Annotated in this window: 43 protein-coding genes, 1 tRNA gene and 1 pseudogene; 29 read left to right on the forward strand and 16 right to left on the reverse strand. The window is 76.6% G+C overall.

What is annotated here, in order from left to right; all coding sequences use genetic code 11:
* A pseudogene (locus VER05_RS06570) lies at nt 1-144 on the forward strand (sugar kinase); the annotation flags it as partial.
* 86 nt (nt 145-230) lie between these two features.
* On the opposite strand, the gene glpK reads toward VER05_RS06570, so the two are convergent.
* The 3 genes from glpK to VER05_RS06585 form a co-directional block, all read right to left on the reverse strand.
* Nucleotides 231-1,751: a glycerol kinase GlpK gene (gene glpK, locus VER05_RS06575; RefSeq protein ID WP_324844579.1), complete on the reverse strand. Its 1,521-nt coding sequence runs from the start codon at nt 1,749-1,751 to the stop codon at nt 231-233.
* A gap of 190 nt (nt 1,752-1,941) precedes the next feature.
* Entirely contained in the window at nt 1,942-2,661 is a 720-nt protein-coding gene (locus VER05_RS06580; protein ID WP_414647572.1) for an MIP/aquaporin family protein, read from the reverse strand.
* Between the two features lie 128 nt (nt 2,662-2,789).
* Complete coding sequence (locus VER05_RS06585) at nt 2,790-4,607, reverse strand: glycerol-3-phosphate dehydrogenase/oxidase (protein WP_324844580.1); 1,818 nt, start codon at nt 4,605-4,607, stop codon at nt 2,790-2,792.
* A gap of 190 nt (nt 4,608-4,797) precedes the next feature.
* Between VER05_RS06585 and VER05_RS06590 the strand changes: the two genes are divergently transcribed.
* From VER05_RS06590 to VER05_RS06600, 3 genes are all read left to right on the forward strand, one after another.
* A complete protein-coding gene (locus VER05_RS06590) occupies nt 4,798-5,850 on the forward strand; it encodes a sugar-binding transcriptional regulator (RefSeq protein WP_324844581.1) in 1,053 nt (350 codons plus the stop codon).
* Nucleotides 5,851-5,875: 25 nt separating this feature from the next.
* On the forward strand, nt 5,876-6,571 hold the full coding sequence (locus tag VER05_RS06595) for a TetR/AcrR family transcriptional regulator (RefSeq protein WP_324844582.1): 696 nt from the start codon (nt 5,876-5,878) through the stop codon (nt 6,569-6,571).
* 105 nt (nt 6,572-6,676) lie between these two features.
* Nucleotides 6,677-7,189, forward strand: a complete 513-nt coding sequence (locus tag VER05_RS06600; protein ID WP_324844583.1) for an amino-acid N-acetyltransferase — start codon at nt 6,677-6,679, stop codon at nt 7,187-7,189.
* A 37-nt stretch (nt 7,190-7,226) separates the two neighbouring features.
* Here VER05_RS06600 and VER05_RS06605 read toward each other — a convergent pair whose 3' ends face one another.
* Nucleotides 7,227-8,192, reverse strand: coding sequence for an A/G-specific adenine glycosylase (locus VER05_RS06605; protein WP_414647570.1), 966 nt, complete (start codon nt 8,190-8,192; stop codon nt 7,227-7,229).
* 218 nt (nt 8,193-8,410) lie between these two features.
* Here VER05_RS06605 and VER05_RS06610 point away from each other — a divergent pair, with 218 nt between their 5' ends.
* A complete protein-coding gene (locus VER05_RS06610) occupies nt 8,411-9,001 on the forward strand; it encodes a hypothetical protein (protein ID WP_324844584.1) in 591 nt (196 codons plus the stop codon).
* Between the two features lie 21 nt (nt 9,002-9,022).
* Here VER05_RS06610 and disA read toward each other — a convergent pair whose 3' ends face one another.
* A complete protein-coding gene (gene disA, locus VER05_RS06615) occupies nt 9,023-10,099 on the reverse strand; it encodes a DNA integrity scanning diadenylate cyclase DisA (protein WP_166941069.1) in 1,077 nt (358 codons plus the stop codon).
* 131 nt (nt 10,100-10,230) lie between these two features.
* Here disA and radA point away from each other — a divergent pair, with 131 nt between their 5' ends.
* From radA to VER05_RS06645, 6 genes are all read left to right on the forward strand, one after another.
* Nucleotides 10,231-11,646 carry a DNA repair protein RadA gene (gene radA / locus VER05_RS06620; RefSeq protein ID WP_324844585.1) on the forward strand — a complete coding sequence of 472 codons (1,416 nt, stop codon included), beginning with the start codon at nt 10,231-10,233 and terminating at the stop codon, nt 11,644-11,646.
* A 99-nt stretch (nt 11,647-11,745) separates the two neighbouring features.
* Nucleotides 11,746-12,402, forward strand: coding sequence for a TetR/AcrR family transcriptional regulator (locus tag VER05_RS06625; protein WP_324844586.1), 657 nt, complete (start codon nt 11,746-11,748; stop codon nt 12,400-12,402).
* A complete protein-coding gene (locus VER05_RS06630) occupies nt 12,399-13,319 on the forward strand; it encodes an ABC transporter ATP-binding protein (protein WP_324844587.1) in 921 nt (306 codons plus the stop codon). The genes VER05_RS06625 and VER05_RS06630 overlap by 4 nt, the downstream gene beginning before the upstream one ends.
* Nucleotides 13,316-14,971, forward strand: coding sequence for an anibiotic ABC transporter (locus tag VER05_RS06635; RefSeq protein WP_324844588.1), 1,656 nt, complete (start codon nt 13,316-13,318; stop codon nt 14,969-14,971). Before VER05_RS06630 ends, VER05_RS06635 begins: the two co-directional genes overlap by 4 nt.
* A gap of 160 nt (nt 14,972-15,131) precedes the next feature.
* Nucleotides 15,132-16,361 carry a hypothetical protein gene (locus tag VER05_RS06640; RefSeq protein WP_324844589.1) on the forward strand — a complete coding sequence of 410 codons (1,230 nt, stop codon included), beginning with the start codon at nt 15,132-15,134 and terminating at the stop codon, nt 16,359-16,361.
* Nucleotides 16,362-16,728: 367 nt separating this feature from the next.
* On the forward strand, nt 16,729-17,664 hold the full coding sequence (locus VER05_RS06645) for an aldo/keto reductase (RefSeq protein WP_324844590.1): 936 nt from the start codon (nt 16,729-16,731) through the stop codon (nt 17,662-17,664).
* Nucleotides 17,665-17,688: 24 nt separating this feature from the next.
* Here VER05_RS06645 and VER05_RS06650 read toward each other — a convergent pair whose 3' ends face one another.
* From VER05_RS06650 to VER05_RS06660, 3 genes are all read right to left on the reverse strand, one after another.
* Complete coding sequence (locus tag VER05_RS06650; protein WP_324844591.1) at nt 17,689-19,395, reverse strand: HAMP domain-containing sensor histidine kinase; 1,707 nt, start codon at nt 19,393-19,395, stop codon at nt 17,689-17,691.
* A complete protein-coding gene (locus tag VER05_RS06655) occupies nt 19,392-20,126 on the reverse strand; it encodes a response regulator transcription factor (protein WP_324844592.1) in 735 nt (244 codons plus the stop codon). The genes VER05_RS06650 and VER05_RS06655 overlap by 4 nt, the downstream gene beginning before the upstream one ends.
* An 88-nt stretch (nt 20,127-20,214) precedes the next feature.
* Nucleotides 20,215-20,592, reverse strand: coding sequence for a VOC family protein (locus VER05_RS06660; RefSeq protein ID WP_324844593.1), 378 nt, complete (start codon nt 20,590-20,592; stop codon nt 20,215-20,217).
* A gap of 228 nt (nt 20,593-20,820) precedes the next feature.
* On the opposite strand from VER05_RS06660, the gene VER05_RS06665 reads away from it, so the two are divergent.
* The 3 genes from VER05_RS06665 to topA all read left to right on the forward strand — a co-directional run bounded on the left by VER05_RS06665 (nt 20,821) and on the right by topA (nt 25,265).
* The gene (locus VER05_RS06665) at nt 20,821-21,210 is read left to right on the forward strand and encodes a hypothetical protein (RefSeq protein ID WP_324844594.1); all 390 of its coding nucleotides are present in this window, start codon (nt 20,821-20,823) and stop codon (nt 21,208-21,210) included.
* A gap of 146 nt (nt 21,211-21,356) precedes the next feature.
* Entirely contained in the window at nt 21,357-22,391 is a 1,035-nt protein-coding gene (locus tag VER05_RS06670) for a phosphatase PAP2 family protein (protein ID WP_324844595.1), read from the forward strand.
* Nucleotides 22,392-22,475: 84 nt separating this feature from the next.
* Nucleotides 22,476-25,265 carry a type I DNA topoisomerase gene (gene topA, locus VER05_RS06675; RefSeq protein WP_324844596.1) on the forward strand — a complete coding sequence of 930 codons (2,790 nt, stop codon included), beginning with the start codon at nt 22,476-22,478 and terminating at the stop codon, nt 25,263-25,265.
* A gap of 6 nt (nt 25,266-25,271) precedes the next feature.
* Here topA and VER05_RS06680 read toward each other — a convergent pair whose 3' ends face one another.
* Nucleotides 25,272-26,621: an alpha-amylase family protein gene (locus tag VER05_RS06680; protein ID WP_324844597.1), complete on the reverse strand. Its 1,350-nt coding sequence runs from the start codon at nt 26,619-26,621 to the stop codon at nt 25,272-25,274.
* A gap of 86 nt (nt 26,622-26,707) precedes the next feature.
* Complete coding sequence (locus tag VER05_RS06685) at nt 26,708-27,406, reverse strand: response regulator (protein WP_324844598.1); 699 nt, start codon at nt 27,404-27,406, stop codon at nt 26,708-26,710.
* 234 nt (nt 27,407-27,640) lie between these two features.
* Here VER05_RS06685 and VER05_RS06690 point away from each other — a divergent pair, with 234 nt between their 5' ends.
* The 6 genes from VER05_RS06690 to frdD all read left to right on the forward strand — a co-directional run bounded on the left by VER05_RS06690 (nt 27,641) and on the right by frdD (nt 34,112).
* On the forward strand, nt 27,641-29,155 hold the full coding sequence (locus VER05_RS06690) for an anion permease (protein ID WP_324844599.1): 1,515 nt from the start codon (nt 27,641-27,643) through the stop codon (nt 29,153-29,155).
* Nucleotides 29,156-29,217: 62 nt separating this feature from the next.
* Nucleotides 29,218-30,639, forward strand: coding sequence for a class II fumarate hydratase (locus tag VER05_RS06695; RefSeq protein ID WP_324844600.1), 1,422 nt, complete (start codon nt 29,218-29,220; stop codon nt 30,637-30,639).
* Complete coding sequence (gene frdA, locus VER05_RS06700; protein WP_324844601.1) at nt 30,639-32,480, forward strand: fumarate reductase (quinol) flavoprotein subunit; 1,842 nt, start codon at nt 30,639-30,641, stop codon at nt 32,478-32,480. The genes VER05_RS06695 and frdA overlap by 1 nt, the downstream gene beginning before the upstream one ends.
* Nucleotides 32,477-33,238: a succinate dehydrogenase/fumarate reductase iron-sulfur subunit gene (locus VER05_RS06705; RefSeq protein ID WP_324844602.1), complete on the forward strand. Its 762-nt coding sequence runs from the start codon at nt 32,477-32,479 to the stop codon at nt 33,236-33,238. The genes frdA and VER05_RS06705 overlap by 4 nt, the downstream gene beginning before the upstream one ends.
* A 68-nt stretch (nt 33,239-33,306) precedes the next feature.
* Entirely contained in the window at nt 33,307-33,753 is a 447-nt protein-coding gene (locus VER05_RS06710) for a hypothetical protein (RefSeq protein WP_324844603.1), read from the forward strand.
* The gene (frdD, locus tag VER05_RS06715; RefSeq protein ID WP_324844604.1) at nt 33,753-34,112 is read left to right on the forward strand and encodes a fumarate reductase subunit FrdD; all 360 of its coding nucleotides are present in this window, start codon (nt 33,753-33,755) and stop codon (nt 34,110-34,112) included. The genes VER05_RS06710 and frdD overlap by 1 nt, the downstream gene beginning before the upstream one ends.
* Before the next feature lie 39 nt (nt 34,113-34,151).
* On the opposite strand, the gene VER05_RS06720 is transcribed toward frdD, so the two are convergent.
* The gene (locus VER05_RS06720) at nt 34,152-35,309 is read right to left on the reverse strand and encodes a glycerol dehydrogenase (protein WP_324844605.1); all 1,158 of its coding nucleotides are present in this window, start codon (nt 35,307-35,309) and stop codon (nt 34,152-34,154) included.
* Nucleotides 35,310-35,450: 141 nt separating this feature from the next.
* Here VER05_RS06720 and VER05_RS06725 point away from each other — a divergent pair, with 141 nt between their 5' ends.
* The 6 genes from VER05_RS06725 (at nt 35,451) to VER05_RS06750 (ending at nt 40,777) form a co-directional block, all read left to right on the forward strand.
* Complete coding sequence (locus VER05_RS06725; protein WP_324844606.1) at nt 35,451-36,455, forward strand: Gfo/Idh/MocA family oxidoreductase; 1,005 nt, start codon at nt 35,451-35,453, stop codon at nt 36,453-36,455.
* A gap of 79 nt (nt 36,456-36,534) precedes the next feature.
* A complete protein-coding gene (gene tmk / locus VER05_RS06730) occupies nt 36,535-37,242 on the forward strand; it encodes a dTMP kinase (protein ID WP_324844607.1) in 708 nt (235 codons plus the stop codon).
* On the forward strand, nt 37,239-38,375 hold the full coding sequence (locus tag VER05_RS06735) for a DNA polymerase III subunit delta' (protein ID WP_324844608.1): 1,137 nt from the start codon (nt 37,239-37,241) through the stop codon (nt 38,373-38,375). Before tmk ends, VER05_RS06735 begins: the two co-directional genes overlap by 4 nt.
* A 35-nt stretch (nt 38,376-38,410) precedes the next feature.
* Entirely contained in the window at nt 38,411-39,964 is a 1,554-nt protein-coding gene (locus VER05_RS06740; protein ID WP_324844609.1) for an alpha/beta hydrolase, read from the forward strand.
* An 81-nt stretch (nt 39,965-40,045) separates the two neighbouring features.
* Nucleotides 40,046-40,118: transfer RNA gene (locus VER05_RS06745), tRNA-Thr, on the forward strand.
* A 455-nt stretch (nt 40,119-40,573) separates the two neighbouring features.
* Nucleotides 40,574-40,777, forward strand: coding sequence for a cold-shock protein (locus tag VER05_RS06750; protein WP_147796946.1), 204 nt, complete (start codon nt 40,574-40,576; stop codon nt 40,775-40,777).
* A 59-nt stretch (nt 40,778-40,836) separates the two neighbouring features.
* Here VER05_RS06750 and VER05_RS06755 read toward each other — a convergent pair whose 3' ends face one another.
* A complete protein-coding gene (locus VER05_RS06755; RefSeq protein ID WP_324844610.1) occupies nt 40,837-41,160 on the reverse strand; it encodes a hypothetical protein in 324 nt (107 codons plus the stop codon).
* Nucleotides 41,161-41,248: 88 nt separating this feature from the next.
* A complete protein-coding gene (locus VER05_RS06760; protein ID WP_414647571.1) occupies nt 41,249-42,340 on the reverse strand; it encodes a fatty acid desaturase family protein in 1,092 nt (363 codons plus the stop codon).
* Nucleotides 42,341-42,504: 164 nt separating this feature from the next.
* Between VER05_RS06760 and VER05_RS06765 the strand changes: the two genes are divergently transcribed.
* Both VER05_RS06765 and VER05_RS06770 read left to right on the forward strand, forming a co-directional pair.
* Entirely contained in the window at nt 42,505-42,894 is a 390-nt protein-coding gene (locus VER05_RS06765; protein WP_324844611.1) for a VOC family protein, read from the forward strand.
* 34 nt (nt 42,895-42,928) lie between these two features.
* A complete protein-coding gene (locus VER05_RS06770) occupies nt 42,929-43,228 on the forward strand; it encodes a hypothetical protein (protein ID WP_324844612.1) in 300 nt (99 codons plus the stop codon).
* A 92-nt stretch (nt 43,229-43,320) separates the two neighbouring features.
* On the opposite strand, the gene VER05_RS06775 is transcribed toward VER05_RS06770, so the two are convergent.
* From VER05_RS06775 to VER05_RS06785, 3 genes are read right to left on the reverse strand one after another with little or no spacing between them, the layout of a single operon-like run.
* Complete coding sequence (locus tag VER05_RS06775) at nt 43,321-44,313, reverse strand: NAD-dependent epimerase/dehydratase family protein (protein WP_324844613.1); 993 nt, start codon at nt 44,311-44,313, stop codon at nt 43,321-43,323.
* The gene (locus VER05_RS06780) at nt 44,310-46,988 is read right to left on the reverse strand and encodes an alpha/beta fold hydrolase (RefSeq protein ID WP_324844614.1); all 2,679 of its coding nucleotides are present in this window, start codon (nt 46,986-46,988) and stop codon (nt 44,310-44,312) included. Before VER05_RS06780 ends, VER05_RS06775 begins: the two co-directional genes overlap by 4 nt.
* Nucleotides 46,985-48,007, reverse strand: coding sequence for a 3-oxoacyl-ACP synthase III (locus VER05_RS06785; protein ID WP_324844615.1), 1,023 nt, complete (start codon nt 48,005-48,007; stop codon nt 46,985-46,987). The genes VER05_RS06780 and VER05_RS06785 overlap by 4 nt, the downstream gene beginning before the upstream one ends.
* A gap of 274 nt (nt 48,008-48,281) precedes the next feature.
* Here VER05_RS06785 and VER05_RS06790 point away from each other — a divergent pair.
* On the forward strand, nt 48,282-48,599 hold a 318-nt coding region (locus tag VER05_RS06790), incomplete at its 3' end, for a rhodanese-like domain-containing protein (RefSeq protein ID WP_324844616.1).

The following is a 48,599-nucleotide window of genomic DNA, read 5'->3' on the forward strand; positions in this document are numbered from 1 at the left end:
GAGCTCGGCTCGATCCACGAGGCGGTCGAGTACGGGGCCGCGCACGGCGCGCTCGCGATGACCACGCCGGGCGACACGACGATGGCGTCGCGGGCCGAGGTGCTCAAGCTCGCCGGCGGCGGCTCGGCGCGCGTCGACCGCTGACCGGACCGGGGCGACCCGGCCGCGACGCGCCGCGGCCCCGCCCCTCGACGTGAGGGGCGGGGCCGCGGTCCGGGCGGGGTGCGGCGTCAGCGCACGTCGTCGTCCACCCAGTCGAGCGTCTTCTGCACGGCCTTCTTCCACAGCCGGTACTGCCGGTCGCGCTCGTCCGACTCCAGGTCCGGGGTCCAGCGCGCGCCCTCGGCCCAGTTGTCGCGGACGTCCTGCTCGCCGTTCCAGAACCCGACGGCGATGCCCGCGGCGTACGCGGCGCCGAGCGCGGTGGTCTCGGCGACCTTCGGCCGGATGACCGGGACGTCGAGGATGTCGGCCTGGAACTGCATGAGCAGGTTGTTGGCGGTCATGCCGCCGTCGACCTTGAGCTCGGTCAGGTCGACGCCGGAGTCCGCGTTCATCGCGTCGAGCACCTCGCGGGTCTGGAAGGCGGTGGCCTCCAGCGCCGCGCGGGCGATGTGGTTGCGGTTGACGTACCGGGTCAGGCCGACCAGGGCGCCGCGGGCGTCGGACCGCCAGTACGGGGCGAACAGGCCGGAGAACGCCGGCACGAAGTACGCGCCGCCGTTGTCCTCGACCTTGGAGGCCAGGTACTCGATGTCCGGGGCGTCGGTGAACATGCCCAGGTTGTCGCGCAGCCACTGCACGAGGGAGCCGGTGACGGCGATCGAGCCCTCGAGCGCGTAGACCTGCGGGGCGTCGCCGATCTTGTAGGCGACGGTGGTGAGCAGGCCGTTCTTCGACTGCACCGGCTCGGTGCCGGTGTTCAGCAGCATGAAGTTGCCGGTGCCGTAGGTGTTCTTGGCCGTGCCGACCTCGAAGCACGCCTGGCCGAAGGTGGCCGCCTGCTGGTCGCCGAGGATGCCGGCGATCGGCACGCCGGGGACGAACCCGCCCTTGCGCCCGTGGCCGTAGACCTCGGAGGAGGACCGGATCTCCGGGAGCATCGAGAGCGGGACGCCCATCTCCGCCGCGATCTCCTCGTTCCAGGTGAGCGAGTCGACGTTCATCAGCATGGTGCGGGAGGCGTTGGTGACGTCGGTGACGTGCACGCCGCCGTCGACGCCGCCCGTCATGTTCCACAGCACCCAGGAGTCGGTGTTGCCGAACGCGAGCTCACCGCGCTCCGCCTTCTCGCGGGCGCCCTCGACGTTGTCGAGGATCCAGCGGATCTTCGGGCCGGAGAAGTAGGTCGCCAGCGGCAGGCCCACGCGCTCCTTGTACCGCTCGGCGCCGCCGCCGAGGGCGGCGAGGTCGTCGCAGATCTTCTGGGTGCGGGTGTCCTGCCAGACGATCGCGTTGTAGACGGGCTGGCCGGTGGTCCGGTCCCAGACCACCGCCGTCTCGCGCTGGTTGGTGATGCCCACGGCGACGATGTCGGAGTAGGTCTTGTTGGCCCGCGAGAGGGCGACGCTGACGACCTCGCGGGTGTTGGTCCAGATCTCGTTCGGGTCGTGCTCGACCCAGCCGGCCTTGGGGAAGATCTGCTGGTGCTCGGTCTGGCCGACGGACACGATCTGGCCGGCGTGGTCGAAGATGATCGCCCGCGTCGAGGTGGTGCCCTGGTCGATCGCCATCACGTACTGCTCGGACATGGTGCTTCCTTCGCGTCGGTCTTCCCCGCCATCGGGCGGGTGGCGGCACCGCGGGGGCGGCGCTGCCGGGGAACGGTGCGGCCACGCGGCCGCGACGTGCGTGCGTGCGACGGGAGGCGTCGCGGGTGGGCGAGCGGGGCGCCCGCCCCCGCGGGGGCGAGCGCGGGCGTCCCCGCTCAGGGCACGACGGTCAGGCGACCCAGCCGATCGCCATGGCCAGGAGGCCGCCGAGGATGCCGCCGACCGCGGGGCCGAGCACCGGCACCCAGGCGTACGACCAGTCGGACGAGCCCTTGCCCCGGATCGGGAGCAGGGCGTGCGCGATGCGCGGGCCGAGGTCACGGGCCGGGTTGATGGCGTACCCCGTGGGGCCACCGAGGCTGGCGCCGATCGCGACCACGACGAGCGCGACGCCGAGCGGGCCGATCTGGGCGGGCGTGTTGCCGCTGATGACCACCCAGAAGACCAGGACGAACGTGGCGACGACCTCGGTGAGGAAGTTCCAGCCGTAGGAGCGCAGCTCCGGGCCGGTCGAGAACACCGCGAGCTTGATGCCGGGGTCGGCGTCCTGGTCGAAGTGCTTCTTGTAGACGAGGTAGGCCAGGGCCGCACCGACGGCGGCGCCGGCGAACTGGGCCGTGATGTACAGGAACCCGTTCGCGGCGTTCACCTCGATGCCGGGGGCGAACTCGTCCTTGCCGGCGGCCCAGATGCCCAGGGTCACCGCGGGGTTGAGGTGCGCGCCGGACTTGAAGGCCACGTACACACCGGTGAAGACCGCGAGGCCCCACCCGAAGTTGATCAGCAGCCAGCCGCCGCCGAAACCCTTCGTCTTGGGGAGGATCACGTTGGCGACCACGCCTGCGCCGAGCAGGAGCAGGATGGTGGTGCCGAGGAACTCGGAGAGCATCGCTTCTCCGATCGAGATGGACTCCACGGTCGACCTCTTTCTTGACGGACGTCGTTGTCTCGCAGGGTCCCGCCCGGTCGAGGACCGACCGGGCGGGGCGCGGCCGGGGGACCGCTAGGTGGTACTGATCATGTCCCTGCCGGGCCGGCAGTGGCAGGGGTGTGCGGCGACGAACCCGGCTTGGTGCCGGGCCGGACCGGGTCCGCGTCGAGCGGCAGCAGCGGCGCGATGTCCTCCGCGGCGTCGCGCGCGGCCTGCGCCGCGGCGTCGTCCGTCTTCTCCGCGGCGGCCTGCTCGGCGGCGGCGCGCTGCCGGTAGGCGTCGATCTCCCGCGCCCGGGTGGCGTCGTCCCAGCCGAGCCGCGGCGCGATGATGTCGGCGATCGCCTCGAGCGCGCCCACGCCCTTGTCCGCGACCTCGTAGTTGAGGCGGGTGCGGTGCATCAGCACGTCGTCGAGGTGCAGGGCGCCCTCGTGCGTGACGGCGTAGGCGATCTCGGCGCCGATGTACGCGGCCGCGCCGGGGACCGGCTGCCCGAGCGACGGGTCCTCGTCCACCATCTCGAGCAGCTCGCCGAGCAGGGAGCCGTACCGGTGCAGCAGGTGGTCCATGCGCCCGCGGTCCCAGCCGTACCGGCTGCCGATGTCGCGGGCCTGGCGCTGCAGGACCTCGAGGCCCTCGGCGCCGACCAGCGGGATCTTGTGCGTGATGGACGGCAGCGTGGTGGCGCGGGAGCCGATCGCGAAGTCGACGGCGTCCTTGGCCATGACGCGGTAGGTGGTGAGCTTGCCGCCCGCGATGACCGTCAGGCCCGGGGTGGGGGAGGCGACGGTGTGCTCGCGGGACACCTTGGCGGACGAGGTGCCCTCCTTGGTGCCCGGCTGCAGCAGCGGCCGCAGGCCGGCCCAGGTGCCGATGACGTCCTCGCGGGTGATCGGCCGGGACAGCACCGCGTTCGCGTGGTCGAGGACGTAGTCGATGTCCTCGCTGGTGGCGACGGGGTGCACGAGGTCCTGCTCGTACGGGGTGTCGGTGGTGCCGATCACCCAGTAGCGGGACCACGGGATCACGAACAGCACCGACTTCTCGGTCTGCAGGATCAGGCCGACGTTGCCGGCGATGCGGTCGCGCGGCACGACGATGTGGATGCCCTTGGAGGCGAGGACCCGGAGGCCGCCCTCGGTGCCCGCGAGCGACTCGGTCTGCTCGGTCCACACGCCGGTGGCGTTGATGACGTGCCGCGCGCGGACGGTGAACCGCTCGCCGGTCTCGAGGTCGACCAGCTCGGCGCCGGTGACCGCGCCGCCCGAGGTGGTGGTGAGCCCGACGACCTGGGTGCGGGACGCGGCGTGCGCGCCGTACGAGGCGGCGGTGCGGATCAGGGTCGAGACCAGGCGGGCGTCGTCGACGTTCGCGTCCCAGTACTGGATCGCGCCGACCGCGGCGTCGTGGCGCAGGTCCGGGAACTTGCGCTCCAGGCCCTTGCGGGTGACGTGCTGGTGCAGCGGCATGGCGCGCTTGCGGCCGTTGACGCTGGCGAGGGTGTCGTACAGGGCGATGCCGGCGCCGACGTACGCGCGCTCCCACACCCGGTTCTCCAGCGGGTACAGGAACGGCACCGGCTTGACCAGGTGCGGGGCCAGGTCGCTGATGAGCAGGTCGCGCTCCGTCAGGGCCTCGCGCACCAGGTGGAAGTCGAGCATCTGCAGGTAGCGCAGGCCGCCGTGCACGAGCTTGCTCGACCGGCTTGAGGTGCCGGACGCCCAGTCCTGGGCGTCGATGACGGCGGTCGACAGGCCGCGGGTGACCGCGTCCAGCGCGATGCCGGCGCCCGTGACGCCGCCGCCGATGACGAGGACGTCGAGCTCCGGCCCGCCCTCCGTGGTCGCTCGCAGGGCCGCCAGCGCGTCGTCACGCAGGCGAGGGGTCAGTGCTGCGGTCCTCATGTCAGCTCCATCGCGGTCTTGCTACCCGGCCGCCGGTGCCCTGGCCGCGGGCGCTCGTGGCCCCGCAGACTGGGACCTCGGTCCTGTCTGTTCGCTATCGTCGTCACGTCGCGAACAGACGCGCAACCGCAGTGCACGAATGTGCAGGGACTGAGGTCCCGGCACGGGCCCGACGAGGAGGTCGCGGACGATGACCGACCGGGAGCAGGACGTGCTGCGCGCCGCGTCCATGTACTACCTGCAGGACGTCAAGATGGACGTCATCGCGCGGCACCTGCACACCTCGCGGTCGACGGTCTCCCGCCTGCTGAAGCGCGCGCGGGAGACGGGCCTGGTCGAGATCACGCTCCGGCCGTCCAGCACGCGCGCGCCGAGCCTGGGCCGGTCGATCTCCGCCGCGTTCGGCATCGACACCTACGTCGTGCCCGTCCCCGACTCCGGGGAGCCCGCCGACACGCTCGACCAGGTGGCCCGCGCGACCGCGCGCCTGCTCGCCTCGTGGTTCGACTCCGACATGATCCTGGGCGTCGCGTGGGGCACCACGCTCGCGGCGGTGTCCCGGCGGCTGCCGCCCAAGGCGACGCACGGCAGCGTCGTCGTGCAGCTCAACGGCGCGGCCAACACCCGGACGTCCGGGATCGAGTACGCCAGCGACCTGATCGCCTCGTTCGGCAGCGCGTTCGGCGCGACGGTGCACCACTTCCCGGTGCCGGCGTTCTTCGACTACCCCGAGACCAAGCAGGCCATGTGGCGGGAGCGGTCCGTGCGCCGGGTGCTGGACGAGCAGGCGCGCGCCGACATCGCGCTGTTCTCGGTCGGCTCGGTCACCGGGTCGGTGCCCAGCCACGTCTACTCCGCGGGCTACCTGGACGACGACGACGTCGAGCTGCTGCACGAGCAGTCCGTGGTCGGCGACGTGTGCACCGTGTTCCTGCGGGCGGACGGGTCGTGGCAGGACGTGCCGCTGAACGCGCGGGCGACCGGGCCCTCGCCCGAGCAGCTCCGGCGGATCCCGCGGCGGCTGTGCGCGGTGGCCGGGGACAACAAGGCGGTGCCGCTGCTCGCCGCGCTGCGGGCGGGCACGATGACCGACCTCGTCGTCGACGAGCGGACGGCGGCGCGGCTGCTCGAGCTGGCGCGGAGCGGGGCGGGGGTGCGGGGCCGCGGGGGCGCCGGCGTCCCGGGGTCAGGGGCCGCGGGCGGGGCGGCCGGCGGTCCGGGGGCGCGCGCAACATCCCGGTGACGCGCGGCTGCTAGCGTCCGCGCGCATGACCGCCCCCACCCCCGACGCGGCGCGCCCCGCCGCCCGGCCCGGGCGCCCCCGCGCCGCGGACGGCCGCGACACCCGCGGCGCGGTGCTCGCCGCGGCGGCGGCCCTGTTCAGCAGCGTCGGGTACACGGCGACCTCGACCTACGCGATCGCCGAGCGCGCCGGGGTCAAGCAGGCGTCGATCTACCACCACTTCCGCGGCAAGGACGTCCTGCTGCGCACCCTGCTGCTCGACACCGTGCGCCCGTCCCTCGACCTGGCCGACGAGCTGCTCGACGCCCCCGGCGACCCGCGCGCCCGGCTCTGGGCGCTGTGCGACGCCGACGCCCGGTGGCTCGCCGGCGGGCCGGTGAACATCGGCGGCCTGATGCAGCTCCCCGAGGTCGAGGGCGAGGCGTTCGCGGAGTTCCGCGAGGAGCGCGCGCGGCTGCGCGGCCGGTACGACGCGCTCGTGGCGGCCGTGCTCGGGCGGCCCGAGTCCGCGCGGCCGCCCGAGGCGACGCTGGTGTTCGGCCTGGTCGAGACCGTCATCACCGCGCGCCGGTCGGCCGGGGCCGCCGTGGCGCAGCAGGTGGCGCGGCTGGTCGCCGACGCGGCGCTCCGGGTGCTCGGGCTGGACGACGCGGCGCTCGGCCGGGCCCGGTCGGGGGCGGCGGAGCTGGTGCCGGGCCCCGGGTCGGGTGGAACGGCGTGACCGACACGCCGACGGCGTGTCGGTCACGCCGTTCCACCGTCGGGCGCGGCGCCGCGGCGTGGACCCGGCGGGCGTCGGCGGCGGTGCGCGACGTAGGTTGACCCGGTGACCGACCAGCCCGCGTACCGGATCCGCCCCGCCCGCCCCGCCGACGTCCGCGGCATCCGCGACCTGGTGCAGCCGTACGCCGACGAGCGGATCCTGCTCGCCAAGGAGCTGGTGGGCTACTACGAGGCGATCCAGGAGTTCCACGTCGCCGAGGCCCCGGACGGCACGCTGATCGGCTGCGGCGCCCTGCACGTCATGTGGCAGGACCTCGCCGAGATCCGGACGCTCGCCGTCGCGCGGCAGTGGCGCGGCCGGGGCGTCGGGCACGCGCTGCTCGAGGCGCTGACCGTGCGGGGCCGGGAGCTCGGCCTGAGCCGGCTGTTCTGCCTGACCTTCGAAGTCGACTTCTTCGCGGCGCACGGCTGGGGCACCATCGCCGGGCCCGCGGTGCCGCCCGAGGTGTACGCCGAGCTGCTGCGCTCGCACGACGACGGCGTCGCGGAGTTCCTCGACCTGGCCCGCGTGAAGCCCAACACCCTGGGCAACACGCGGATGATCGTCGACCTCTGAGCCCCCGCGGGCCGGCTCAGGTCCCCGCGGGGCCGGCTCAGGCCCCCGCGGGCAGCCGGTAGCGCGGCCGCTCCGGGTCCTCGCCCGGGACCCGCTCGACCAGCCCGTCGACGAGCAGCCCCGCCAGGCAGCGGTCCCGCTGGGCGTCGTCGGGCCACACCGCCGCGACCGCCTCGGCCGGGGCCGGCTCCAGGGCCTCGCGCAGCAGCGCCATGATCCGGCCGCGCACCTGCCGGTCGGTGCCGGCCCACGCCTGGGTCCGGCGCCGGAGCGCGTGCACGTCGGCCGGCTTCCCGGCCAGCCGCCACGCGCACCGGTCCGCGACGGGGCACGCCTCGCACCGCGGCGCGCGCGCCGTGCACACCAGCGCGCCGAGCTCCATCGACGCGGCCGCCCACCGCGCGGCGCCGTCGTCGTCCGCGGGCACGAACGCCTCCGCGAGCCGGCGTTCGCCGACGGTCAGCGCGGGGGCGGGCAGCGCGGCGCCCTCGGCGACCCGGGCGAGCACCCGGCGCACGTTGGTGTCGAGCACGACGGACCGCAGGCCGAACGCGAACGCCCGCACCGCCGCCGCCGTGTACGCGCCGATGCCCGGCAGCGCGAGCAGCGCGTCCTCGTCGGACGGCACCACGCCGCCGTGCCGCTCGACGACCGCCCGCGCGCACTCCTGCAGCCGCAGCGCCCGCCGCGGGTAGCCCAGCCGGTCCCACGCCCGCAGCACGTCCGCGGGGCTGGCGGCGGCGAGGTCGGCGGGCGTCGGCCAGCGGGTGGTCCACGCGCGCCAGGCCGGCTCGACCCGGACGACCGGCGTCTGCTGCAGCATCACCTCGCTGACCAGCACGCCCCAGGGCGTCCGGTCGGGCGCGCGCCAGGGGAGCTCGCGGGCGTGCGCGCCGAACCAGGCGACGACGTCGGCCCGGACGCCCGCGGCGAGCGCGGGGTCCACGGGCTGCGCGTCGGCGGGCGCGGCGTCGGCGGGCGAGGTCGGGGGCACGGCGGACATCCTCACCCGGCCCGACCGCGCGCGCCGAATCGCCCGGCCTGCGGTTCCCGGCGCCCCCTGCGTGTGCGCGGGCCGGGGCCGGAAGGCGTGGGCCTCGCGCTCGGCGGCGCCGGTCGACGCGGCGCCGCGCGCCCGGCCCGCGTGTCCGCCCGGAGGTCACCGGGGCCGTGGCCTCGCCGGGTTAGCGTGGGCGGCAGATCGAGCGGAGGGACCGGGACATGGGCGTGCTGCGGCCGGAGGGCTCGCTGCCCGCGCGCGTGTACTGGGTGCGGCGCGCCGTGGTCGTGCTGGTGCTGGTGCTCGTCGTGGTGCTCGCGGTGTTCGGCGTGCGGGCGCTGCTCGGCGGCGGGGGTGACGACGCGGCCGCGCCCACCGGCGCCGCCACGACGCCGGCGCCCACCGAGGAGGAGACCACCGAGGGCACCCCGGCGTGCGAGCCGGGCGCGATCGGCCTCGAGATGGCCGCCGACGCCACGAACTACCCCGCCGGCGCGCTGCCGACGTTCACGATCCGCATCACCAACACGGGCGGCACCACCTGCCTGCTCGACGCGGGCGACGCGCAGCGCCAGGTGCTCATCACGTCCGGCAGCGACCGGATCTGGGCGAGCACCGACTGCGCCGCCGGCGAGACCCTGCAGCTGCTGCTGGCGCCCGACCAGGCCGACGAGCGCCAGGTGCAGTGGGACCGCACCCGCTCCGTCGAGGGCTGCGCGCCGAACCAGCCCTCGGCCCAGCCGGGGACCTACCAGGCGGTGCTCGCGCTCGGCGGGGTCAGCACCCAGCCGGTGGTGTTCGGGCTGGAGTGACCCGCGGGGCGGCCCCGCCGGTCAGACGTAGCGCTCGAGGATGCTCGACTCCGCGAGCCGCGACAGGCCCTCGCGCACCGCGCGGGCGCGCTGCTCGCCGACGCCGTCCACCGCCATGAGGTCGTCGATGTTCGCCGCCAGCAGCTTCTGCAGCCCGCTGAAGTGGCCGACGAGCCGGTCGACGATCGCCGCGGGCAGCCGCGGGACCTTGGAGAGCAGCCGGTAGCCGCGCGGGCCGGTGGCGGCGTCGAGCATCTCGACGCCGGACGGCAGGCCGAGCTCGCGCGCGATGAGCGCGAGGTCGAGCAGCTCGGTCGAGTCGAGCGCGGACAGCGACGCGGCGATCGCGTCCCCGTCGCGCCGGGACGCGTCGAGGTAGTCGCGGATGACCAGCTCGCTGTCCGAGCCGATGCCCCCGGTGAGCTCGTCGAGCTGCAGGGACAGCAGCCGGCCGTCGGTGCCGAGCTCGACCACGTAGCCGGCGATCTCCTCCGAGATGCGGCGCACCATCTCCTGCCGCTGCACGACCACGCACACGTCGCGGACGGTGACGAGGTCCTCGATCTCGAGCGCGGACAGCGTGCCGCTGACCTCGTCGAGCCGGGCCTTGTACCGCTCGAGCGTCGCGAGCGCCTGGTTGGCCCGGGACAGGATGGCGTCGGCGTTCTCCAGCACGTGCCGCTGCTCGCCGACGTACAGGGCGATGATCCGCATCGACGCGGACACCGAGATGACCGGCAGGCCGGTCTGCTTGGCGACGCGCTCGGCGGTGCGGTGCCGGGTGCCGGACTCCGAGGTCGAGATGGTCGGGTCCGGGAGCAGCTGCACGGCGGCGCGCAGGATGCGGCGCGAGGCCGGGTCCATGACGATCGCGCCGTCCATCTTCGCGAGCTCCCGCAGCCGGGTGGCGGAAAACTCGACGTCGAGCTCGAACCCGCCGGAGCAGATGCTCTCGACCGTCGCGTCGTGCCCGAGCACGATGAGCGCGCCGGTGCGGCCGCGCAGGATGCGCTCCAGGCCGTCGCGCAGCTCGGTGCCGGGCGCGACCGCGGCGAGCGTGTGCCGCAGCAGGTCGTCGGGCGGCGTGGTGGTGGGCACGGCGAGATCCTACGGGCCGCCGGGGACAGGCCGCGTGCGGTGCGCGCGGCGTGGACGTCGCGATTCGGTCACGGTGACGACGCCGGTGCGGTGCCGGTGCGGTGTCGGTGGCTCCCGTTAGCGTGACGGCCGTGTCGACCACCACCTCCTCCCGGACCGCCCGGCCCGCGTTCCGCTGCACCGAGTGCGGCTGGACGACGTCCAAGTGGGTGGGCCGGTGCGGCGAGTGCCAGACCTGGGGCTCGGTGTCGGAGGACACCGGCCCGGGCGGGGCGGCGCCGCGGACGGCGGTCATGGTGCCGCTGCGCGGGGCGGCCCGGCCGATCGCGGAGATCGACGTCGAGGCGGCCCGCGCGCTGCCGACCGGCGTGGGCGAGCTCGACCGGGTCCTGGGCGGCGGGCTCGTGCCGGGCGCCGTGGTGCTGCTCGCGGGGGAGCCGGGCGTCGGCAAGTCGACCCTGCTGCTCGACGTCGCCAGCCGCGCCGCGACCGGCGGGCGCACCGTGCTCTACGTGACCGGCGAGGAGTCCGCGGGCCAGGTGCGGCTGCGCGCGGAGCGGATCGGGGCGCTCGCGGACACGCTGCTGCTGACCGCCGAGACCGACCTCGGCACGATCCTCGGCCACCTCGCGCAGACCGAGCCCGACCTGCTGGTGCTCGACTCGGTGCAGACCGTCGCGTCGTCGGCCGTCGAGGGCTCGCCGGGCGGCGTGGCGCAGGTCCGCGAGGTCGCCGCCGCGCTGATCTCCGCCGCCAAGGAGCGCGCGCTCCCGGTGCTGCTCGTCGGGCACGTCACCAAGGACGGCGCGGTCGCCGGCCCGCGGACGCTCGAGCACCTGGTGGACGTCGTGTGCCAGTTCGAGGGCGACCGGCACTCCCGGCTGCGCCTGCTGCGCGCGACCAAGAACCGGTTCGGCCCGACGGACGAGGTCGGCTGCTTCGACCTCACCGAGACCGGGATCGTCGGGCTCGCCGACCCGTCCGGGCTGTTCGTCTCGCACGAGCGGCACCACGTGCCCGGCACCTGCGTCACGGTGACGCTGGAGGGACGGCGCCCGCTCGCCACCGAGGTGCAGGCGCTGGTCGCGCCGTCGATGCTGAGCAACCCGCGCCGGACGACGAGCGGGGTCGACGGCAGCCGGCTGGCGATGGTGCTCGCGGTGCTGCAGCGGCGCGCGGGGCTCAAGGTCGGGGACCAGGACGTGTACGTGTCGACGGTCGGCGGCGCCCGGGTCGTCGAGCCGGCGGCCGACCTCGCGCTCGCGCTGGCGACCGTCAGCAGCCGGGAGAACGTCGCGCTGCCGCCGCGCCTGGTGGCGATCGGCGAGGTCGGGCTGGCGGGGGAGATCCGCCCGGTGACCGGCACCGCGCGCCGGCTGGCCGAGGCCGCGCGGCTCGGGTTCACGCACGCCGTCGTCCCGGCCGGGTCGCTGGAGAAGGGCCAGGCGCCGGAGGGGATGCGGGTCGCGCAGGCGGCCGACCTCGGCGAGGCGGTGCGGCTGACGCGCGCCGACACCGCGCGGGTGCAGGCGCGCGCCGAGGGCTGACCCGCCCCGGGGGCGGCCGGCCGAGGGCGGCGGACGGCCGGCACCCGCTCCGGGTGACCCCCTTGCCGCCCGGCTGAACGCGCGTTTAGTCTGCTGAACGTGCGTTCAGCGACCGACGACGACCTCACCGCCCGCGCCCGGATCCGGGACGCGGCGCTGCTGCGGTTCGCCCGCGACGGCTTCGGCGCCGGCCTGCGCGCCGTCGCCGCCGACGCCGGCGTGAGCCCCGCGCTGGTGCTGCACCACTTCGGGTCCAAGGACGGGCTGCGCGCGGCCTGCGACGCGCACGTGCTGGAGCGCATCCGGCTGCAGAAGGAGGCCTCGCTCACCACCGAGACGCCCGGGGAGTCGATGGCGCACCTCGCCGACCTGACGCAGTACGGGCCGGTGTTCGGCTACGTCGTCCGGAGCCTGGCGTCGGGCGGGGAGCTCGCGTCCCGGTTCGTCGACGACATGGTGGCGGCCACCGAGCAGTACCTCGCCGCCGGCGTCGCCGCCGGGACCGTCAGCCCGTCGGTCGACCCGGCCGGCCGCGCCCGGTACCTCGTCGCGCACTCGGTCGGGCTGCTGCAGATGGCCCTGATCGACGCGGAGGCGGGTCGCGCGCCGTCGCCGACCCTCGACCCCGTCGCGGCGTTCACCGCGCTGTCCCGCTGGGCGGTCGTCCCGGCGATGGAGCTCTACACCGCGCCGCTGCTGACCGAGCCCGGCCTGCTCGCGGCGGCCCTCGACCAGCTGGACCGGGAGGAACCATGACCGACTCCGACTCCGCCGCCGTCGAGGCGCGCGGCCTCGTCAAGGCGTTCGGCCGCCGCCGCGCGCTCGACGGGCTGGACCTGTCCGTGCGCGCGGGGGAGGTGCACGGGTTCCTCGGCCCCAACGGCGCCGGCAAGTCGACGACGATCCGGGTGCTGCTCGGCATGCTGCGCGCGGACGCGGGGGAGGCCCGGGTGCTCGGCGCCGACCCGTGGCGGGACGCGGTCGCCCTGCACCACCACCTGGCGTACGTGCCGGGGGAGGTCGACCTGTGGCCCAACCTGACCGGCGGCGAGGCGATCGACCTGCTCGGCCGGCTGCGCGGCGGGCTCGACCCGCGGCGCCGCGCCGACCTGGTCGAGCGGTTCGAGCTCGACCCGACGGTCCGGGTGCGCGCGTACTCGAAGGGCAACCGCCAGAAGGTCGCGCTGGTCGCCGCGCTCGCCGCCGACGTCCCGCTGCTGGTCCTGGACGAGCCGACCAGCGGGCTCGACCCGCTGATGGAGGCGGAGTTCCAGCGGTGCATCCGCGAGGCCGCCGCGGCCGGGCGCACGGTGCTGCTGTCGAGCCACATCCTCGCGGAGGTGGAGGCGCTCTGCGAGCGGGTCACGATCATCCGGGCCGGCCGCGCGGTGCGGTCGGGGACGCTGGACGAGCTGCGGGGGCTGACCCGGACCGCCGTCGTCGTCTCGCTGCGGGACGCGGACGGCGCGCTCGCGGCGCTGCGCTCGGCCGCGGGCGTGCACGACCCCGCGCGCGTCGACGGGCACGTCCGGCTGGACGTCGACGCCGACGCCCTGGACGACGTGCTGGCGCTGCTGCCCCGGTTCGGCGTCCGCGGCGTGACGGCCCACCCGCCGACGCTGGAGGACCTGTTCCTGCGCGAGTACGGCGAGGCCGTCGGAAGCCCGCGGTGACCGCCGTCGCGGCCCCCGTCCCGGCCGCGCGCCCCACGGCCCCGGCGGCCCGGCGCGCCGCCGACCGCTGGGCCGGCACCGGCGCGCTGGTGCGGGTGGCGCTGCGGGTCGAGCGGGTGCGGCTGCCGGTGTGGCTGGTCGCGGTGGCCGGGCTGACCGCCGCCTCCGCGGCGTCGCAGGCCGACCTGTTCCCGACGGCGGAGTCCCGGGCGGCACGGGCCGAGCTCATGCGGTCGCCCGCGGCGACCGCGCTCGGCGGGCCGGGGTACGGGCTCGACGACTACACGATCGGCGCGATGGTCGCGAACGAGCTCGGCGCGTGGGTCGCGCTGGCGCTCGCGGTGCTGTCGGTGCTGCTGGTCGTCCGGCACCTGCGCGGCGCCGAGGAGTCGGGGCTGCTGGAGGTGGTCCGGTCGACGCCGGTCGGGCGGGACGCGCCGGTGCTCGCGGCCGTGCTGGTCGTGACGCTCGCGGACCTCGCGATCGGGCTGGCCCTGGCGGCCGCGCTCGTCGGCACCGGGCTGCCCGCGGCGGGCGCGCTGGCGTTCGGGCTCGGCTGCGGCCTGGTCGGGCTGACCTTCGGCGCGACCGCCGCCGTCGCCGCCCAGCTGGTGACGCACGCCCGCACCGCGTCGATGCTCGGGCTGGCCGCGATCGGGGTGGGGTTCGCGCTGCGCGCGGCCGGCGACGTCCGCGCACCCGAGAGCGGCAGCGCCCTGAGCTGGCTCTCGCCGTTCGGCTGGTCGCAGGCCACCCGCGCCTGGGTCGACGAGCGCTGGTGGCCGCTCGCGCTGCCGGTGCTCGCGTCCGCGGCAGCCTTCGGGCTCGCGGCGCTGCTGGCCGAGCGGCGGGACCTCGGCGACGGCCTGCTGCCCGAGCGCCCGGGGCGCGCGCACGCGTCGCCGCGGCTCACCGGCATCGCGGCCGTCACCCTGCGCCGGCTGGGCGGGGCGCTCGCGGGCTGGGCCGTCGCGGTCGCGGCGGTGTGCGGGCTGGTCGGGGTGCTGGCGCGCGAGGTCGTGCAGTTCCTCGAGGACGAGCCCGCGCTGGCCGCGTTCTTCCCCGAGGGCGCCGCCTCGGCGGCCGACGCCGCGCTGTCCCGGTACCTGCTGGTCGCGGTCGCGCTGGCCGCGGCCGCCGGGGTGCAGGGCGTGGCGGCGGCGCGCGCGGAGGAGGCGGCCGGCCGGGCGGCGCACGTGCTCGCGGGGCCGGTCGGCCGGGCGCGGTGGCTCGGCGCCCAGCTCGCGGTCGTGCTGGGCGCCGTGGCGGCGATGGTGCTGCTCGGCGGGCTGGTCATGGGGGTCACCGCGGCGTCCACCCTGGGCGACCCGGCGCTGGTCGGCCGGCTGCTGGGCGCGGCGCTCGCGCAGGTGCCCGCGCTGTGGGCCGTGACCGGCGCGGCGGTCCTGGTGCTGGGGGTCGCGCCGCGCGCGTTCGGGCTGGCGTGGGCGTACCTCGGCTACGTGGCGCTGAGCGCGATGCTCGGCGGCGTGCTCCCGGAGGGCAGCGACGTCGCGTCCCCGCTGCGGTACACGCCGGGGATGCCCGCGGAGCCGATGGACTGGCCGGCGGTGCTGGTCCTGGCCGCGCTGGCGGCGGCCCTGGTGACCGGGGGCGTGCTCGCGTTCCGGCGCCGGGACCTGCTCGCCTGAGCGGCGCGCGCCGGTCCGCGCCGGCCCGCGCCGGGGCCGTGCGGTGGCCGCGCCGGTCCGCCGGGAGGGCCGACCCGGCCGCTAGGCTGCCGCGGGACCTCCGGGCCGGGCCGTGGCGACACGGACCGGGCCCGACCGGAAGGCGGCAGGGAGTTCGTGCATGAGTGACACCGACGGGCGCTTCCCGCGCCGGGACCCCGGCACGCCGGCAGGGGGCGTCGGACGGTTCGGCGACGACCGGCCGCGGTGGCCGAGCCTGCGCGGCGACGCGGACGCGGGTGCGGGTTCGGGCGCCGGCGCTGGTGCGGGTTCGGGTGGCTCCGGCGGTCCGGCCGCGCCCTCGGGCACCGGCGCGTGGGCGCCGTCCGGCGCGCCGGGCCCCGCGGCACCGGCCGGCCCGGGCGCCGCCGCCGGCGCGTGGGCGCCCGCGGCCAGCCCCGCCGGCCCGACCGACCCGGCCGCCCCCGCCTCGGGCGACGCGCAGCCGCCCACCCGGCGCAGCCGCCGGTTCGCGGCCGCGGACGACGCCGCCCCGACCGGGCCCGTCGACCCCGCCGAGCGGACCGCCGCCCTCGCGCGGGCGGACGCCGCGCTCCAGGCCGGCGAGACCCAGGCCCGCACCGCCGCCCTGGCCCGCGCCGACGCCGCCCTGCACGCGGCGGGCGCGGCCGGACCGGCGGACCCGGCCCCGGGCGGCGCGGGTGAGGACGGCGCGGACCGCACCGCCGATCCGGCGACGGGCCGCAGCCGGCGCCGGTGGGTCGTCGTCGGCGCCGTCGTCGCCGCGGTGCTGGTGCTCGGCGGCGCGGGCACGGCCTGGTTCCTCACGCGCGACGGCGGCGGCACGGCCGCGGCGCCGCCGGACGTGGTGCTGCCGTCGCCCACCGCCTCGGTCGCGCCGGCGGCCCGCACGGCCACCACCGCGTTCGCGAGCGCCCTGCCGACCACGCTGCTCCAGTACGCGCTCGCCACCTCCGCCGACGACGAGGCCTGGCTCGCCCAGGACGCCGTCGAGGCGTACGCCGAGACCTACACCGACGGGGCCGACGGCACGGTCACCGTCCAGGCGGGCCAGTGGGAGACGCCGGAGGAGGCCGCCGCGGCGCTCGCGGCGGTCACCGCGACGCTCCCGACGGCCGACGCGGGGGACGCGGCCGACGCCGCGACCGGCGCGGCCACGGACGGCGCCTCCGCCGACGCGACCGCCGCGGGCCCCGCCGTGCTGCTGCAGGGCGAGGTGCTGGTCGGCGGGTCGCCCGTCGGCACGGTGACGGTCGTCGACGCGGGGGACGGCACCGGCGTCGCCGCGTGGAGCAACGGCACCACGGCGTTCGTGGTCCGCGGCCCGGCCGCGGACATCCGCAACCTGTACGCCGCGTACCCGCTCTGACCCGCAGGGGCGCCCCGGCACGCCCCGCGGGCGGCGGGCTCCCGGCGCCCGGCGTCCAGGCCCAGCACCCAGCACGGCGCCAGCGCGGCGCCAGCGCGGCGCCGGCGCGGCGCCGAGTGAGTAACCGACGCGTCGAGTGAGTACCGGCCGGGTACTCACTCGACGCGTTTCGTGCACACTCGGCGGCACCCCCCGGCGCGCGCGTCCGCAGCGCGGCCCCGCCGGGCGCCCGCGCGCCGCGTGGGGTAGACCGGAGGCCGGCGGCCCGACGGCGCGACCGCCCCACGCACCCCACCGCCCGCCGCCCCCGCGCGGCGCGCACCGCGGCGCCGTCCCCCCGGCCGGCGCCGCCCGACCGAGGAGGACCATGGCACGCATCGGCATCACCGACCTGGACGTCCTGCCGCTGAACCTGGGCGGCAACGTGTTCGGCTGGACCGCGGACGAGCAGGCCTCGTTCGCCGTCCTGGACGCGTTCGCCGAGGCCGGCGGCAGCTTCGTCGACACCGCGGACGTCTACTCCGAGTGGGGCGACGGCCACGAGGGCGGTGAGTCCGAGGCGACGATCGGCCGCTGGATGGCGGCCCGCGGCAACCGCGCGGACGTCGTGGTCGCGACGAAGGTCGGCAAGCTCAGCACCCGCCGCGGCACGTCCCGCGCGGTCGTCCGGGCGGCGATCGACGACTCGCTCAAGCGGCTCGGCACCGACTACGTCGACCTGTACTACGCGCACGAGGACGACCAGGAGACCCCGCTGGAGGAGACGGTCGCCGCGCTCGGCGAGGTGGTCGCCGACGGCAAGGCCCGGTACGTCGCGGCGTCGAACTTCTCGCCCGAGCGGCTGGCCGAGGCGCTGCGGATCGCCGACGACCTCGGGGTCGCCCGGTTCGTCGCCCTGCAGCCGCACTACAACCTGGTGCACCGGGCCGCCTACGAGGGCCCGCTCCAGGAACTCGCCGTGCGCGAGGGCCTCGGCGTGCTGCCGTACTCCTCGCTGGCCAGCGGCTTCCTCACCGGCAAGTACCGCGACGGGTCGCCCGCCGTGGACAGCCCGCGCGCCGGGTCGGCCGGCCGGTACCTCGACGACCGCGGGCGCCGGGTGCTGGCCGCGCTGGACGAGGTCGCCGCCGCGCACGGCACGTCGGTCACCGCCGTGAGCCTGGCCTGGCTCCGGGTGCAGCCGGGCGTCGTCGCGCCGATCGCGAGCGCCCGCTCGGTCGAGCAGCTGCCCGACCTGCTGGCCGGCGCGACCCTCGAGCTGTCGGACGACGAGATCACCGCGCTGTCGGACGCCTCCGCCTGACCGCGGCGGCCGGCGGCGGGCGCCTCAGCCCGCCGCCGGCGCCCCCGCGGCGCCCACGGGCAGCGCGTCCGGCGCGCCCGCGAGCGGCAGCCGCACGGTGAACGTCGTCGCGCCCGGCGTGCCGTCGACCTCGATGGTGCCGCCGTGCGCCGTGACCACCGCGTGCACGATCGCCAGGCCGAGGCCCGTCGACCCGGCGGCCCGGTTCCGCGACGCGTCGCCGCGGGCGAACCGCTCGAACAGCCGGGACCGCAGCGGCTCGGCGATGCCCGGGCCGTCGTCCCGGACCCGCAGCACCGCGCGGTCGCCCTCCCGTGCGACGGCGACCACGACCGTCGTGCCGGCCGGCGTGTGCACCCGGGCGTTCGACAGCAGGTTGACCAGGACCTGCCGGAGCCGGTGCTCGTCGCCGACCACCAGCGCGGGCTCGGCCCCCTCGTCGTCGGCCCCGTCGCCCCCGTCGGCACCGGCGTCGTCCCCCGCGCCCTCCAGCGCCGACAGGTCCAGCCGCCACACGTGGTCGCCCCCCGCCACGTGCGCGTCGGCCACGGCGTCCACCGCGAGCGCGGCCAGGTCGACCTCCTCGGTGTCCAGGTCGCGGCCCGCGTCCAGCCGCGCGAGCAGCAGCATGTCCTCCACCAGCGACGTCATCCGCCGCGCCTCCGACTCCACCCGGCCCATCGCGCGCACGACGTCGTCGGGCAGGTCGCCCGGCAGCCGCTGCACGAGCTCGGCGTAGCCGCGGATCGAGGCCAGCGGGGTGCGCAGCTCGTGGCTCGCGTCGGCGACGAACCGGCGCACCTGGGTCTCGGACTCGTGCCGGGCGGTGAGCGCCGACTCGACGTGCCCGAGCATCCGGTTCAGGGCGGAGCCCACCTGACCGACCTCGGTCGCGGGGTCGGTGTCTTCGTCCGGCACCCGCTCGCGGATGTCGACCTCGCCGCGGGACAGCGGCATCTCGGAGACCCGGGTCGCCGTCGCGGCCACCCGGTCCAGCGGGCGCAGCTCGCGGCGCACGAGCACCGTGGCGAGCGCGGCCGCGACCAGCAGGCCCAGCGCGGCGACGACGACCTCGACCACGATGTAGTCGTCGACGGTCGTGGTGATGCCCGCGAGCGGGACCGCGGTCACCGAGGTGCTGCCGTTGTCCGACTCCACGGCGATCGCGCGGTAGGTCCCGAGGTCCGGCAGGTCGACGGTGCCCGGGTCCTGGCCCGGCTCGACGGCGAGCAGCACGGCCAGCTGCTCGTCGGTGAGGCCCTGGACCTCGCCCGACCCGTCGAGGTAGCCGGCGACCGGCGTGCCGTCCGCGGTCTCGAACACGCTCACGGTGCCGACGTCCTGGCCCGGCAGCCCGAACGCGGGCGGGATGCTGCCGCCGCCGGGCTGCTGCTCGCCGCCGGAGCCGTCCTGCGTGCCGTCGTCCGACGCGGCGCCGGACCCCGACCCGGACTCCGACCCGGACTCCGAGCCCGCCCCGGACCCCGAGGTCGGCGCCCCGGACGGCAGCTGCCCCGGCATCGCGCCGCGGTCCAGCCGCGAGGGCGCGTCCGCGGCCCGGGTGCTCGCGTCCCGCAGCCGGGTGTCGACCTGCGTCATCAGCGAGCTGCGCAGCGCCAGCGTCGACACCAGCCCCATCACCGCCGCGACGGTCGCCAGCAGCGCCACCACGACCGCCACCAGCCGCCGGCGCAGCGTCCACCGGGGCCGCGCCGGCCGGGCGGCGCTCACGCGGCGGGCTTGAGCACGTAGCCGACGCCGCGCAGGGTGTGCAGCATCGGCGTCCGCCCCTTGTCGATCTTGCGGCGCAGGTAGGACACGTACAGCTCGACGATGTTGGCCTGGCCGCCGAAGTCGTACTGCCAGACGCGGTCGAGGATCTGCGCCTTCGACAGCACCCGCTTGGGGTTGCGCATGAAGTAGCGGAGCAGCTCGAACTCGGTCGCGGTGAGGCGGATGTCGTCGCCGCCGCGGCTCACCTCGTGCGAGTCCTCGTCCATCCGCAGGTCGCCGACGACGAGCACGGCCTCCTCGCGCTCGGAGACGGCGCCCGCGCGGCGCAGCAGGGCCCGCAGCCGCGCGACGACCTCCTCCAGGCTGAACGGCTTGGTCACGTAGTCGTCGCCGCCCGCGGTCAGGCCGGCGATCCGGTCCTCGACGGCGTCCTTCGCGGTGAGGAACAGCACCGGGACGTGCGGGTGGGTGGCGCGGATGCGGCGCAGCACCTCCAGGCCCGACAGGTCGGGGAGCATGACGTCGAGCAGGATGACGTCCGGCTCGAGGGTCCGGGCCTGCTTGATGGCGGCCTGGCCGGTGAGGGCGTGCTCGACCTGCCAGCCCTCGTAGCGCAGGGCGGTGGAGAGCAGCTCGGCCAGGGTGGCCTCGTCGTCGACGACGAGGGCCCGCACCGGCTGGCCGTCCGGGCGGGTGAGGGCGTCGCGCTGGAGCGTGGAGGTGGTCATGGCACGAGCATGGGCGCGCGACCTGGGGCGGCCCTGACGTCGTCCTGTGGGATTCCTGTGAGCCGGGCAGGCGCGCGCCGGGCGCCGGTCAGTCGCGCTCGATGACCGACAGCACGTTGCCGGACGGGTCGGTGAACCAGGCGATCAGCGGGCCGCCGCCGCGGAACACCCCGTCCTCGTCGGTCTGGGTGGGCGCGCCCTCGTACCGCTCGAACCGCACGCCGCGTCCGCGCAGCTCCGCCACGGCCGCCGGCACGTCGGCGACCGGGAAGTTCAGCACGGTGAACGAGGCGGGGACGTGCGCGTCGCCCTTGGGGTAGAGCAGCACGTCGCGGCCGGCGAGGTGCAGGAACAGCATCCCGTCGCGCTCCTCGGCGTCGAGGCCGAGCACGTCGGCGTAGAAGGCGCGGGCGGCGGGCACGTCCGCCACCGAGTAGCCGCTGAAGGACTCGCTGAGGTCGAGCATGACGGACTCCCTCGTCGTCGGGCCGGGCGCGGGCGGGTGCGGTCCGGGTGCGCCCAGCGTGCACCCGGGACGGCGCCCGCGTGAAGATCCCGCGTCCGCCCCGGCGCCGCCCCGCGGGATCGCGCGGGCGCACAGCGACGCGCCCGGCGCGGCCCAGGCCGCTCCCAGCGTCCGGCGGTGCGCTGGTCCCGTCGCCCCGCACCGGGGCCCGACGAGAGGGAGCCCGCCATGACCGTCCTGGACGCACCCGCCGACCGCGCCGCGCACCCGGCCCACGCCGCACCCGCCGCACCCGCCGGGGCCGACCCGTGGATCACCGCCACCGTCCGCCCCGCCGGCTCCTTCGGCCGCGCGGACGCCGGCCGGCTGCGCGCCCTCCTCGACGCCCTGTCCGCCTGCGCGTCGATCGTCGTGCTCGACCTGCGCTCGGCGCGGCTGCGCAGCCGGCGGGCCGCGGAGGCGGTCGACGAGGCGGCGGTGCTGCTGGAGGCCCGCGGCGGCTGCCTGCTGTGCGTGCACGCCGACGACGAGACCCGCGCGCACCTCGCCGGCGCCGGGCCGCACGCGGTGCTGCTGGACGGCGACGCGGACCCCGCGACCCCGCCGGCGGGGCGCTGACCGGCCCCGCCGCCGCGCCGACCGGCCCCGCCGCCGCGTCGCCCCGGCGCGCACCCGCGCAGGCCGCCCGCCGACCTGGTGGAGGATTCGTGTGCGGCGCCGGTGCCGCCCCGGCCGCGGCGACCCGCTCGCCTACCGTGGTCCCCATGCCCCGCCCGACCACCGCCCCGGCGACCCCCTGGCGCGCCCCCGAGGCCGCCGACGGGGGCGCGCGCCGCGCCGCGCCGCCGGCCCGCTGGCGCACCCCGGCGGGGACGGCGCGCCGGGTCGCGGCCGCGCTGCTGGTGGCGCTCCTCGCGGCCGCCGGCGTCGGCGTGACGTGGCGGGTGTTCGTCGGCACCGAGCAGGGGCAGGCGGTCGACCAGGCGGCGCTCGACGGCGCGCACATCGGCCAGAACCGGCTGTGGGACGTCGCGGAGCCGGTGCTGGACGTCGTCTCGGTCGGGTTCATCGCGGCGGCCGTCGTCGCGTGCGCGGTGATCGCGTTCGCCCGGCGCCGGTGGGGGCTGGCGCTGGTCGCCGCGGGCGTGCTCGCCGGCGCGAACGTCACGACCCGCGTCCTGAAGTACTGGGTCCTCGACCGGCCGGACCTCGGCTACGGGCCCGAGTTCAACACGCTGCCGAGCGGGCACACCACCGCGGCGGCCTCGGTCGCGGCGGCGGTACTGCTCGTGGTGCCGCCGCGCGCCCGGCCGTGGGCCGCGGTGCTCGGCGGTGCGTACGCGGGGGCCACGGGCGTGAGCACGCTCGTCGGCCAGTGGCACCGGCCGTCCGACGTGGTCGCCGGCCTGCTGGTCGTGCTCGCCTGGGGCGCGCTGGCGTGCGCGGTGCTGGCGCTCGGCGTCGACACCGCGACGGACCGGCGCCCGCCGACGGCCGCGCTGCGCACCGTCGCGCGCGGTGGCGGGGCGGCCCGGACCGCCCGGCGGGACGGGCCCGGCACCGCCGTGGCCGCCTGGCTGCTCGCCGCCGTGACGGCGCTGGCCGGGGCCGCGGCGCTGGTCGCGCTGCGCCGCACCTGGCTGTCCGACGACCCGGTCGGCTCCACGGCGGCGCTCCTGACGTCGTACGGTGGCGGGGCGCTGGGCATCGTCGCGGCCGCGGCCGCGTCGTCCGGCGCGCTGCTGGTGCTGCGCCGGTCCGCCACCTCGGGGTCGGACCGCGTGGGACCGACGTCGTAGAGTTCCCCCGCACCGGCGGTGGCATGCTGTCGCCGCCCGCACGCCCGGCACCACGGGTCGGCAGTCCGAAGGAAGCAGGAGCGCATGTCCGCAGGTCGCAAGCTGGTCATCGTGGAGTCGCCCGCCAAGGCGCGCACGATCGCCGGGTACCTCGGCGACGGCTTCGACGTGGAGGCGAGCGTCGGTCACATCCGTGACCTGCCGCAGCCCAGCGAGCTGCCCGCGGAGATGAAGAAGGGCCCGTTCGGCAAGTTCGCGGTCGACGTCGACAACGGCTTCGCGCCGTACTACGTCGTCGACTCGGACAAGAAGAAGAAGGTCACGGAGCTCAAGCGGCTGCTCAAGGACGCGGACGAGCTCTACCTCGCCACGGATGAGGACCGCGAGGGCGAGGCCATCGCGTGGCACCTGCTGCAGGAGCTCAAGCCCAAGGTGCCGGTCAAGCGGATGGTGTTCCACGAGATCACCCGCGAGGCGATCACCCGCGCGCTGGAGAACACCCGCGAGCTGGACGACCGGCTGGTCGACGCCCAGGAGACCCGGCGCATCCTCGACCGGCTGTACGGCTACGAGGTCAGCCCGGTGCTCTGGCGCAAGGTCCGCCAGGGCCTGTCCGCCGGCCGCGTCCAGTCCGTCGCGACCCGCCTGGTGGTCGAGCGCGAGCGCGAGCGCATGGCGTTCCGCGCGGCCGACTACTGGGACCTGACCGCGACGTTCGCCGTCGCCGACGCGGAGGAGCCGTCGTTCGGCGCGCGCCTGGCGCAGCTCGGCGAGCGGCGCGTGGCCGCGGGCCGCGACTTCGGCGACGACGGCGTGCTCAAGGGCTCCGGCGCCTCCCGCCCGGTGCACCTGGACGAGGGCGCCGCGCAGGCCTGGGTGTCCGCGCTGGACGGCGCCGGGTACGCGGTGCGCTCGCTCGAGACCAAGCCGTACACCCGCCGCCCCGCCGCGCCGTTCACGACGTCGACGCTGCAGCAGGAGGCCAGCCGCAAGCTGCGCATGTCGTCCCGGCAGACCATGCGCACCGCGCAGACGCTGTACGAGAACGGCTACATCACCTACATGCGGACCGACTCGCCGAACCTGAGCTCGCAGGCGATCGACGCCGCGCGCCGGCAGGCGTCGGAGCTCTACGGCGCGGACCACGTGCCCGACAAGGCCCGCGTGTACGCGTCCAAGAGCAAGGGCGCGCAGGAGGCGCACGAGGCCATCCGCCCCGCCGGGGACAACTTCCGCACCCCCGCCCAGGTGGCGCGCGAGCTGTCCGGCGACCAGTTCCGGCTGTACGAGCTGATCTGGAAGCGCACCGTCGCCTCGCAGATGGCCGACGCCCGCGGCTCGACCGCCTCGGTGCGGATCGCCGCGACCGTCCCCGCGCCCGAGCTGCCTGCGGGCAGCACCGCGGCGGACGGCCCGGCCGCCGGCGCGCCGACCGACGCGCTGTTCGCCGCGTCCGGCACCGTCATCACGTTCCGCGGCTTCCTCGCCGCGTACGAGGAGGGCCGGGACGTCGACCGGTACGCCTCCGACGCCGAGGGCAAGGCCGCCGAGGGCGCCAAGGAGACCCGGCTGCCGCAGATGGCCGAGGGCGACCGGGTCACCGAGTCCGACCTGACCGCCGACGGCCACCGCACCTCCCCGCCGCCGCGGTTCACCGAGGCGAGCCTGGTCAAGGCGCTCGAGGAGCGCGGCATCGGCCGCCCGTCGACCTACGCCGCCACCATCTCGGTGATCCAGGACCGCGGCTACGTCACCAGCCGCGGCCAGGCGCTCGTGCCGAGCTGGCTCGCGTTCGCCGTGACCCGGCTGCTGGAGGAGAACTTCGACCGGCTGGTCGACTACGACTTCACCGCCTCGATGGAGGAGGACCTCGACGCCATCGCCGCGGGGCAGAAGGACCGCGTCGACTGGCTGACCCGGTTCTACTTCGGCTCCGAGGCGGCCGAGGGCCCGGATGGCGACGGCCTGCGCGAGCTCGTCGCCAACCTCGGCGAGATCGACGCCCGCGAGGTCAACTCGATCGACATCGGCGACGGGATCACGCTCCGCGTCGGCCGGTACGGGCCGTACATCGAGGAGTCGGGCGGCGAGCCCGGCCCGGACGGCAACCCGCGTCGCGCGTCGGTGCCGGACGACCTGGCGCCGGACGAGCTGACGGCCGAGAAGGCCCGCGAGCTGCTGGAGACCCAGCCCGAGGGCGACCTCGTGCTGGGCACCGACCCGACCACGGGTACGACGATCGTCGCGAAGAACGGCCGGTACGGCCCGTACGTCACGGAGCTGCTGCCGGAACCCGAGCTCGACCCGGGCCTGTCGGCGGCGGCGAAGAAGCGCGCGCTCGCGGCGGCGCCCAAGCCGCGCACGGGCTCGCTGCTGAAGTCGCAGTCGCTCCAGACGATCACGCTGGACGAGGCGCTGCAGCTGCTCAGCCTGCCGCGCGTGGTGGGCACCGACCCGGAGTCGGGCGCCGAGATCACCGCGCAGAACGGCCGCTACGGCCCGTACCTGAAGAAGGGCACGGACTCCCGCACGCTGCCGTCCGAGGAAGCGATCTTCACCACCACGCTGGAGGAGGCCCTGGCCATCTACGCGCAGCCGAAGCGGGGCCGCGGGGCGACCGCGACGCCGCCGCTGCGCGAGCTCGGCGAGGACCCGACCTCGGGCAAGCCGATCGTGGTCAAGGACGGCCGGTTCGGCGCGTACGTGACCGACGGGGAGACCAACCGGACGCTGCCGCGGGACACGACGCCCGAGTCGATCACGCGGGAGCAGGCGGTCGAGCTGCTGGCGGAGAAGCGCGCGTCGGCGCCCAAGAAGAAGCCGGCCGCCAAGAAGGCCGCGGCGCCGCGCAAGAAGGCGGCCGCCAAGAAGTAGGGGTCCTCAGACCTCCAGCACGACCCAGCCGGGCCCCGGGACGTCCACGGACGCGCCGGGGCCCGGCTGCGTCCCCGGGGCGACGGCGGGGCCGGCGTGCGCCACGACCGCGGCCCCGGCGGGCGCGGGCAGGCGCCACGCGGCGTCGTCGAGGTTGAGCGCGACCAGCAGCGCCGCCGACCCGTCCGCCGCCCGCGCCGCGTAGGCCAGCCGGGTGTTCGTCACCTCGACCACGTGGGTCCGGGCGGTGTGCAGCCAGGGGTGCCGGCGGCGCAGCCCGAGCAGCGCCGCGTGCCGGTCGTGAGTGGCCCACCCGTCCGGCGCGACGTCGGGACCGGCGAGGTCGTCCGGCGTCGGCGGGTACGGCGGGCGGACCTCGTCGTCGCCGCCCGCGCGGTCCTCCTTGATCCCGCGGTACGCCTGCTCGTCGCCGTAGTACACCGCCGGCGTGCCGCCGACCGTCGCGAGCACGACCAGGGCGAGGCCCGCGAGCGTCGCGTCGCCGACCCGGCTGGTGATCCGGGTGACGTCGTGGTTGCCGACGAACGTGTACGGCACGAAGTGGTCGAGGAACCCGTCGTGCCGGCCGAGGGTCCAGACCAGCTCGTGGAGGTTCCGCTCCGCGATCGAGGACCAGGTGGCCTTCCACAGCTCGTACTGGGTGACGGCGTCCAGGCCGGACTCCGCGACGAACGCCGGGTAGTCGCCGTGGATCACCTCGCCCATCAGGTAGGCGTCCGGGTGCGCGGCGCGCACCCGCTCGGTGACCCGGGCCCAGAACGCCGTCGGCACCGCGTACGCCGCGTCGAGCCGCCAGCCGTCGGCGCCCGCGTCGAGCCAGTGCGTCATCACGTCGGCGACCAGGTCGACGACCCGGGGCTCGTCGTGGTTGAGGGTCACCAGCGAGCGGTGGCCCTCGAAGCAGTCCCACTCCGGGCCGTCGTCGGTCCAGCGGATCCGGAACAGGTCCGCCTCGGGCGAGCCGGGGCCGCCGGCGAGCGCGGCGCGGAACAGCGGGTGCCGGTCGCCGACGTGGTTGAACACCCCGTCCAGCATGACCCGCACGCCCCGGCCGCGGGCCGCGGCGAGCAGCCGGTCCAGGTCCGCCCGGTCGCCGAGCCGCGGGTCGACCCGGTAGTGGTCGACGGTGTCGTAGCCGTGCGTGCTCGACGCGAACACCGGGCCGAGCGCGAGGCCGTTCAGCCCGAGGTCGACCAGGTAGTCGAGCCACCGCTCGACGTGCGCGAGCCGGTGCGCCACCGGCGCGCCCGGGTCCGGGGCGGCCGGCTCGGCGCCCGTGAACCCCAGCGGGTACACGTGCCACCACATCGCGTGCTGCACCCACGGCGCGGCCATCGGCGTCCTCCCTCGTCAGCGGCTCCCTGCGACCCTCGCAGGTCGGGGACGGCCTGTCACGCGGGGGCGGCGGGGCCGCCCGCCCGTCACGTGCCGACGTACCGCAGCGGCGGGCGCCCGGGCCCGCCGTACCGGGGCGCGCGCCGGCTGGCGCCCCGGGCGACCAGGTGCTCCAGGTACCGGCGCGCGGTGACCCGGGACAGCCCGGTCACGACGGCCGCCTCGTCCGCGGTCAGGCCGTCGGGCGCGGCGGCCAGGGCGGCCCGGACCCGGTCGAGCGACTCCGCCCCGAGCCCCTTGGGCAGGTGCTCGCGGCCGGGCGGCCGCAGCGTGGCGACGAGGGCGTCCACCTCGCCCTGGTCGGCGACGACCCGGCGGCCCGCCGCGGCGGCGCGGTACGCGGCGTACGCGTCGAGGTGCTCCCGGAGCGCGGCGAACCGCAGCGGGGTCACGAGGTAGTGCACCGCGCCGAACCGGACGGCCGCCCGCACCGCGGCCCGGTCGCGGACGGCCGTGGCCACCAGCACGTCCGGGGCGCCGCGCGCGTGGTGCAGGGCGCGGCACACGTCGAGGCCCGGCCGCCCCGGCAGCGCGAGGTCGAGCAGCACCAGGTCGACGCCGCCGCGCACGGCCCGGGCGAGCGCGGCGTCGCCGTCCCCGGCCAGGCCCACGGTGCGGAAGCCGGGGACCCGGTCGACCAGCAGCCGGTGCTCGCGCGCGGTCGCGGGGCGGGCGTGGGCGACGAGCACCCGCAGATCGGCGGAACGCGGGTCGGCGGCCGGCATGCGCCCAGTGTCGGCACGCCCGGCGGGCCACCCATCCGGGTTTGAGTGGTCGGGGCCGCCCGATGAGGGGACGGCCCCGCGAACGGGTATCGCCGAACACAACGACCGCAACGCCCGGTTCGCGGCGGTCTGTCGCCCCCCAGCGGTCGCGACCGCCCCGAGGGTCGGGTCATGCCCGCGCTCCGGGGCCACGGGTCCCCGGGGCGACCGTCCCGCCCCGGAGGCACGCCGCGCATGGCCCAGGACACCGCCGCCCCCGACCCCGGCGCCACGCCGCCCGAGGCCCCGCCCGGCGGTGCCGCCCCGCCCGGCGCCGGGACGGCCGCCCCCGCCCCGGCGCGGCTGCGACCCGTGCCGCTGGTCCGGACGGCGATCCCGCTCGTCGTCGGGGTCGTGCTCTGGTTCGTGCCGCCGCCCGCGGGCGTGGAGGCGCCGGCCTGGCACATGTTCGCGATCTTCGTCGCGACCATCGTCGGCGTCATCGCCCGCCCGCTGCCGATGGGCGCGGTGACGATCGTCGGCCTCGTGGCGACGGTCGTGACCGGCGTGCTCGAGCCGGCCGAGGCGCTGTCCGGGTTCTCGAACACCACGATCTGGCTGATCGTCGTCGCGTTCTTCATCTCGCGCGGCGTCATCAAGACCGGGCTCGGCGCCCGGCTCGCGCTGTTCTTCGTGTCCCGGCTCGGCCGCAGCCCGCTGGGCCTCGCGTACGGCCTCGCCGCCACCGACCTCGTGCTGGCCCCGGCCACGCCGTCGAACACCGCGCGCGCCGGCGGCGTCATCCAGCCGATCGTCCGGTCGATCTCGTCGTCCTACGGCAGCGAGCCCGGGCCGACGTCCCGCCGCATCGGGTCGTACCTGACCAGCACGGCGTTCCACGTGAACACCGTGACCTCCGCGATGTTCCTCACCGCGATGGCGGGCAACCCGCTCGCCGCGCAGCTCGCCGGCGACCAGGGCGTCGACATCACCTGGGGCACCTGGGCGCTCGCGGCGATCGTGCCGGGGCTCGTGGCGCTGGTCGTCGTGCCGCTCGTGGTCCGCGCGATCGACCCGCCGGAGGTGCGGCGCACCCCCGAGGCGGCCGAGCGGGCGCGCACCGCGCTGCGCGAGCTCGGCCCGCTGTCCGCGGGGGAGAAGGTGATGACGGGCACGATCGTCGGGCTGCTGCTGCTGTGGACGCTCGGCGACGCGCTGCTCGACATGTCGGCCACCACGACCGCGCTGATCGGGCTCGTCGCCCTGCTGCTCACCGGCGTGCTCACCTGGGACGACGTGAAGCAGGAGACGCAGGCCTGGGACACGCTCGTCTGGTTCGCGGTGCTGGTGATGATGGCGACGCAGCTCAACGCGCTCGGGCTCATCCCGTGGCTCAGCGGGGAGATGGCCGCCCTGGTCGGCGACATGGGCTGGCAGCAGGCGTTCGTGCTGCTGACGCTCGTCTACTTCGTGAGCCACTACCTGTTCGCGTCCAACACCGCCCACATCTCCGCGATGTACGCCGCGTTCCTGGCCACCTCGATCATGGCCGGCGCGCCGCCCGTGTTCGCCGCCCTCGTGCTCGGGTTCATCTCGAGCCTGTTCGCGTCGCTGACCCACTACTCGACCGGCCCGGCGCCCGTGCTGTTCGGCTCCGGCTACGTCCCGGTGCTGCGCTGGTGGCGCACCGGCGGCGTGGTCGCGGTCGTGAACATCGTGATCTGGATGGGCGTCGGCGGCCTCTGGATGAAGGCCATCGGCATGTGGTGACGCCCCCCGCCCCGACCACCCCGACCCCACCGCACCGCCCCGCCCGGACGAAGGAGAGCGCCATGAGCGAGACCCCGACCGAGATCCCCGCCGGCTTCCGGCTCGAGCACGACACGATGGGCGACGTGCTGGTGCCCGCGGACGCGCGCTACCGGGCCCAGACCCAGCGGGCGGTGCAGAACTTCGCGATCTCCGGCACCCGGCTGCACCCCCGGCACGTCGCGGCCCTCGCGGAGATCAAGCGGGCCGCGGCGCTCGCGAACGCCGAGCTCGGCGTGCTGCCCGCGGACGTCGCCGCCGCGGTGGTCGCGGCGGCGGAGGAGGTGGCCGCGGGCGAGTGGGCCGACCAGTTCCCCGTCGACGTGTTCCAGACCGGCTCCGGCACGTCGTCGAACATGAACGTGAACGAGGTGCTGGCCACCCTGGCGACGGAGCGGCTGGGCCGCCCGGTGCACCCGAACGACCACGTCAACGCCTCGCAGTCGTCCAACGACGTGTTCCCCGCGTCCATCCACGTCGCGGCCGCCCAGGCGGTGCTGACCGACCTGCTGCCGGCGCTCGGCCACCTCGCCGGGACGCTGGAGACGCGCGCGGCCGAGCACGCCGACGTGGTCAAGGCGGGCCGCACCCACCTCATGGACGCCACGCCCGTCACGCTGGGGCAGGAGCTCGGCGGCTACGCCGCGCAGATCCGGCTGGGCGTCGAGCGGGTGGAGGCGGCGCTGCCGCGGCTCGCCGAGCTGCCGCTGGGCGGCACGGCCGTCGGCACCGGGATCAACACCCCGCCCGGGTTCCCGCAGCGGGTGATCGCGCTGGTCGCCGACCACACCGGCCTGCCGCTCACCGAGGCGCGCGACCACTTCGAGGCCCAGGGCGCGCAGGACGCGCTGGTCGAGACGTCCGGCGCGCTGCGCACGGTCGCGGTGTCGCTGGTGAAGATCTGCAACGACCTGCGCTGGATGGGCTCGGGGCCGCGCACCGGGCTCGCGGAGATCGCGCTGCCCGACCTGCAGCCGGGGTCGTCGATCATGCCCGGCAAGGTGAACCCGGTGATCCCCGAGGCGGTGCTCATGGTCGCCGCGCAGGTCATCGGCAACGACGCCGCGGTGGCGTTCGCCGGCACGACCGGGTCGTTCGAGCTCAACGTCATGCTGCCCGTGATGGCGCGCAACCTGCTGGAGTCGGTCGCGCTGCTCGCCACCGGCGCGACGCACCTCGCCGACAAGTGCGTGGCGGGGTTCGTCGCCGACCGCGAGCGGTGCCGGCAGCTCGCCGAGTCGTCGCCGTCCGTGGTCACCCCGCTCAACCGGCTGATCGGCTACGAGGCCGCCGCCGCGGTGGTCAAGCACGCGATGGCCCACGACCTGACGATCCGCGAGGCGGTGCTGGCGCTCGGGCACGTCGACGAGGGCCGGCTCACCGTCGAGCAGCTCGACGCGGCGCTCGACGTCCTCGCGATGACGGTCGCCCCGGCGGTGCCGTGATGCAGGCGGTCCGCACGGACGTCGCGGTCGTCGGCGGCGGGGGCGCCGGGCTGCGCGCGGCGATCGCCGTGGCCGAGGCGCACCCGGAGCTCGACGTCACCGTGCTGTCGAAGGTGTACCCGATGCGCTCGCACACGGTCGCGGCCGAGGGCGGGGCGGCGGGCGTGGTCGGCGCCGACGACTCGCTGGAGCAGCACTTCGCGGACACCGTGTCCGGCGGCGACTGGCTGTGCGACCAGGACGTCGTGCAGTACTTCGTCGAGCACGCGGCGCACGAGATGTACCGGCTGGAGCGATGGGGCTGCCCGTGGAGCCGCACCGACGCGGGCGCGGTGAACGTGCGGCGGTTCGGCGGGATGAGCCGGCCGCGCACCTGGTTCGCGGCGGACAAGACCGGGTTCCACGTGCTGCACACGCTGTTCCAGACGTCGCTGCAGCACCCGTCGATCGCGCGGATGGACGAGTGCCTGGCCCTCGAGCTGGTGGTGCGGGACGGCCGGGTCGCCGGCGTGCTCGCCTACGACCAGCGCGAGGGCTACCCGGTCCTGGTCGAGGCGGGCGCGGTCGTCATGGCCACCGGCGGCGCCGGCCGGCTGTACGCGCAGAACACCAACGGCGCGATCGTCACCGGCGACGGCATGGCGCTGGCCTACCGGGCCGGGGCGCCGCTCCGTGACCTGGAGTTCGTCCAGTACCACCCGACCGGCCTGCCCGGCTCCGGCATCCTCATCACCGAGGGCTGCCGCGGCGAGGGCGGCATCCTGGTGAACGCCGAGGGCCGCCGGTACCTGCAGGACTACGGGCTGGGCCCCGAGACGCCGGTGGGCAAGCCCGAGAACAAGCACATGGAGCTCGGCCCGCGGGACCGGCTGTCCCAGGCGTTCTGGCACGAGCAGCGGGCGGGGCGCACGATCGCGACCCCGCGCGGCGACGCCGTGCACCTCGACCTGCGGCACCTCGGGCCCGCGTACCTGCGCGAGCGGCTGCCGCTGATCTGCGAGCTGACCGAGCAGTACCTCGGGATCGACCCGGCCACGGCGCCGATCCCGGTGTGCCCGAGCGTGCACTACTCGATGGGCGGCATCGAGACGGACGTGACCACGGCGACGCCGCTGCCGGGCCTGTTCGCGGTCGGGGAGTGCGCCTCCTCCGGCCTGCACGGCGCGAACCGGCTGGGGTCCAACTCGCTGGCCGAGCTCGTGGTGCTGGGCCGGGTGGCGGGGGAGCGCGCGGGCGCGTTCGCGCTCGCGGAGCCGACCCCGGCCGACCCCCGGGTGCGCCGGGACGCCGCCGACGCCGCGGCGCGGCACCTGTCGATGATGGGCCGGGGCTCCGAGCCGCAGGTCGAGATCCGCGAGGCGCTCGGCCGGGCGATGGACGACGGCGTCGGCATCTTCCGCACCCGCGAGGGCATGGAGCGCACCGCCGCGACGGTGCGCGGGCTGCGCGCCCGGTTCGCCGACGTGCGGGTGGCGGACACCTGCCCCGTCCACAACACCGACTGGGCGTCCGCGGTCGAGCTCGGCGCGATGCTCGACGTCGCGGAGGGCCTGGTCGCCTCGGCGCTCGCCCGCGAGGAGTCCCGGGGGTCGCACCAGCGGCTCGACGGGTTCGGCGAGCGCGACGACGAGCGGTTCCTCGCGCACACCCGCGCGTGGTGGACACCCGACGGGCCCCGGCTGGAGCACACCCCGGTGACGATCACGACCTCGCCGCCGGCGACGCGGGCGTACGGGGCGGCGGGGGCGGCCGCCGGCACGGGCACGGCCGCCGGCACGGGCACGGGCACCGCCGCGGGCACGGGCACGGCCGCCGGCGCAGCCGAGGGGGCCGGCCGGTGAGCGGCGAGGTCCTCGGCACGATCACGCTGCGCGTCCAGCGCTACCGCCCCGACGCCGACGAGGCGCCGCACCTGGTCGAGTACGCGGTGCCGTGGGGCCAGGACACCTCGGTGCTCGACGCGCTCACCTGGATCAAGGACCACCTCGACCCGACGCTAGCGTTCCGCTGGTCCTGCCGGATGGCGATATGCGGGTCCTGCGGGTTCATGCTGAACGGCGTCCCGCGGCTCGGCTGCGAGCACTTCGTGCGCGACTACGCGCCGGGCCCGCTGGTCGTCGAGCCGCTGGCGAACCTGGCCGTCGAGCGCGACCTCGTCGTCGACCTCGAGCCGTTCCTGGCGTCGCTCGAGCGCGCGCGGCCCTGGCTCGTGCCGGACCCGGAGGACCCGCCGGGGGAGACGGGGAACCGGCAGACGCCGGAGCAGATGCTGGCGTACCACGACTACGCCATGTGCATCGACTGCCTGCTCTGCTACGCCGCCTGCCCCCAGGTCGCGCTCGCCCCCGACTTCCTCGGGCCCGCGGCGATCACGGCGGCCGTCCGGTACGACAAGGACTCCCGGGACCACGGGTCCGACGACCGGCTGCCCGCGCTCGACCGCGAGGACGGGCTGTGGGCGTGCACGTTCGTCGGGGCGTGCTCGACCGCGTGCCCCAAGGGCGTCGACCCCGCGGCGGCGATCCAGCAGGCCAAGGCGGCGACGGCGGCGGCGTGGGCGGCGGAGTTCCTGCTGCCGCGGCGCGGGGGCCGGCCGTGAGCGCGCGGGGCGCGGCCGGGCCGCCGCGCGACGGTGTGGCCGGGCCGCCGCGCGAGGGTCCGGCCGGCGTGCCGCGCGGGGGCTCGGCCGGCCCGCCCGGCGACGGCCCGCCCGGCCCGCCGGGCTCCGCCCGCCGCCCGCACCGCCCGCCCGTCCGCCGGACCTGGTTCCTGGCGACCCGCGAGTACCGGGCGTACGCGCTGCGCGAGGCGTCCAGCGTCGTGGTCGGGCTGTTCGTGCTCAACCTGGTGATCGGCCTGGTGTCCGCGCACCGCGGGGTCGACGCGTTCACCCGGTGGGTCGAGCTGCAGCGGTCGGCCCCGGTCGTGGTGCTCACCGTCGTGGCGCTGGTGATGGCGGTCGTGCACGCGACGACCTGGTTCCAGGCGACCCCGGCGATCATCCGGGTGCGCCGCGGCCGCCGGCAGCTGCACCGCGGCTGGGTGGTGCTCGCGCACTACGTCCTGCTCGCGGCGTTCGCCGTCGTCGTCGTGCTCTGGCTCGGGAGGCCGTGATGCGTCGCTGGGAGGGGCGGACGAACGAGCCGCTGTTCTGGGCCCTGTTCGGCGGCGGCGGGATGCTCGCCGTGTTCACCATGCCGGTGCTCGTCGCCGTGTTCGGGCTGCTGGTGCCGTTCGGGGTGTTCGGCGAGCCTGCGGACGTGCACGCGCGGGTGGCGGGGTTCGTCACGCACCCGCTCGCGGCGCTCGCGATCAGCCTCGCGCTGGGCCTGGTGCTGTGGCACTGCTGCCACCGGACCTGGCACGGGCTGCGGGACCTCGGCCTGCACCCGCCGGAGGTGGTGCGCGCGGGGATCTACGGCGTCGCGCTGCTGACGCCGGCGATCACGTACGCGCTCTGCCTCGCGGCCTGACGCGCGGGGCGCCCCGCGACCGGGGCGCCCCGGCCCGCGTCAGTGCGCGACGTGCGGCACCGGCTCCGGCAGCCCCGCGTCGGCGCGGACCCGGCGCGAGAAGCCCTCGATCGACCGCAGCGCGTCCACCAGGTCCGGCACCCGGACGGTGAACGGCATCGCGTGGATCGTCTCGCCCTCCGCCGTCGCCGCCTCGGCCACCCGGGTCAGGTCCGCGACGTCGCCCGGCGTCAGCCCGACCTCGGTCAGCGTGTTCGGCAGCCCGACCCGGGTGGTGAACTCGACGAACGCGCGGATCTCCTCGACCGGCGCGCCCTCGAGCACCAGCTGGGTCACCGAGCCGATGTTCACCTTCTGCCCGTGGGTCAGCCCGTGCGTCTGCGGCGCCGCGGTCAGGCCGTTGTGGATCGCGTGCGCGGCGGCCAGCCCACCCGATTCGAAGCCCAGGCCGGACAGCAGCGTGTTCGCCTCGACCACCTTCTCCACCGACGGGGTGACCAGGTGGTCGCGCACCGCGTCGATCGCCGGCAGCGCGTGCTCCCAGAGGATGTCCCAGGACAGCCGGGCCAGCGCGGTGCCGGTCGCGGTCGGCAGCCCGCCGGCCATCGTCGTGCCGTCGCCGCGGGCCACCGCCCGGGCCTCGATCCAGGTGGCGAGCGCGTCGCCGACCCCGGCGACGAGGAACTTCACCGGGGCGTTCGCCACGAGCCGGGTGTCGACGAGCACCAGGTCCGGGTTGTGCGGGAAGAACCGGTACTCCTCGAAGCCGCCCTCGTCGTCGTAGATCACCGACAGCGCCGAGCAGGGCGCGTCCGTCGAGGCGACGGTCGGCACCGACACCCAGCGCGTCCCCGCGAGGTGGCCGGCGGCCTTGACCGCGTCGATCACCGAGCCGCCCCCGACGCCGACCACCACGTCGGCGCCGAGCTCCTTCGCCCGGTCGGCGATGGACTCGACCGCCGCGGCCGTCGCGTAGACGCCGAACCCGTCGCGGGTCAGCGGCAGCCCGGCGGCGTCGAACGACCGGGTGACGGCGTCGCCGACGAAGCCCCAGACGACGTCGTCGGCGACCACGAGCGGGGTGCGGCCGATCGGGGCGACCAGCTCCCCGAGGCGCTCGATCGCGCCGGGGCCCTGCGCGTACCGGGCGGGGCTGATGAGGGTGCGGACGGGCGGGTGCTCCTGGGTCGCGGACACGGCTCCTCCTCGTGGGTCGCGTCGGCGCCGGGCCCGTCGGACACGGTCCTCGCGGCCGCCGACCCGTCCACCGTACGGACCGCCCGCGGGGGTCCGCCAGCGGCGTGGGCGCTGGTCGGGGGCGCGCAGTAGGGTCGCGGCATGGCACTCACCGAGGACCCGCGCACCGCACCGTCGATCCGCTGGGGCATCCTCGGCGCGGGGGGCATCGCCGCCGCCTTCGCCGACGCCGTGCGGAGCAGCACCCGCGCCCCGATCGTCGCCGTCGGCTCCCGGGACCGCACCCGGTCCGAGCGGTTCGCCACCGCGCACGGCATCCCCACCACGCACGTCGGCTACCGCGACCTCGTCGAGGACCCGCAGGTCGACGCCGTGTACGTCGCCACCCCGCACTCCGAGCACCGGGAGCACGCGCTGCTCGCGATCGCCGCCGGCAAGCACGTGCTGGTGGAGAAGGCCTTCACCCGCAACGCCGGCGAGGCGGAGGAGGTGTTCGCCGCCGCGCGCGCCGCGGGGGTGTTCGTCATGGAGGCGATGTGGACGCGGTTCCTGCCGCACGTCGCCGCGGTGCACCAGGTCATCGACTCGGGGGAGATCGGCGAGATCGTCGCCGTGCACGCGGACCACGGCCAGTACTTCCCGTTCGACCCGGCGCACCGGCTGTACGACCCGGCGCTCGCGGGCGGCGCGCTGCTCGACCTCGGCGTCTACCCGGTGGCGTTCGCGCAGGACTTCCTGGGCGTGCCGACCCAGGTCCGCGCGGTCGGCGCGCTGACCGAGACCGGCGTCGACGGGCAGCTCGCGATCGTCCTCAGCTACGGCGACCGGACCCAGGCGGCGCTCACCACCACGCTCTGGGCCAGGACCCCCACGACGGCGGCGATCTCCGGCACCGAGGGCACGATCACGATCGAGGGCTCGTTCTACGCGCCGACGTCGTTCCGGGTCAGCCGGCGCGACGGCCGGTCCTGGACGTTCGACCAGCCGGTCGCCCACGGCCTGCAGTACGAGGCGGCCGAGGTCGCGCGCCGGGTCGCCGAGGGCGCGACCGAGAGCCCCCGGATGACCTGGGCGGACACGCTGGGCGTGCTGCGCACGATGGACGAGGTCCGGGCGCAGGTCGGGGTCGTCTACCCGGGCGAGTGACCCGACGGGCCCCGGCCGGCGCCGCGCGCGGGCCGGGGCCGTCGGCGGGGTGTGGGCGCGGGTGGATACCCTGGCGCGCGTGACGCTGCCCCACCCGCCGACGCCCGCGCCCCTCCCGACCGCGCCCGGCGGCCTGTTCGTGTCGTTCGAGGGCGGCGACGGCGCCGGCAAGTCCACGCAGTCCCGGCTGCTCGGCGAGTGGCTGGCGGGGCTGGGGCACACCGTCGTGCTGACCCGCGAGCCGGGCGGCACCGAGCTCGGCCGGGTGCTGCGCCGCGAGGTGCTGCACGGCGGGCACGTCGACCCCCGCACGGAGGCGCTGCTGTACGCCGCCGACCGCGCGCACCACGTCGCGTCGCTGGTCCGGCCGGCGCTCGAGGCCGGGTCCGTGGTGGTGACCGACCGGTACCTCGACTCCTCCGTGGCCTACCAGGGCACCGGCCGCGACCTGGGCGCGCAGGAGGTCGAGGACCTGTCGCTGTGGGCCACCGGCGGGCTGCTGCCCGCGCTCACGGTGCTGCTCGACCTGGACCCGGCCGCCGGGCTCGGCCGGCTGCGCGCGCGCCCCGACCAGCCGGACCGTCTGGAGAGCGCGGGCGACGACTTCCACCGCCGCACCCGCGAGGCGTTCCTCGCCCGCGCCGCCGCGGACCCGGGGCGCTGGCTCGTGCTCGACGCCGCGCGGCCGGTCGAGGAGATCGCCGCCGACGTGCGGGCCCGGGTGGCGGCGCTGCTGGGGTCGCCGGACGGCGCCGCCGCCGGCCCCGACGCGGGCGGCGCGCGATGACGACCGTCTGGGACGAGGTCGTCGGCCAGGAGCCGGCGGTCGCGACGCTGCGGGAGGCCGTGGCGGACCCGTCCAAGATGACCCACGCGTGGTTGCTCACCGGCCCGCCGGGGTCCGGCCGGTCCAACGCCGCCCGCGCCTTCGCCGCCGCGCTCCAGGACCCGTCGGGCGACCCGCGCAGCCCCGGGTGCGCGACCGTGCTCGCCGGCACGCACCCCGACGTCACCTTCGTGTCGACCGAGGGCGTCGTCATCCGGGTCGACACCGTCCGGCCGCTGGTCGAGCTCGCGCAGCGCGCGCCGTCCCAGGGTCGGTGGCGGGTCATCGTCATCGAGGACGCCGACCGGCTCAACGAGACGTCGGGCAACGTGCTGCTCAAGGCCATCGAGGAGCCGCCGCCGCGAACCGTCTGGCTGCTGTGCGCGCCCAGCCCCCAGGACGTGCTGGTGACGCTCCGGTCGCGCAGCCGCTCGGTCGCGCTCCGGGTGCCGCCGGTCGAGGCGGTCGCGGACCTGCTGGTGCGCCGGGACGGCATCGAGCCGGGCGTGGCCCTGGTCGCGGCCCGCGCGGCGCAGTCGCACGTCGGCGTGGCCCGCCGGCTCGCCCGGGACCCCGAGGCCCGCGCCCGCCGGTCCGCCGTGCTGCGGATCGCGCCGCGGCTGCGCGGGGTCGGGGACGCGGTGCTCGCCGCGGCCGAGCTGGTCGAGACCGCGCAGGCGGACGCGAAGGCCGCGACCGAGGAGCGGGACGCCGGCGAGCGGCGGGCGCTGCTGCACTCGCTCGGCGCCGAGGGGCTCACGACGATCCCGCCGGCGCTGCGCGGCCAGATCAAGCAGCTGGAGGACGAGCAGAAGCGCCGCGCCACCCGCGCGCAGCGGGACGTGCTGGACCGCGCGATGGTGGACCTGCTGTCGTTCTACCGGGACGTGCTGGTGCTGCAGCTCGGCGCCGACGTGCACCTGGTGAACGCCGAGCACGAGGAGGCGGCCCGGTCGATCGCGGAGTCCTCGACCCCCGAGCAGACGGTCCGCCGGATGGACGCCGTGGGGGAGGCCCGCACCCGGCTCGAGGGCAACGTCGCGCCGCTGCTCGCGGTCGAGGCCATGCTCATCGCGCTGCGCCCGCAGGCCTGACGTCCGGGGGTCCGGCGGGCCGTTACCGTGGTCCGGTGACTCCCGCCCCGGACGCCCCCAGCCGACCCGTGCCCGCGACCCGCCGCCGCGGGCTCGTGCGCGCCGCCGCCCTGGCCGCCGTCGCCGCCCTCGCGCTGGCGGGCTGCACCGCGCCCCGCGAGCAGTCCGAGGTGACCACCGCGCCCACCGCGGCCGACGTCCGGGGCCTGGACGCGATCTACGCGCAGGAGCTCGACTGGCAGGCCTGCGGCGACCTCGAGTGCGCCACGCTCGTCGTGCCGCTCGACTACGCCGAGCCCGACGGCGACACGATCGAGATCGCGGTCAGCCGGCACCCCGCGGCCGGGGACCGGCTGGGCTCGCTGCTGATCAACCCGGGCGGCCCGGGCTCGTCCGGCATCGACGCGCTGTCGTCGATCGCGCTGCCGCGGTTCGGCGAGGAGGTCGTCGACCGCTACGACCTGGTCGGCTTCGACCCGCGCGGCGTCGCGTCCTCCACCCCGGTCACCTGCGTCGACGGCCCGGCGATGGACGAGATCGTGTCCACCGACTTCGACTTCACCACCGACGCGGGCATCCAGGCGGCCGAGGACGCGTACGGCGCGTTCGGCGCGGCCTGCCTGCAGCGCACCGGCCCCGTGCTGGAGCACGTGGACACGGTGTCCGCCGCCAAGGACATGGACGTGCTGCGGGCGGTCCTGGGCGACGAGACCCTGAACTACGTCGGCTACTCGTACGGCACCCAGCTCGGCGCGACGTACGCGGCGCTGTTCCCGCAGCAGGTGGGCCGCCTGGTGCTCGACGGCGCGCTCGACCCGACGCTGTCCTCGCAGGAGCTCTCCGAGGGACAGGCGCAGGGCTTCGAGAACGCGCTGCGCGCCTACGTCGCCGACTGCCAGGCCGGCGCGGACTGCCCGCTGACCGGCTCCGTCGACGACGGCCTCGCGCAGGTGCGCTCGGTGCTGGACCGGGCGCGGAAGTCCCCGCTGCCGACCGGCACCGCGCGGCCGCTCACCGGCACGCTGGCGTTCAGCGGCATCGCGCTCCCGCTGTACGACGAGGAGTCCTGGAGCTACCTCACGATGGGTCTGGACGCGGCGCTGTCCGGGGACGGCTCCGTCCTGCTGCAGCTCGCCGACCTGTACTACGACCGGAACGCCGACGGCACGTACTCCTCGAACTCCACGTCCGCGTTCTGGGCGATCGGCTGCGCCGACGACCGCGGCACGACCGACGTCGCCGAGATGCGCGCCCAGTCCGCCGCGATCGAGGAGGTCGCCCCGACCGTCGGGTACTTCTTCGGCTACGGCGGCGTGATCTGCGCGCAGTGGCCGGTGCCCGAGGCGGGCGGCCTGGACGACTACTCCGCGGCGGGCGCCGCGCCGATCGTGGTCATCGGCACCACCAACGACCCGGCGACGCCGTACGCCTGGGCCGAGAGCCTGGCCGGCACCCTCGACTCCGGGCACCTGCTGACCTACGAGGGCGAGGGCCACACCGCCTACGGCCGGTCGAACGCCTGCATCGCGGACGCCGTGGACGCGTACCTGGTCGACGGCACGGTGCCGGCCGACGGGACCCGCTGCTGACGCCTCGCGGCGCTCGCTTTGGAGGACGCGCCGTCCGCCAGGTACAGTGTCCGTGCTCGTCCGCCGGATCGGTGGGCGCGCGCCGCCTTAGCTCAGTCGGCAGAGCGTCTCACTCGTAATGAGAAGGTCAAGAGTTCGATTCTCTTAGGCGGCTCAGCTGGAGGCCCGGGATTCCTCGCGGATCCCGGGCCTCTTGCAGCAGTCCGGACGGTGCCCCACCCGGTGCCGTCGCCCCCACCCTCCGCCGACGTCGTGCGGAGTGAGAGCAGTCATCAGATCATCACCCTCAGTACCCGCACCACCACCACCCCCGCCGAGACCGCGCCCGTCCAGTGGCGCCAGGCGGACGAGAACCTCTGGGCCGCCACCGCCGGCGGCGAGTACGCCGGGCTGATCGCCCGCGACGCCCGTGGCCACCACGTCAGCGACCACCTGTCGCGCCCCGTGGCCGTCACCCCCACCTGGGACGAGGCCGTGGCCGCGCTCGCCGCCGCCCGCCGTCCCGCCGCGCCCGCCTGCCGCGTGCGCGCCCACCACCGTCCGCGCCCGTCGTGGCGCGGCACCAGGAGCCGTGTCCGCGGCTCCGGTCCCCGAACGAGAGAAGACATCATGACCACCGGCACCGTGAAGTGGTTCAACGCCGAGAAGGGCTTCGGCTTCATCGCCCCCGCCGAGGGCGGCCCGGACGTGTTCGCGCACTACAGCGCGATCGCCTCCTCCGGCTACCGCTCCCTCGAGGAGAACCAGCAGGTCGAGTTCGACGTCACCGAGGGCCCGAAGGGCCCGCAGGCGGCGAACATCCGCCCGCTCTGAGCTGACGCGCGAACGCCGGCCGCCCCCGCTGGGGACGGCCGGCGTTCTGCTGCCCGGGGTCAGCGCGCGGCGTCGGCCCCGACGGGGTCGGTGCCGGCCGTCGTGGCGGCCGTGCCGGCGCGGGGCTGCGCGCGGCGGCCGGGGACGAGCGCGCCCGCCCCGAGCGCGGCGCCGGCGACCAGCACGGCGCCCGCCAGGCCCTGCCGGTCCGCGCGGCTGTCGGCGCAGGCGGTCACGACCTCGACCGTCTGGTCCAGCACGTCGTCCGACCCGGCGAAGGCCGGGCCGCAGCCGAACGACGCGAGCGGCATCGGGGCGGCGCCGAGCGCGAGGCCGCCGAGGACGAGGACCAGCGCCGCGACGCGGGCGGGGGTGCGGGACACGAGGGGCTCCGATCGGTCGGTCAGGCGGTCACCCCGGACCGTAGCCGGTCGCCGTCGTCGGTGCCGGCGTTCCGCGTCCCCCGTCGCGTCAGACCTGGCGGTAGCGCTGCACCAGCGGGCAGTCGAACGGGTTGCGGGCCGCCAGGCCCACGTCGTTCAGGTAGCGCACCACGATCGCGTAGGACCGCAGCAGCGAGGTCTCGGTGTACGGCACGCCGTTGCGGAGGCAGTGCTCGCGGACCAGCAGCCGGGCGCGGGCCAGGTGCGGGCGGGGCATGCTCGGGAACAGGTGGTGCTCCACCTGGTAGTTCAGGCCGCCCATGAGGGTGCTCATCGCGTGCCCGCCGGTGATGTTCCGGGACGTCAGCACCTGCTTGGACAGGAAGTCCAGCCGGCTGCCCTCGGGGATCACCGCCATGCCCTTGTGGTTCGGGGCGAACGACGCGCCCATGTAGACGCCGAACACGGCCAGCTGCACGCCGAGGAACGCGAACCCGATCCCGAGCCCCAGGAACCACAGCACGGCGGCGGTGTAGACGCTCAGGCGCACGACGAGCATCGTCAGCTCGAGCGTCCGCGCCCGGGACCGCTCCTGCGCGAGCAGGCTGCGGAACGCCGTCACGTGCAGGTTGAGGCCCTCGAGGGTCAGCAGCGGGAAGAACGCCCAGCCCTGCACCCGGGTCAGCGCGGCCATCACCCGGTTCTGCTTCGCGGCGTCGGCGTGCAGGAACACGATGGTGTCCGGCGCGATGTCCGGGTCCTTGCCCACGTGGTTCGGGTTCGCGTGGTGCCGCGAGTGCTTGGTCATCCACCACGAGTGGCTGATGCCGACGACGCCGTTGGCGAGGATCCGCCCCAGCCGGTCGTTCGCCGGGCCGGACGCCAGCACCTGCCGGTGCGACGCCTCGTGCGCGACGAACGCGAACTGGGTCAGCACGATCCCGAGGCCGCCCGCGACGAGCAGCTGGAACCAGGACCGCCCCAGCAGCACCGAGCCCGCGACCAGCCCGGCCAGCGCGACCCCGAGGCCCACCAGCAGCAGCACGTAGAACCCGGGCGTGCGGTTCAGCAGGCCGGCGTCGCGGACCTGCCGGGACAGCTCCTGGTACGAGCCGGTGGCGGCGGCCTGGTTCGGCCGGGCGGGGGCCGCGGTCGCGGCGGCGGGTGCGGGGGGTGTCACGAAGCGCGCTCCGAACGTGGGGGGTGGTCGACTTCCCAGCCGCGGGCGTGAGCGGGACGCTCGTCGTTCGGATGCGGCCACGCTACGTGACGGGGGCGCCCGGGACCCGGGGGCTGTCCCCCCGATCGCGTGTGGATGTCGGGGAGGCGCGGTAGGAAGGTCGCATGGAGCCGCGGATCAGCGTGGTGACGCTCGGCGTCACGGACCTCGACCGGCAGTGCGCGTTCTACGAGGCGCTGGGCTGGTCGGCGCCGCGCCGCCCCGACGGGGAGGTGGCGTTCTTCCAGGCGGGCGGGCTGGTCCTCGCGCTGTGGACCGGCGTCGCGGGCCGCGGCGCGCCGGGCCTGGAGCTCGCGTACAACGTCCGGGCTCCGGAGGAGGTCGCGCCCGTGCTCGACGCGGCGGCCGCGGCGGGCGGGTCCGTCGTGCGGCCGGCCGCCCGGGCCGAGTGGGGTGGGACGTCCGGCGCGTTCGCCGACCCCGAGGGCTACGTGTGGGAGGTCGCGCACAACCCGGACTGGCCGATCGCGGCGGACGGCTCGATCACGATGTGAGGCGCGGGCGCCGGGCGCGGCTACGCTGCCGGGCGTGCCGTCGTACCGCGTGACCCTGGGCGTCGGGCTGCTGCTCCCCGGCGTCGACCCGGCCGCGCTGCTGCCCGCCGCGGCCGACGCCGCCCGCGCGCTCACGAAGGTCGAGGCGCAGGACGTCGCGGTCGTCGCGGGGGAGGCCCGCGTGGTCGTCCGCTACCTGGCCGGCGACGACGAGTCCGCCGCCCGCATCGGGCGGCGCGTCGCGCACCGGGCGCGCGCGCTCGCGCAGGTGCACCGCGCGGCGGTGGCCCGGCGCGCCGGGCCGCGCTGGGTGCCGGTGACCGACGACCGGTGACCGACGACCGCTGACCGAGGACCGCTGACCGACGACCGACGACCGACGACCGACGACCGACGACCGCTGACCGCGTCGCCGGCAAGCCGCCCTCAGCCCCGCGCGCCCCCGTAGTGCGCCGCGAGCCGCGCGAACCCCTCGTCCAGGCTCACGGCGGGGGTCCACCGGAGGTCGGCGCGCGTGGCCCGCTGGTCGAACCAGTGCGCGGTCGACAGCTGCTCGGCGAGGAACCGGGTCATCGGCGGCTCGTCCGTGCCGGGGCGCAGGCGCCACACGGCCTCGACCACGCCGCCCGCCGCCCGGGCCAGACCCGCGGGGACCCGCCAGGCCGGGGGCCGCACGCCGCCGGCCCGGCAGATGCCGGCGAGCAGGTCGGCCACGGTCCGGGGCTCGCCGTTCGTGAGCACGTAGGCGTGCCCGTGCACCTCGGGCGCCTCCGCCCGGTCGAGGGCCGCGACGATGCCGTCCGCCGCGTTGTCGACGTACGTGGTGTCGATGAGCGCGGCGCCCTGGTCGAGCAGCGGCAGCCGGCCGCGCGCGGCACGGTCGAGGACGCGCTCGACGAGCTGCGTGTCGCCCGGTCCCCACACCAGGTGCGGGCGCACGGCGACCACGGCCGTCCCGCCGTCGGCGCCGCGGTCCCGGTCGAGGGCGAGCAGCTCGGCGGCGGCCTTGGTGCGGGCGTAGTCGCCCCGGGCGTGCGCCGGGTCGGCGGGCTCGGCGCCGACGCCGACCAGCGACGCCCCGCCGTGCGCGACCGACGGCGACGACACCTGGACGAACCGCCGGACGCCCGCGCGCTCGGCGGCGTCGAGCAGGGTGGTGGTGCCGCCGATGTTCACCGCGTCGAACTCCTCGCGCGGGCCGGCCAGCGAGACCCGCGCCGCGAGGTGCACGACCGCGTCGACGCCGTCGAGCGCCGCGGCGACGGCGGCGGGGTCGGTCACGGAGCCCGCGACGTCCCGGACCCCGGGCACCCCCGACGGACGGCGCTGCAGCGTGCGGACGTCCTCGCCGCGCCCCGCGAGCACGCGCGCGACGGCGCCGCCCAGCAGGCCGGACGCGCCCGTCACCAGGACCGTCACGGCGCCCCCACCGGGCCGCCGGACAGCACGCGCGACGCCCAGCCCGCGAGCCGGGTGCGGTCGATCTTCGAGTTGTGCCGGACGTCCGTGGGCATCCGCGGCGCGACCAGGACGGCCGCGAGCGGGACCGGGGCCACCGCGCGGACCTCCGCGGCCAGCGCCGCCGGGGCCAGGCCGGCGCGGCGCGGCGCGGCGTCGGCGGGCGGCTCCACGACCGCCACGGCCTGCTGCACGCCCGCGGGGCCGACGCCGACCACGGCAGCCCGGCGCACGCCGGGGACCCGCTCGACGTGCTGCTCCGGGCCCACCGGCGCCAGCGGGCCGTCGGCGGTGACGAGGACGTGGGCGAGCCGGCCCTCGATCCACAACCGGCCCTCGGCGTCGAGGTGGCCGACGTCGCCGGTGCGGTGCCAGCGCCCCGCGGGCACCTCGCGCCCGGCGGCGCGGTCGGTCAGCCACAGCCGGTCGTAGTGCTGCTTGAGGTGCGGGGCGCTGATGAGCACCTCGCCGAGCACGCCGGGGGCGTCGGACGGCGCGCCGGTCGCGGCGCCGTCGGCGTCGAGCGCGCTGACCAGCACCCGCCCGGGCCCGACCGGCCGCCCGACGCAGACGCCGGCGTCCGGCGCGCCGGCGGCCGCACGGATGCCGTCGAGCGTGATGTCCGTGACCAGCAGGCACTCGGTCATCCCGTAGGGGGTGTGCGGCTCCGCGGCCGGCATGAGCGCGGCGGCGGACCCGAGCAGGTCCGCGCTGATCGGCGCGCCCGTGGACAGGAAGGTCCGGACCCTCGCGAGCGCGGCGCGGTCGCCGGCGTCCAGGTCGCCGGCGGTGGCCACGACGTTGAGGATCGCCGCGGGCGACAGGAACACGATCGCCCCGTCGGCGGCGCGCACGGCGTCCGCGACCGCGCGGGCGGTGAGCGTCCGGGGCGCGGACACGTCCATGTCGGGCGTGACCGAGCGCGTGCCCAGCGCGGGCCCGAGCAGGGCGAACGGGGCGAAGCCGGTCACCAGGCCGGTGTCCGGCCCGACGTCGAAGTGCGCGGCCAGCACGTCCCGCAGCGCCGAGAGCTGCGCGTGCGTGTAGACGACGCCCTTGGCCGGGCCGGTCGAGCCCGAGGTGAACAGGATCGCCGCCTCGTCGTCGGGCCCGGGACCGGGCGGCAGCTCGTCGTCCCGGCCGGCGTCGGCGACGTCGACGAGCAGGTGTGCGACGCCGAGCGCGCGGCGGGCCGCGGGGCCGAGCGGGTCCGCGGCGATCCGCACGCCGGGCCAGCCGAGCGCGCGTGCCGCGAGCAGGCCCTTCGTCTGCCCGACCACCCAGTCGGGCTGGGCGCCGCGCTGCGCGCGGGTCAGGCCGCGCGGGCCGAGGCCGGCGTCGGCGACCACCACGACCGCGCCGAGGCGCAGGCAGGCGTACACCAGGGCGGTCAGCGTGGGACCGGGCTCGACCAGCAGCGACACCCGGTCGCCCGGCCGGACGCCGACCCGGCGCAGGCCCGCGGCGATCCGGCGCACCTGGCGGGCCAGCAGCCGCCAGGACACGGTGCGCGGACCGCCGTCGGCCGCCATGTCGAGCACGGCGGGGCCGGGGTCGTCGGCGCGGGCGTCGAGCCGGTCCCACAGCGGGGTCCAGGGGGCCGCGGCGCCGGCGGCGGGCGCGGCGCCGGCGGCCGGCGCGGCCGGTGCCCCGTCGCCCCGCACCTCCTCGCCCAGCCAGGCCAGCAGCGGCGCGGCCCAGTCCACGTCCTCCGCGACCAGGTGCCCGGCGCCCTCGTGCCGGTGCACGCGCGCGTGCGGCAGCCGGTCGACCAGGTCGTCCAGGTACCGGTCGCGGAAGACCGGGTCGCGCGGGCCCCACTGCAGCAGCGCGGGCACGGTCAGCCCGGCGACCCCGGCCGCGATCCGGCGCAGCTCCGGCGCGCTCGGGTGGTCGTGGTGCCCGGGGATGTCGGCCACGAAGCCCTCGACGCCGCCGCGGTCCTCGGCGTGCCGGTACGGCGCGCGGTACGCGTCGGCGACCTCGCGGGGCAGCGGCGGGTGCGCGAGCGCGAGCGTGGTCTCCAGGAACGCGGGCGTGGCCGAGGTCGCCAGGCGCAGCACCGGCCCGGCGGTGGCGGCGCGCAGCGGGGCCGGGATCGGCTCGCCGTCCGGGTGCGCGATCGCGGTGTTCAGCAGCGCGAGGCCGGCGAGCCGGTCGGGGTGGTCGACGGCCCAGCCCATCGCGACCACGCCGCCCCAGTCGTGCCCGAGGACGACGACCGGACCGGTCAGCCCGAGGGCGGTCGTGAACGCGTCGAGGTCGCGGACCCGCTCGGGCAGGGTGCGGTGCCGCCCGGTGCGCGCGGAGAAGCCCATGTCGAGCTGGTCGACGGCCACGACCCGCCAGGCGGGACCGCCCGCGGCGGCCGCGTCGAGCGTCGCGGGGATCAGCGACCGCCACAGGTAGGACCAGGTCGGGTTGCCGTGCACCGCGAGGATCGTGCCGACCGGCGTGATCCCGCGCGCGGCCAGCTCCGGGCCGGTGTCGAGGTGGTGCCAGGCGGGCTCGCCGACGCCGAGGCCGGTGTCGGGGGCGCCCGCCGGGAGCGGCAGCAGCCGGCTGGACCGCGGGTCCAGGCCGGGCAGCCCGGCGGGCGGGACGGAGGCGGGCCGGACGCGGAGCGGGGGAGTCACCAGGCGAGCTCCATCATCGCGGTGTTGATGCCGGAGCCGACGCCCATGAGCAGGACCCGGTCGCCCGCCTTGAGGGAGTGCTGCTCCTCGACCAGCGTGATCGGGATCGACGCGGGCCCGACGTTGCCGAGGTGCGGGAAGGTCGTGGGCACGCGCTTGCGGTCGAGGCCCACCGCCTTGACGATCGCGTCGGTGTGCACCCGGGACACCTGGTGCGTCACGTAGCGGTCCATCGACGACCAGTCCCAGTCGCGCTGGGCCCCGTGCCAGGCGTCGACCACGAGCTCCAGGCCGCCCTCGAGCAGCGCCCGGGCGTCCGTGAGCATCGCGTCGGCGCTGCCGACGCACAGGTCGTGGAACTTCGTGGCCGCGCGGGTCACCCCGCCGAGGACCCGGTGCCCGCCGGGGTTCTCGTCCGTCCGGCCGAGCACCGCGGCCGCCGAGCCCGAGCCGAGCGTCAGCGTCGCGAACTCCTCCATGAACTCCTCGCGGCCGACCTCCGGGCGCAGCAGCCGCTCGACGGTGGTCCGCTGGATGTCGTCGGCGTCCTCGCCGTTCACGACCACCGCGTACCGCACCTGGCCCGACTCGATCATCGTCGCCGCCAGGCTCATGCCGTTGATGAAGCCGAGGCAGGCGTTCGCCACGTCGAAGTTCACGGCGTGGCTGCCGAGCCCGAGACCGTGGTGCAGCCGCACCGCCACCGACGGCTCCAGGTGCTTGCGGGTCACGGACGTGTTGATCAGCAGGCCGACGTCGCCCGGGTTCACGCCCGCCTCCCGCAGCGCCGCCGTGCCCGCCGCGATCGTCGCGGTGTCGGCGTCCTCGCCGGGCCCCCAGTTCCGGCGCTCCTCCACCCCCGCGACGCGCTCCAGGACCGTCCGCGGCAGCCGCAGGCGGCGCAGGGCCGACCCGAGGCGCTCGGAGATCTCGGCGGACGTGGTGATGCGGCTGGGCAGCCGGCTCGCGACGGAGAGCAGCGAGACGTTGCCGAACCGGGTGGTGGCGTTACCGGACACACGGGCTCCAGACGGGCAGAGGACGAGCGGGGGCTCGCGGCGTACTGAGGGAGCCAGCATGCTGCAACCCGGCCACCGGCGCGCCACGAAGGTGCTGGTGCGACGGAGCGGACCTCTCTGCCGGGGGTCCGGGGCGGGGCACCACGGGGGGAACGAGCGCGGGATCCCGCGGGTTCCGGGCGCCGCGCGTGGTCTGGGACACGTCCCGGCCCCGCTCGCCCGGGGAAGCGCCGTCCCTGGTCGGCGGGCCGCCCGCGCCCGTAGGTTGGGCGCCATGACCGACGTGCTCGTGACCGCCGCCGACCTCGCCCGAGCGCTCGACGGGCCCACCCCGCCGCGGCTGCTCGACGTGCGCTGGTCGCTCGGCGGGCCGCCGGGGGTCGAGGGGTACCGGGCGGGCCACCTGCCGGGCGCCGTCTTCGTCGACCTGGACACCGAGCTGGCCGCGCCGCCGAGCGCCGCCGCGGGCCGGCACCCGCTGCCCGACGTCGCCGACCTGCAGGCCGCGGCGCGGCGCTGGGGCCTGCGCGCCGGCGAGCCGGTCGTGGTCTACGACGACTCCGGGGCCACGTCGGCCGCGCGGGCCTGGTGG

This window comes from Cellulomonas sp. (genome assembly GCF_035634735.1).
Lineage (GTDB): Bacteria > Actinomycetota > Actinomycetes > Actinomycetales > Cellulomonadaceae > Cellulomonas.

Bases quoted from the DNA above. Each gene is read 5' to 3' on its own strand.
- glpK (WP_324844579.1), bottom strand. From the start codon at position 1,751: ATGTCCGAGCAGTACGTGATGGCGATCGACCAGGGCACCACCTCGACG.
- VER05_RS06580 (WP_414647572.1), bottom strand. From the start codon at position 2,661: ATGCTCTCCGAGTTCCTCGGCACCACCATCCTGCTCCTGCTCGGCGCA.
- VER05_RS06585 (WP_324844580.1), bottom strand. From the start codon at position 4,607: ATGAGGACCGCAGCACTGACCCCTCGCCTGCGTGACGACGCGCTGGCG.
- VER05_RS06590 (WP_324844581.1), top strand. From the start codon at position 4,798: ATGACCGACCGGGAGCAGGACGTGCTGCGCGCCGCGTCCATGTACTAC.
- VER05_RS06595 (WP_324844582.1), top strand. From the start codon at position 5,876: ATGACCGCCCCCACCCCCGACGCGGCGCGCCCCGCCGCCCGGCCCGGG.
- VER05_RS06605 (WP_414647570.1), bottom strand. From the start codon at position 8,192: ATGTCCGCCGTGCCCCCGACCTCGCCCGCCGACGCCGCGCCCGCCGAC.
- VER05_RS06610 (WP_324844584.1), top strand. From the start codon at position 8,411: ATGGGCGTGCTGCGGCCGGAGGGCTCGCTGCCCGCGCGCGTGTACTGG.
- VER05_RS06630 (WP_324844587.1), top strand. From the start codon at position 12,399: ATGACCGACTCCGACTCCGCCGCCGTCGAGGCGCGCGGCCTCGTCAAG.
- VER05_RS06640 (WP_324844589.1), top strand. From the start codon at position 15,132: ATGAGTGACACCGACGGGCGCTTCCCGCGCCGGGACCCCGGCACGCCG.
- VER05_RS06645 (WP_324844590.1), top strand. From the start codon at position 16,729: ATGGCACGCATCGGCATCACCGACCTGGACGTCCTGCCGCTGAACCTG.
- VER05_RS06655 (WP_324844592.1), bottom strand. From the start codon at position 20,126: ATGACCACCTCCACGCTCCAGCGCGACGCCCTCACCCGCCCGGACGGC.
- VER05_RS06660 (WP_324844593.1), bottom strand. From the start codon at position 20,592: ATGCTCGACCTCAGCGAGTCCTTCAGCGGCTACTCGGTGGCGGACGTG.
- VER05_RS06665 (WP_324844594.1), top strand. From the start codon at position 20,821: ATGACCGTCCTGGACGCACCCGCCGACCGCGCCGCGCACCCGGCCCAC.
- VER05_RS06670 (WP_324844595.1), top strand. From the start codon at position 21,357: ATGCCCCGCCCGACCACCGCCCCGGCGACCCCCTGGCGCGCCCCCGAG.
- topA (WP_324844596.1), top strand. From the start codon at position 22,476: ATGTCCGCAGGTCGCAAGCTGGTCATCGTGGAGTCGCCCGCCAAGGCG.
- VER05_RS06680 (WP_324844597.1), bottom strand. From the start codon at position 26,621: ATGGCCGCGCCGTGGGTGCAGCACGCGATGTGGTGGCACGTGTACCCG.
- VER05_RS06685 (WP_324844598.1), bottom strand. From the start codon at position 27,406: ATGCCGGCCGCCGACCCGCGTTCCGCCGATCTGCGGGTGCTCGTCGCC.
- VER05_RS06690 (WP_324844599.1), top strand. From the start codon at position 27,641: ATGGCCCAGGACACCGCCGCCCCCGACCCCGGCGCCACGCCGCCCGAG.
- VER05_RS06695 (WP_324844600.1), top strand. From the start codon at position 29,218: ATGAGCGAGACCCCGACCGAGATCCCCGCCGGCTTCCGGCTCGAGCAC.
- frdA (WP_324844601.1), top strand. From the start codon at position 30,639: ATGCAGGCGGTCCGCACGGACGTCGCGGTCGTCGGCGGCGGGGGCGCC.
- frdD (WP_324844604.1), top strand. From the start codon at position 33,753: ATGCGTCGCTGGGAGGGGCGGACGAACGAGCCGCTGTTCTGGGCCCTG.
- VER05_RS06725 (WP_324844606.1), top strand. From the start codon at position 35,451: ATGGCACTCACCGAGGACCCGCGCACCGCACCGTCGATCCGCTGGGGC.
- VER05_RS06735 (WP_324844608.1), top strand. From the start codon at position 37,239: ATGACGACCGTCTGGGACGAGGTCGTCGGCCAGGAGCCGGCGGTCGCG.
- VER05_RS06750 (WP_147796946.1), top strand. From the start codon at position 40,574: ATGACCACCGGCACCGTGAAGTGGTTCAACGCCGAGAAGGGCTTCGGC.
- VER05_RS06765 (WP_324844611.1), top strand. From the start codon at position 42,505: ATGGAGCCGCGGATCAGCGTGGTGACGCTCGGCGTCACGGACCTCGAC.